We start from the raw sequence: 56,741 nt of genomic DNA on the forward strand, positions 1-56,741 counted from the left end.
ACCCCGGAGTTGCCCGAACCATTAATCGTCCTCTGGAAAGGAGCCGGCGTCAGCTTTTTGGCAATTTATGCTCTGGTCCGGCTGCACCGGCTGGACGGCAAGATTGTCGGGGCTTTCATGGCGTTCGGTGCGCTTGGCGACATGGCACTGGAATATGACATGATAATCGGCGCGGGTGCGTTCATGGTTGGTCATTTCCTGGCCATTGCCTTTTACTCCCGGTACCGCCGTCACAAACTGGGGTTCAGCCAGAAACTTTTCGCCATTTTGTTGGTGCCGCTGTCCATCGGAATTGCTTGGGCCTTGCCGTCGGACAGGGGATCCGCCCTTACCATCGCACTTTATTGTCTGTCGGTCGCGGGGATGGCGGCCATGGCATGGACGAGCCGTTTCTCCCGCTATCAGGTCGGCGCAGGTGCAATCCTGTTTCTGGTTTCCGACCTGCTGATATTTGCCCGGATGGGGCCGCTGGAAACAAGCATCATTCCCGACCTGTTCATCTGGCCTTTCTATTATTTCGGCCAGTTCATGATTGCGACGGGAATCGTCCGGACCTTACGTCACGAAATGGCGGCAGACAGCGCAGACCCGGTTCACGCCTGATGGGCGGCGATTGTGGTCCGGTGGAGCAAGCGGTCGTGGCCGTCATAGCCGCCGGTGGCACAGTGCAGCACAGAGCGATTATCCCACATCAGCAGCATATTCGGCTGCCAATGGTGACGATAGACAAATTCCCCGCGGCTTTGCCACGCGTATAGCTGCTGGAGCAGGGGCAGGGCCTTTTGCTGGGGCATGCCTTCAAAGCCGATGATATAACCGAGGCAACTGAACAGCCCGAGACGTCCGGTTTCCGGATGTTCGCGGATCAGGGGATGAAGCTGGATTTCGCGTGCCGATTCGTCGGGACGGATCGCCATGCTGCGGCCCTCGTCCTTTTCGCCGTAAGCGCCGTCGGGGGCGTAAGCCATTTGCGCGCTGTGAATGGCGGTCAGACCTTCATATTGCGCGCGCATGTCGGCTGGCATCGCATCGAGCGCGGCATGCTGGTCAGCGAATAAAGTGTCGCCGCCGACCGGAGGGATGGTGATTCCGAGGAGACAGGTACCCGCGGGCGGGTGGGCCTGGAAGCTCCAGTCGCTGTGCCAGTTTTCCGCAAACAGGGGGCTTTTCTCATCCGCATCGCGCCGGATGGCCGCAATATGCTGGCGGCCTTCGATCGGGTCGAAAAACGGATCATGCCCGAAATCGCCGAAATAGCGCGTGAAGCGTTCCAGATCGTCGTCGGTCATCGCTTGGTCGGGGAAGGAGAGCACATGATGTTCCAGCCAGGCTGATCGAATATCGGCGATGGCTTCATCGGAAAGCGGCTGGGTCAGGTCGATACCCGTCACCTCGGCTCCGCATGCTTGCCCGGATGGTGTGACCTTCATTGGCTTTCCTCTCGACATTGTTCCCGTTCGTGCCGAGCCTGTTGAAGTACCTCTTTCTATCGAGAGGCATATTTTCGCAAGGCGTCCTTCGACAGGCTCGGGACGAACGGCATTAGATCATTCGGCGTTATCTTCTTCCGGTGCTTCTGGCACTGCGGCAACGTCGCCATCGGAAATACCCTGATCGACCATTTCCTCGACCACGGCGTCTTCCGCTTCATTCTCCGGCTCTTCTTCCTCGTCGATCTTGGCCGCACCGACGACATGTTCGCCCTTGGCGACATCGAACAGTTTTACCCCCGAACTATTCCGTCCGATGACCCGCATGTCCGCGACTTTCATCCGGATCAGCTTGGCCTGGTCGGTGACCAGCATGACCTGCTCATCATCGGTTGCGCGGAAACTGGCAACGACGGTGCCGTTGCGCTTGATATTGTCGATGTTGAGAATGCCCTGGCCGCCGCGGCCCGACTGGCGATATTCGTAAGCGCTCGAACGCTTGCCGTAGCCGTTGGCGCAGACGGTGAGGATGAATTCTTCCATTTCGGTGAATTCGGTCATGCGCTCGGCAGAAAGCTCGGGTGCATTTTCATTGTCTTTCCAGGGCGCCGCTTTCAAATATTGATCGCGTTGTTCGGTTGTCGCTTCAACGCCGCGCAGCACGGATAGCGAGATAACCTCGTCATCTCCCTTTAGTGCAATGCCGCGTACACCGGTAGATGTACGGCTTTGGAAAGAGCGCACCGCATCACCGGCGAATCGAATGGCCTTGCCATTTTTGGTAGCAAGCAGGACATCATCATTCTCGGTGAGCAATTTTACACCGATCAGGCGATCTTCGCTGTCCTCGTCGAATTTCATCGCAAATTTGCCGTTCGACGGAACATTGGTGAAGCTGTCCATGCTGTTGCGCCGGACGCTGCCCTTGGCGGTCGCGAACATGACGTGGAGAGCGGCCCATTCCGCTTCGTCTTCCGGCAATGGCAATACGGTGGAAATCGTCTCCCCATCTGCCAGCGGCAGCAGGTTGATCATCGGCCGTCCCTTGGTCTGTGGCGCGCCTTCGGGAAGCTTCCAGACCTTGAGCCGGTAAACCTTGCCATGGTTGGAGAAAAACAGCACCGGCGTATGCGTCGATGTGACGAACAATTCGGTGATCGCATCTTCATCCTTGGTCGCCATGCCGGCCCGGCCCTTGCCGCCGCGGCGCTGGGCGCGGAACGTGTCGAGCGGCGTCCGCTTGATATAGCCACCATGGGTGACGGTGACGACCATTTCGGCACGCTCCATCAGATCTTCGTCTTCGAGACCGTCCCAGGCGGCGGTGATTTCCGACAGACGCGGCGTGGCGAACTGTTCTTTCACTTCTTCCAGCTCTTCGCGCATCACGGCATAAAGTTTTGCACGATCGGCCAGGATCGCCAGATATTCCTCGATCGCGACCGCCAGTTCTTTCAGTTCGTCGCCAATTTCGTCGCGGCCGAGGGCGGTCAGTTTCTGCAGGCGCAGATCGAGGATCGCCTTGACCTGAATCTGGGACAGTTTGTAGCTATCGCCCTCGACGTCTGTCTCGATCGCTTCGACCAGCCGGATATAGGGTGCGATTTCGGCAATCGGCCATTCGCGGGCGAGCAGGGATTCGCGCGCTTCTACCGGGGTCGCGGAGGCACGGATGATCCGGACGACCTCGTCCATATTGGTTGCCGCGACCACCAGGCCGAGCAAAACATGGGCCCGGTCGCGGGCCTTGTTCAGTTCGAACTTCGTCCGCCGGGTGATGACTTCTTCGCGGAACTTGATGAAGGCTTCGATGATATCGCGCAGGTTGAGCACTTCCGGTCGACCACCGCGAATGGCGAGCATATTGGCGGGGAAGCTGGACTGGGCAGGGGTGAAGCGCCAGATCTGGTTCAGCACGACGTCCGGCGTCGCGTCCCGTTTCAGTTCGATCACCACACGCACACCGGCGCGGCTGGATTCGTCGCGAATGTCGGAAACACCCTCGATCCGCTTGTCCTTGGCGGCCTCGGCAATTTTTTCGACCAGGCCGGATTTGCCGACCTGAAACGGAATCGATGTCAGGACGATCGAGCGTTTGTCGCCGCGGCCTTCCTCTATCTCGTGCCGCGCGCGCATCATGATCGAGCCGCGACCGTCTTTATAGGCTGCGCGTGCTCCGGATTGTCCGAGAATCAGCGGTGCGGTAGGGAAGTCCGGGCCGGGAATAATTTCGATCAGTTCATCAATCGTAATTCCCGGATTGTCGATATAGGCCAGGCTGGCGTCGATGACCTCGCCGAGATTGTGCGGCGGGATATTGGTTGCCATGCCAACCGCAATGCCGCCGGCACCATTGACCAGCAGATTGGGGAAACGGGCAGGGAGGACATTTGGCTCCTGCCGGCTACCATCATAATTGGGAATGAAATCGACCGTATCCTTGTCGAGATCATTGAGCAGGAAGTTGGAAACCTTGTTGAGGCGTGCCTCGGTATAGCGCATCGATGCCGGCATATCCGGATCCATCGAACCGAAATTGCCCTGGCCGTCGATCAACGGTACCCGCATCGACCAGTCCTGCGTCATCCGGGCCAGTGCCATATAAATAGCGCTGTCGCCATGGGGGTGGTAATTGCCCATCACATCGCCAACGATCTTCGCACTTTTGCGATAGGGGCGTCCGGCGACCATGCCACCTTCCTGCGAGGCAAATAAAATGCGCCGGTGGACCGGTTTCAGGCCATCGCGCACATCGGGCAGGGCACGGCTGACGATGACCGACATGGCATAATCCATGTAGCTGGTTTTCATCTCATCGACGATGTCTACCGGTTCGATGTTGGATGGCGACGGTGGAGTGGTTTGTTCGTTCACAAACGGGCCTTTTTCATAGGTTTTTTCTTGCCGATTCTTCTAGGGGAGCAGGCAGGCAAAAGCCAGCTTTTCGGGCCAATTTTACAATATTATTACACCGCCGAAATCAGGGTTTGATTTCGCCATCATCACCGACCGGGGAGGGTGGCGAGTTTTGGGATATTTTTTCCATCCTCGATCGGTAGAAAATATTTGGCGATCCGCGCTGACCCCGCCGGTTGCCTCAAGAGCAACAGCATATCTGGCGTCATGTGCGAAGGAAGCGCAGGCTGTTTTCGTTGCTGCTGCCGGGATCATAGCGATACCCGTCATAGTCAAACGCTTTGAGCATCTCAGGGTCGGTCAGATGGTTTTCACAAATATAACGCGCCATCATGCCACGCGCCCGCTTGGCTTCGAAGCTGATAAACTTCGGGCCATCGGGGCTGTCCTTGCGAAAATCCACTTCAATGATTCGAGCAGCCAGTGTGTCAGCATAAGGTTTGACCGATGCCCAATATTCGTTGCTGGCGAGATTGACGATCGTTCGGGAACCGATTTTTTCGAGATCCGCGGCTAGTGCCTTGGCAATCTTGTCTTTCCAGAAGTCAGTCAGTTTATTGTAGCGAGGTGCCCATTTCGTACCCATTTCGAGGCGATGGGGGCGAATGGGATCCAAGGGCCGGAGCAGCCCGTAAAGCCCGGAGAGGATTCGCATATGATCCTGGGCAAAGACCATGGCGTCTTCGCTGAGACTGCGCGCTTCAAACCCGCTATAGACATCACCATTATAGGCATAAATGGCAGGCCGTTCCGGCTGGTTGAAAAATTCTCGATACCGTTGGCGGTTCAGGGCAATGAGATTGTCCGATACCGGCATGATCGCCTTGAGCTTCTTTGTGGTCAGGTTGTCGATCGCCTTGGCGAGCTTTTCCGTTTCTTCGGGAAAGCGGTTTGTCGATGGTCTGGTCGCGGGAATGCTCGATTTGAAATCCAGAGATTTGGCGGGAGAAACAATTGCAAGCACGCGATTTTACCTCAATTTACTGTCTGTGCGCGGGATGCGCGTTGTGAATAGCTGCTGTTCAACATCTATTCAGCGGATTCACCCTAGAAAAGGGTCCAAAGCTTGGTAATAGGGCCAAGAGAGTTTGTGGTGCAACCATATTCCGGGGAAGCCTTTCCCCCTACATAAACAAACCATCCGGAGGATATTCATGCGTTTTTTATCTCATTTTTCAATGGCCGTCGCGCTGGCGACTGCGGGCACTTTGGCGATATCCGCCATACCGCAAGAGGCCCACGCTGCGAAAAAGAAGAAGGACAAGGGATCGGAAATAACGATCAGCAAGGAAATACGCCCGAAAGTTGCTGATATTCAGTCGGCAATGGGAAGCGAAACTCCCGAAACGGCAAAACCGCTGGTCGAAGCCTTGCTTGCTGAAACCCTGGCCCCGGATGACCGCTTTATAGCGGGGCAGCTGGCCATCCAGCTCGGCGGCAAGCTGCAAGACACTGGTTTGCAGGAAAAGGGCATTATCGCGTCGCTCGATAGCGGACGGACCGGTGCAGAACAGTTGCCTGCGTTCAACTTTTTTGCCGGTAATTTTGCTTATGGTGCAGAACGTTGGGCCGAATCTGCGCAACGGTTCCAGGCCGCCTATGATCTCGGTTATCGTGCGAATAATATCGAGCCACTGCTAGCGGAGACCTATTTCAAGCGGAACATGCATGTTGAAGGCCTGGCGAAGTGGAAAGAAATTCTGACCAACGCCAATGCGACAGAAAACAAGGCACCGGAATCATGGTATCGACTGGCACGCGACCGAGCGCTGGCGAGTGGTAACAAGGATTTATATGCCGCCTGGGCTGCCAATTGGGCAGCCGCCTATCCGTCAGGCGATTCCTGGGGTGATGCTGTGGCCGCAAGCCGCCGTACATCGTCGTCTGATAGCATCCAGAATCTCGAGGTTTTGCGGTTCATGAAAGCCACCGGTTCGCTAAAAACGACCCGCGACTATCAGGAATTTGCCGAGGAAGCGCAGCGGAAAAATCTGTTCGGCGAAGTTGTCTCGGTTCTTGAGGAAGGGCAGCAGAAAGGCCTCATCACTGCGTCCAGTCCCCTGGTTTCGGAACTTCTCGCTCCCGCAAGGCGCGAGGTCTCGGCGGATCGTGCGTCACTACCTGGTCAGCCTTCCGCTGTGCGCGGTTCCGGCAGCAGCTCGGTGATGATGAACTTTGCCGACGTCTGGCTGGGTTACAAGGATTATGACAAGGCCATAGCCTTTTATGAAGCCGGTCTGGCCAAGCCAGGTGCTGATCAGGATCGCGGCAATATGGGCATCGGCACGGCCTATGCCTATGCGGGCGATTATGCGACAGCAAGGCAAGCGTTTGCAAAGGTTTCCGGAACCCGGGCACCATTGGCAAATATGTGGCAGACGTGGATCGGACAGCAAACGGCTCCGACTGCTCCTGCACAGGTTGCCGCAGATCCGGCTTCCTGAGTCGATCTGACCGAATAAAATTATGGAAAGGGGCGCTGGGTGCGCCCCTTTTTTTTATCGCTCGATTGGAACACCGGGCAAATGTTTGGCGGACCGGATTGTGAGCGATGTTTTTACGCTTGCCACATTGGGTGCCGCGGTCAGCTGGCTTGTCAAAAAGCTTTGGAATTGTTGAAGATCTTTGGCGACCACCTTGAGGATAAAATCGATTTCACCGTTCAACATGTAACATTCCCGTACTTCGGGCAGCTTTTGCACATGATCCTCAAATGCCTGCAAATCGGCTTCTGCCTGACTTTTCAGGCTGACCATCGCAAAGACGGTGATCGTATATCCCATTTTTGCTGGATCAATGGCGGCATGATAGGATTTGATCACCCCTTCATCTTCCAACGCGCGCATCCGGCGGAGGCACGGCGGGGCGGTCAGGCCGACGCTATTGGCAAGTTCCACATTGGTAATCCGACCGTCATTTTGCAGTCGCTGCAAAATTTTCATATCGATTTCATCAAGATTTGTGTCAGCCATAAATATGTAATATCCGTTCGCGAATCATTTGATGATTATAATATAATAAGCACACCAAGCAATGCTTTCCGCCATGTCCCACATTGTGACGCGGAATATTCATAGCTTCCTGTAACGGCTGTAAAAGGTTATCGCCTAGTTAACAGTTGTGTGAAACAACGATTTTCGGGATCAAAAATTGCGCTTCGATGACCGCCTGAACACCGTGCTCAAAGGGAGCCTGCCAGAAGGGGCAGCTGCTGCCACGCAGTGGCGCCAGGTGGTTGATCTTTTGGCGCAGAAACCGGGTGATCTGGCGAATCAGGACATTCAGGCAGGATTGACCCGGTTGCGCGATCTCCATGACCGGGTTCCCGAACAGGAACGGCTGGCGGCCGTGCAGTCGCTGAACGGTCGATTACGCTCTGCCCCTCTGCTGGTGTATTTGAGTGGCGATACCGATCCGGTTTGTGATGCCGCGATATCTGCGTCTGACTTGCCGCTTGCGGTTTACGCTGATGTATTTCCCCGACTTTCCGAGCGAGCGCGAGACTATTTGCAATCACAGGGTCCCGGCATTGCGGATCCGATGCCCGAGGCTCCGATTTCCGCGACCGAAACCCGTGCTCCGGATGCCATTGGCAGCGTCGGAATTGAAAGCGGCGGTGAGTCGCACGAAAGCCCGCCGCGGAATTCCGCGGAACATGCCGAAGGATCTCAGATCAGCGCGCTGGTAGAGAAGATCGCGGATTATCAAAAAAACCGCACCGTCGGAACCCAGCGGCAGTCGTACGATCAACGAGGCAGCAAAGGATTTTCCGTCGAACCGCTGGGATCCATCCGGTTTGAAACGGATGAATCGGGGACGGTTACTTGGACCGAAGGGCCTCCGAAAGGGGCGATTGTGGGCGTTACCATAGCGCAACCTGCTTTTGACGAAGGCCCCGGCCCCGATGCTTATGGTGCGGCTGCATTTCGGCAGAGAATGCCGATGGAGAATGCCCGGATGCGGCTGTGTGGGGCGTCAATTGTCGCCGGTGACTGGCGAATGAGCGCGATACCCTATTTTAGCGAGGAGTCCGGACGGTTCGAGGGCTATCGGGGAATCATGCGGCGGCCCAATGAAGCCGAGGATGCCGGAAATAGCGGTCTCGACGTCAAGCGGCGGGAGCAGCTCCAGCAACTGATTCATGAATTGCGGACGCCTTTGAACGCTGTGATCGGATTTAGCGAAATTATCGAACAACAGCTTTTTGGCCCGGCATCTTTTGAATATCGCTCGCTGGCGCGCAACATCATGGATGAAGCGCGGCGGCTGCTGGCGGGATTTGAAGATCTTGATATTGCCGTAAAAGTCGATTCCGGACAATTGCCGGGATCTGTCGGAACGACCAACGCCGACTGGCTCTTCGAGCGGATGGCACAGCGTCTGCAAGGATTGACCCATAGCAAGGCGGTCGAGCTGAATATCAGCAAGGCGGAACCGATTCGACCCTTTGCGCTGGACGGCGAATCGGTGGAACGCATATTCGCGCGATTATTGTCGGCAGCGATTATCTCCTGCGAGAATGGCGAGACGCTGAAAGCGGAGTTGCGGACGCGAGTGGGCGTGCACCCCACCAACCAGTTCACCCTGTCGCGTCCGTCGCGAATAAAGGATGTTGCCGAAAATATTTTGCTCGATCCTTCGCAGGGCATTGACGATGACGGAAGCGAATCATCGTTGCTGGGACTTGGTTTCTCTCTGCGTCTGGTGCGGAATCTCGCGGAAGCTGCCGGTGGCGCGCTTACCATTAACCAGGATAATATTGCCTTGACCCTCCCAGCGGCGGCGATCGGTAAAATGAAAATTCGGGAAACCGAACTGGAATAATATTCCAGTCGGCACTAAGGTTATCCGCCTGGTTCGGGTAATATGGAGCGGCGGAAATTTCTCTACAAGAATATCAGCCGATGAAGATCGAGAAGCCGGATAACCATGTCCAGTGGCCGACAGAATTTGGCCGACGGTTTCTGATTTCTGTGGATACGGAAGAGGAATTCGACTGGGACGCGCCATTCCAGCGGAGCGGTCACACGACGATCTCCGTTCCCAAGTTGCTGAAGTTCCAGGAATTTATTGAAAAACACCGAATCAAGCCGATCTATTTTGTCGATTATTCGATTATTTCCGATGCCAAGGCGGTCGCATTTCTGCGGACCGTCACCGAACAGAAAACGGCTGACATCGGGGTTCATTTGCATCCATGGGTCAACCCGCCTTTTGATGAGCGGGTGAATGACCACAACAGCTTCGCCGGAAATTTGCCGAAAGAGCTGGAAGAAAAAAAGCTGGTGACGCTGCGGGATGCGATTCACGATAAAATCGGTGTCCGGCCGACGACCTATCGTGCCGGGCGTTATGGCATTGGTCCGCATACGGTTGAGCTTTTGATCAAACACGGCTTTGTGATGGATAGCAGCATCCGGCCCCGGTTTGATTATAGCGGGCAGGGCGGTCCGGACTTTCTGTCGGTCGGTTCGCAGCCCTTCTGGTGGGGCGACGACAAGCGACTTCTCGAAGTGCCGCTAACCACCATCTATTCGGGTATTTTGCGCAAGCAGTCGGGTCTTGCAGCGCCCGTCATGAACAAGTCGCCTTTGATCAACGCGCTATTATCCCGCAGCAAGATGCTCGAGCGCATTCCCCTGACACCCGAAGGGATATCGGCGCGAGAGACAAAGGAAGCGATTGATGTAGCGCTGGATGATGACTTGCAGCTGCTGGTTTTCTCCTTTCATTCTCCTTCGCTTTCGCCCGGCTACACGCCTTATGTTCGTACCGCAGAAGACCTTGATGGCTTTTACGACTGGTGGCGCGAGATCATCGGGCATCTCGAGATTCGAAATGTACAGCCCGTTGATATGGGCCAGTTACTGGAAGCTGCATCGGGCGTTTAGCAATTTCATTGGTGGGAACGGGACGAATCGCGACGATCGTTCTTGCCAAATCATCAAAGCTTCCGCTATCGGAGCATCCCAATGAGATTTGCCAGAAAAAGCTGCTCATACGGGCCTGTAGCTCAGTTGGTTAGAGCTGGCCGCTCATAACGGCTAGGTCGGGGGTTCGAGTCCCTCCGGGCCCACCATAATTTTCTGCCACCGCGAATTACCACGCTTATGAGCGGTGATGAAAAGAAGCGTGAAAAACCCTTTGCTTTTCGTAAAAGCACCGCCTAGGGGAAGCGCGCGTCGGGGAGTGGCGCAGCCTGGTAGCGCACCTGTTTTGGGTACAGGGGGTCGCAGGTTCAAATCCTGTCTCCCCGACCATTTTTTAAAACGGATTGTTGCGCTCCGTTTTTTGCCCGGTAGATGCAGGGCCACCGTCAATCGCTACCGCCAGATCAACGTCTAGTTGCCGCTGGAGACGATTTTTCGCCAGAGCCTATATCCTTTGTAGACCAGAAAAATGCAGAGGAATAACAGCACTGATGCAATGACCAGCGCTGCGACCGGGTTGGCAAAGGCTAAAAACAGCAGGCCACCAGTAGCAATATCCTCGCCGGTCGAGACCACAGCATTGCTAACCGGCTCCGGACTGGTGTTGACGAGCGCGCGCGCACCGGCCTTTGCCCCATGGCTCATTAGCGCCGCGCCGCCGCCCAGCAGAAAGACCACAACCTGCCAAACGGGATCACTTGCATCCACCACCGCCAGCGCGAGCAGCGCGCCGCCCAGCGGCCGGATTGCGGTATGAATCGTATCCCATATGCTGTCGAGCCAGAGAATTTTATCGGCAAAAAATTCGGCTATCGCGCCGAGCGCGCTGATGGCCAGAACCCAGGGATTCGCAAAGGCATCCAGCATCTGCAAATTCTCGGGAAGGCTGATCCATTGCAGCCGCATGGCGAGACCGGTAACAAAAACCGTGAAGTAGAGCCGCCAGCCCGATATCAGGCTAACGCTACCGGCCAGTCCCAAAAGCTCGACAATTCCCATTTCATGACCCTGCCATGTGGATGGAGTTTTGGCAAATCCGATTGCGCTGCCGGATGGTGACCAAAAGGCTTTGCAAAGCAGACAAGCGTTGTTCATATAAAAACATGACCGAAAAACAGAGCAGCAGCGTAGCGCCAGCGATCGACGCAATTTCAGGCAAACCAATGCCGAAGCCCATACCCGCTTCAACCCTTATCATATTCCGCGATCAGCCGGGGAGGACAGCGCCCGATCTGCTGATGGTAGAACGCTCGGCAAAAATGGTCTTCGCTGCGGGTGCTGCAGTTTTTCCGGGTGGCCGGATTGACGATGCAGATTTTGATTTCGCCAAAGCGCTCGGCCATGATGATTTTGAAGAATATGCTGCGCGCATTGCCGCCGTTCGGGAATCGATCGAGGAAACCGGGATTGCTGTCGCGGTCGAAGGCAATCTCGACGCGAAGCGCGTTTTGGAAGCCCGGGCGGCGCTGCATGATGGCACAAATCTCGCCGATATCTGCAACCAGTTTGACTGGCAGCTGGAGCTGGAAAAGCTGATACCCTTCTCCCGCTGGTGCCCGCCATTTGCGGAAAAGCGGGTTTTCGACACCCGTTTCTACATGATCTCGCATGATGACCACAAGGCACAGGCCACGGTCGACGAAACCGAAAATTACAATTTATTCTGGGGCAATGCGCAATCCGTCCTGAATCGGGCCGAAGCGGGCGAGGTCAAGATCATCTTCCCGACCAAGCGCAATCTCGAACGGCTGGCGCAATTCGGATCGTTTGACGAGGCTGTTGCCCATGTCAAGGATCACCCCGCCGTGATGGTCTCTCCCCGCATTGAAAAACGCGATGACGGTGTTCATTTGTGCATCCCGGAAGGCATCGGCTATCCGATTACATCGGAATCTATGGATGCCGTCCAGCGCGGTTTCAAGAAATAGGAAAAAATGGTGCGCCCGGCAGGACTCGAACCTGCTGCCTCAAGATTAGAAGTCTCGCGCTCTATCCAGATGAGCTACGGGCGCCATTTGCAAAAAACCGCAGATTTTTGCGGCTTTGCGCCTAGTTTTATTTTTCAAACTTGTCAATAAGGAAGGTTTTTCTGTCGCACGGTGCGACGAAGCGTTGCATGCGCGACCGGTGGTGAGCGACTTGGTCGTCCAAAGCCATGTTCATGGCAGCCCGGTCGCGGGGCAGTTAAATGGACGACCCGGATTCCAACAGCGCAAACAACATGAATCCGGTATCTTTCAGGGTGGCATCGATATCCATGTCCGGATTGTCGATTAGCATTTCCAAAACTGCATATCCCGTTTCTACAATGATTTGGTATTGTCGTTCGATTTTCTGAACATCGGCCTCTGGTATTTCGTTCACTCGTAAATCGACAAATCGTTTGACCATTTCGCTATGGGAAGAACGCCGAACATTGGCGAGCTGCGGCGTCGCATGAAGAGCGCGCATGATCCACGGCCCGCCTTTTTGGGCCATTGTCACATTATATTGTCCGCGCAGTTGATCGGCAATATTTTCGGCCGTTGGCAAAACCCCGATGCCATCAAGAGTGTCGTAAAGTGCGTCATTTTGAATGCGCATCAATCGTTCGCCGAGCGCTTTCAATACGGCATATTTGTTCGGAAAATACCGATAAAGCGCGGGCGGCGTCAGACCGGCTTTCTTGCAAATAAGGTTGGTATTCAGCCTGTCAAAACCCAGTTCCTCCAACAGCTCTGCCGAGGCTTCCAATATCCGGTCAATCGTGTCTTCGCCCCGCTGTTGTCGCGGACGCCTGCGCGGCTCGACCGTCTTGCCTGATATGTTCACTTTCGTCGTCATCTGCATCTTCTTGACACTATGATTAGCAAACGATAGTAATAGCTATCTTTTTGAGAAGGGCAAGAATAAGTATATGAAAAAGCTGGTTGCAGCCTCGATGGTTTTGCTCGCCGCATGTGGGGAAGGCAGTGCCGACCAGACCGGCAACGTTGCCGGTTCACTGGACGCCCGAATCTTGCCTGTCGAATCCGACATCCAACTTGCCGCCGACTTGACCCCCAATGATGCAAAGCTCGCGTCAAAATATGACCGAAGTTGCAGATCTTGTCACTCGACCGTTGACGCGGCAGCGCCATTGACCGGACATAAAGCCGCGTGGGCGATTCGATATGATGCCAAAGGCGCAGATGGTTTGCTCGCCAGCACCAAGGCCGGTTTCAATGCCATGCCGCCGATGGGATTGTGCAGTGATTGTTCGGACGAAGAACTCAACCAATTGATCACCTTCATGGCCGGCAGGACAAGCTGATGCCGCTTTCTCGCAGGAAATTATTATTGGGTGGTGCCGCTGTGGCAATTGCCATTCCGGTTGGTCGCCAGGCCTGGTGGTCTTCAAAGAATTTTGTCCGCGAGGGCTTTAATCCCGATCTGCCGAAAGCCCCGACCGGTGAACGCGCCTGGATGAACTGGTCCGGCGTTGAAAAAGCGACACCAAAGATACTAGCAGCCCCCACCAGCACCGAAGAAGTTGTGGCGCTGGTCAAAAACAGCCCGACACCCATTCGTCCGGCGGGCAGTGGCCACAGCTTTACGGCTTTGTGTCCGTCCGAAGGGACAATCGTGGACATAGGTGCGCTTTCAGGGATCATTTCCCATGACCCCACAACAAATATCGCGACGCTAGGTGCTGGTACCAAGCTCCAACAGGCCGCGCGCCTGCTCCATGAACAGGGTCTCGCCTTTGCCAATTTGCCCGATATTGACGTGCAGACGCTCGCGGGCGGTTTCAGTACTGCGACCCATGGAACCGGACGAAACTTGACCGCGATCCACGACTATGTGCGAGGCTTTGAACTGATCTCCCCGTCGGGTGAAATCGTGCAAGCAAGCGCCGAGCAAAATGCGGATCTGTTCCAGGCGGGCAAGGTATCGCTCGGCGCGCTGGGAATCATCACTCGCTATGATCTGCAGGTCGAGCCGGCCTTTGATCTGCGCCGTCGCGTGAAACTGGTCAAAACAGTAGATATCCTCGACCAATATATGGGGCTCTCGGAAAAGCATCGCAATTTTGAAGCGGTATTCTTCCCCCATACGGGTCATGGAGCGACGTTCACCCATGACAAATATGAGGGGCCTCTTTCAGGAGAGCAGCCTAGCGAAGATGATAATTTCCTGCAGGATCTAAAGCAGCTGCGGGACATATTTGGTTGGTCATGCTGGCTTAGGCGCAAGGTGTTTGCCGGGTCGGTTGATCCTGAAGCCGGAGAAGAAACCACCGATGCGGGGTGGAAATTACTCGCGACGAGCCGTCCGTCCAAGTTTAACGAAATGGAATATCATATTCCGCTGGAGAATGGATTGGCGACACTGCGTCAGGTTATTGCCAAAATGGAAAGCAGGAGCGATGCCTTTTACCCTATCGAAGCACGAATAACCGCACCCGACGAAGCATGGCTCAGCCCGTTCAACGATGGCCACCGGCTTTCGATTGCCATCCATGCTGATTCGTCAGAAAACTACAAATATTTCTTCACCGAGTTTGAACCAATATTCCGCGCTGCCGGGGGGCGCCCGCACTGGGGCAAGTTGCACAGTCTTGGGGCAAAGGAATTATCGATGCTTTATCCAAAATTTGCCGCGTTCAATCAACTGCGCAAGGAGCTTGATCCGACCGGAAAATTCGTAAATCCCTATCTCTCAAAGATCTGGGGAGAAGCCTAGCATGGCAAAATTGAGCCGCAGAAAAATGCTGGTTGGTGGAGCGGTGATAGCGGGAGGAATGGCTGTGGCATTGGGACGGACATCGGACAAAAGCGGACCGCGCAACCCTTATTTTCTTGCCATGCAGAAGGCATTGCGCGACGCGAATATAGCCCAGCCTGTCTTGGTGATCGACCGGGCACGGCTCAATGCGAATATCGATCAACTCATGTCTGATTTGCCAGACGGCATGGGATACCGGATAGTCGCCAAATCACTCCCTTCGCTCAACCTGATTGGTCATGTTCGTGAACGCGCAGGCACCGACCGGCTAATGACATTTAACCTGCCAATGCTGATCGCGCTGAGCAAAGCCATGCCGGATGCGAACCAGCTAATCGGCAAGCCGATGCCGGCGCAGGCAGTTAAAAATTATTTCGCTGCGCTGCCACAGGATAAAGCGGAAGCAGCCAGCAAGGTTCAATGGCTGGCTGATACACCCGAACGGCTTGATCAATATGCCGCTATTGCCGAAGCGCAAGGCACGGATATGGCGATCAATATTGAACTGGACGTGGGTCTGCACCGCGGCGGGATGGAACCCGGCGATGCGCTGACCGGCATGATGGAAAAAATCCGTCAGTCAAACCGTCTGAATTTTGCCGGTTTGATGGGTTACGAGCCGCACTTGTCCAAAATCCCCACAACATTGGGCTGGCGGGACCGGGCCAAAAACGGTGCATGGGAAGTTTATGGTTCGGCCTTGGGTGCTGCAAAGCAGGTCTTTGGAGAGAATGAGATCAAGGCCGCGACCCGCAACGCTGCCGGTAGCCCGACCTATCGCCTCTATAAGGATACCGATATCGCCAACGAAATCTCGGCCGGGTCGGCGCTGGTCAAACCGACCGACTTTGACACAGATTTGCTGGAGGCGTTCGTGCCTGCCGCTTTCATTGCCACGCCTGCGCTCAAGGTGCTTGATCAAACGCGCTTGCCGGTGATGGAATTTGCCGACGGAGCAAAGCGCGCGCTCAATCCCAATCTCGACAAGACGATCTTCATCTATGGTGGCAAGTGGATGGCCCATCCCGAAGATCCTCCCGGGCTGCGCTATAACAGCACATTCGGTCACTCCAGCAACCAGGAAATGCTGAATGGCGGCCCGGGCACCGACATCCGTCCCGATGATTTTGTCTTCCTGCGTCCTACGCAAAGCGAAGCGGTGTTCCTGCAATTTGGAGATATCGCGATCTATGACAATGGTGCGATCATCGATAGCTGGTCGGTGTTTCCGGCGAGCGCTTGAGGCGTTATTTGCCAAGATGGAGAAACACGACCGCCAAAGGCTATCTAGCAACGTCCGCTTTTACGGTCTTTGGACCGGCTGCAAACGGTGGTGCGCATCGGCCGCCATAGATGTTGAATTGTACCTAGGGTGGGGTAAGATCAGCCGATGAACGATAGTCTTATTGTCCGCACCTCCGCTTCCAGCCAGACCGGCCACCGGTTCCACTATTATGATTTCGTGATGGCGGCGTTCGTGACCGTGCTGTTGCTGTCCAATGTCATCGGTGCGGCCAAACCTACTTTCATCACCATAAGCGGCGAACAATGGATCTATGGCGCGGGGATATTATTCTTCCCGCTCGGCTATGTCATTGGCGACGTGCTGACCGAGGTTTACGGCTACGCACGGGCAAGACGGGTCATCTGGGCCGGGTTCGCGGCTTTGTTGTTCATGGCTGGCATGAGTTGGGTTGTCGTATCCCTGCCGCCGGCAGAGGGCTGGGAGGGGCAGGCGGCCTATGAAAGCGTGTTTGGCCAGGTCCCGCGTATCGTTGCGGCATCAATCGTCGCATTCTGGGCCGGCGAATTTGTGAACAGCTATGTCATGGCGCGGATGAAGGTCTGGACGCAGGGCAAGGCGTTATGGAGCCGGACGATCGGTTCAACGGTCGTGGGGCAGGGTGTCGACAGTCTGATCTTCTATCCACTGGCGTTTCTGGGCGTGTGGGAAACTTCAGCGGTGATGACCGTGATGGTGACCAACTGGCTGCTCAAAGTGCTGTGGGAAGCGGTGCTGACGCCGGTGACCTATCTGGCCGTCGGCTGGCTCAAACGGCGGGAAGGGGTCGATATCTATGATGAAGACACCAATTTCACGCCGTTCAGCACGTCATCCTGATCTAGCGTAACAGGCCCGCCTGTTCCTCGTGCCAAGCCATCCAGGCGAAGCCAATCGCAAAAATGACAATCAACGCCGGCATCATCCAGCCCCGACCGGAAATAAACTCCCAATAGCCATCGATGATGAAATAGCTGCTGAACTGCACGACTACCGCCAGCAACGAAAGAAGAAACAGGCGAACCGCGATGCGTTTGCGCATCAGCAACAGGATCGCTGCGAGGAAGCCGGCAAAAACGGCAATCGCAAAGGCCGCCATCACCCAGGACGGCTGGGTTGCCAAAAGATCTTGCTGTGCCTCGGGGAGGGCAGCAAATTGCTCCGCGCTCATCATAATCTGCTGCAAATAGGCGAATAGGCCGAGTCCATTCCACAACAAGGCGATCACAGCTGTCACCCAGAACCAGATTGGCGCTTTGCTGGTATCAGTCATATGTTCCTCCTCCCCATCCCATATGCAGGCTGCTGTTTTGAGATTTTGCCTGAAAACTATCAAGCCAAACCGATCATTGAGTGATTTTGTCAATCAGTGCAGCTCAATAAATCTATTTGAACAATATATATTTCGCCCCTATCTGAAGGTCATTGAAACAAATGGAGTCAAATATGATCGGTAGGAATATCCCCCAAGTTACCCTGAAAACCCGCGTTCGCGACGAATCAGTCGATGGCGAAAACCCCTTTCGCTGGCAAGATGTAAACACCAAGGAGTTGTTCGCTGGCAAACGCATCGCCGTTTTCTCGCTGCCAGGAGCCTTTACCCCTACCTGTTCGAACGAGCAGTGCCCGGCTTTTGAGCGACTATACGACGAATTCAAGGCGCGCGGCGTTGACGAGGTCTATTGTATCTCGGTCAATGATGCGTTCGTAATGTACCAGTGGGGCAAGTCCCTGGGCCTCGAAAAGGTCAAATTGCTTCCGGACGGATCGGGCGACTTCACCCGCCGCATGGGCATGCTGATCAAGAAAAACCATCTTGGTTTTGGTGATCGCAGCTGGCGCTATTCGATGATTGCCGATGATGGCGTGGTCAGCGCATGGTTTGAAGAACCCGGAATCAACGACGAAGGCGTCGACAATGACCCCTATGTCGAATCGACCCCGGAAAAACTGCTGAACTGGCTGGATAGCGACAAGGCGGCTCAAAAGGCGGCTTAGTAAATATCCGGACTGAAAATGAGACCGCGAGCAAGAAATTGCTCGCGGTTTTTTATTGTGTGATAGATTCCGTTCATGGAGCGGCTCAACAAACCCATCATCATGACGGCGCAAATGGGTCGGGAGGAATTCGCCTGGGCGGATAGCCAGCGCAAACGGCATTTTCCACCGGAGCGGAACATGGTCAGCGCCCATATCACCTTGTTCCACCACCTGCCGCCGCAGGCGCTGGATGAAATCAAGTCGGCTGTCGTCGCGCTTACCAGCAATATGCCCAAACCAGCGGCCAAGCTGGCCGGGTTGATCCATCTTGGCAGCGGTGTGGCCTATCAGCTGCTTTCACCAGAATTGCTCGCGATGCGGATGGAACTGGCCGACCGTTTTGCGGGCCTGCTCGTGGCGCAGGATCAACAAACGCCCCGGTTGCATATCACCGTCCAGAACAAGGTTATCCCGAGAGAAGCGCAAAGGCTGTTCGAGCAGCTATCTGGTACATTCGAGCCGCGACCTTTTGCTATCCGCGGGATCGGGCTGCATTATTATATCGATGGGCTTTGGCAGGATATCGGCGACTGGTCTTTTCGCGGGCGCTAGTGAATACCCACTTCCTTGATCGGAATCTCCGTATCGGCGAGCTCGTTCTTGTCGAGATTCAAGCCATCCACAACGGCCTTGCGGCCCTGCACATAATCTTTGGTGGCGTTCACGCAGTCGAGTGCGACGACCTTTCCGTCGCGATAATAGATCACCGAAAAACTGCGCGAGGCCGGGTCGCCACGGACCACATAGCTGTCATGGCCGCTTGATAAGCCGACCGTCTGCAACTTCAGGTCATATTGATTCGACCAGAACCAGGGTACGCTATTATATTCGGTTTCTTCACCGAGAATGTCGAGTGCAGCCACTTTCGCCTGATCATTGGCATTCTGGACCGATTCGAGCCTTATCATGGCGCCGTCGGCAAACGCGTTGCTGTGAGCAGCGCAGTCGCCGATGGCATAAATATCTTCCAGGCTTGTGCGGCAATGCTGATCGACATCGACACCATTGCCGGTCGCCGCGCCAGCCGCCACGAGCGGACCGGTCTCCGGAATAATCCCAATCCCGACCACGAACATGTCTGCGGCTAATGTCCGTCCGTCGGCAAGCGTAACCGCTGTGGCAATGCCGTCATCATTGGTTTCAAAGCCGGCCACGGTGGCTTGCAATTCTATCGTTACGCCATGGCTGCGATGCTCCGCTTCATAAAAGCGGGAAAGCGTCTCCCCGGCGACACGGGACAGAACCCGGTCGAGAGATTCGACAATAGTCACTTTCTTGCCTAGCTTTGTCAGCACTGCTGCTGCTTCCAGCCCGATATAGCCGCCGCCGATTACGACGACTGTTTCGACTGTCGGCAAGGCGGCCATGATCTTGTCGACATCGGCGCGGGACCGGACAGCATGAATATTGCGCGCCTGGCTTCCCGGACAATCGAGCATCCGCGGAGAACCGCCTGTTGCCCAGATCAGCTTGCCATAGCCAATTTCATCATCGGATGTCAGGGTGACCGTCTTGCCTGCCGGGTCGATTTTGGACACGCGGCGACCGGTTAGCAAATCAATCTCGCGCTCTACCCAGAAGCTTTCGGGGCGCAGTAAAATTCGTTCAAAAGGTTTTTCCCCGGCGAGATATTCCTTGGATAACGGGGGGCGTTCGTAGGGCGGATATTTTTCGTTGCCCAGCAAGCCAATCGAGCCCTCAAATTTCTTCTGGCGCAATGCGATAGCTGCTTGCGCGCCCGCATGGCCCGCTCCAACAATCAATATATCATAAAATGCGTTCATATCTGCCCCTTGGTGCCTTATACTGGCTTTGAAGGGGCTGTTAGCGCGGATAGTATTGGCGACGCAAGTTTTAGCGTATTTCTCGTTTGAGCTTGTTGACCAGACAGAAGGCTGTGACTATAGCGCCGCGGTCCAGACAGAGTTTTGGAGCGATTGAATCGATCGCCCGGACCGGTTGGCGGAGTAGCTCAGGTGGTTAGAGCAGTGGAATCATAATCCATGTGTCGGGGGTTCGAGTCCCTCCTCCGCTACCAACGACAAATAGCTCCCCTCGAAAATTTTGGGTTTGCGTCCGCGAACTTGAGACCGGATCAAAAGCTGCTATCACGATATGAAAAATTTCTTCACCGGCTTTGATGGCGATAGGTCTTGCTTACCGGCATCGGGCATCCCTATCTGCAATCAACAGAATCATCAGGATTGAAACATGGCTGAAACGCATCGTACAAAAATGCTCATTCTAGGCTCGGGACCGGCAGGCTTGTCCGCCGCTATCTATGGTGCCAGGGCAGGGCTGGAGCCGATCGTGGTGCAGGGCCTGCAGCCGGGCGGCCAGTTGACCATTACCACCGATGTGGAAAATTACCCCGGATTTCGCGATGTCATACAGGGGCCGTGGCTGATGGAAGAGATGCAGGCACAAGCCGAGAAAGTCGGCACGCGAATGATGTTCGACACGATTGTCGATGTCGATTTCTCGAAGCGTCCGTTCCGCCTTACGGGTGATGGCGGCGATATTTATGAAGGCGATACGCTGGTGATTGCAACCGGTGCCCAGGCCAAATGGCTCGGCCTCCCGGGCGAGGAAGAATTGTCGGGCAAGGGCGTTTCCGCCTGCGCTACCTGTGACGGATTTTTCTATCGCGGCAAGAAAGTTGCAGTGATTGGCGGCGGGAATACTGCGGTCGAGGAAGCGCTCTATATGACCAACCATAGCGATGATGTGACCCTGATCCATCGTCGCGACAGTTTGCGGGCGGAGAAAATCTTGCAGGATCGGCTCTTTGCAAATCCCAAGATTTCGGTGTTGTGGAACACGAATGTCGAGCGCTTTGTTGGCGGTGGTGACCCTGTGGGACTCGTTGGCCTGGATCTTGTTGATACGCAGACCGGTGACAAAAGCCATTTGGCGCTTGATGGGGCTTTCGTCGCGATCGGACATGCGCCCGCGACCGAGATTTTCAAGGGCCATCTGGATTTGATCGATGGCGGCTATATTCAGGTCGAACCAGGAACGCCGAAGACCAAGATCCCCGGATTATTTGCCTGTGGCGATGTCATGGATCATGTCTATCGTCAGGCGGTGACCGCTGCCGGTACCGGTTGCATGGCGGCGCTTGATGCAGAGCGGTTTCTGGCGGAACAGGAATTTGGACTAATCGCTGCGGAATAATCAGACTGCGCGCAGCTGGTCCACTATATTATTGCTAAGCCATGTTCTGGCTTCCGCATCGGCGAAGCTGTGGGAAGCGCTATCGAGCATTTCGACCGTGATAGTCGATTTTCCGCGCACCGGCTCAAAATCCAGACTGTGCCATGCAGCGAGAAAAGCGCGCGCCGTGGTGTCGCGCTTGGCCAGCAATATTACCGTCTTCTTTTCGATTGCGGGCAGGGCATCGCGCAGCCGTGCGGCAAGCGCACCGGTTTTTTGCGATTTCGCGGCATGCTTCAGGCCCGTTAGCAATTTTCCGAGATTGATCTTGCCAGAAACCAGATCGAACAAAGTTCGCGGGTTTTTTAGCCGGTCCCAATAGCGCGACCGGACTGCTGCAGGGGATATTGTCGGCTGGTCTGCTTTGGCCATATTTGCAGGTTCGATCACCCACGGATTGGCGAGTATATAACCATCAATCCCGGCAGCAGGCCCGAACAGCGCCAGAGCCGTGGCCGCATCGCAATTGCCGAATGCGATAATCTTGTTAATCTGCGAGCATTCATTCCGGAGAAACGTGACAGCGGCCGCAATTTCCTCCGCGCTCTCCAGAAAACCGTAGTTTGGGCCCGTGCTTTCACCAATTCCGCGCCGGTCATAGCGCAGTACCGGGAATCCTTGCTTCGCTATGGCTCCCGCCAGCTGCGCCATGCCCTTATGCGCGCCGGAACGAATTTCGTTGCCCCCGCTAACAATCAACAGAGCGGTTTTATTGGAACCGGAATCAAGCGTGGCTGCGAGCGTTTCACTTGCACAGAGGATATGATGAAAACTGCGTGTCATGATACCGCCCATGCGGCGATATCCCCGGCGATGGCGGAAGACATAGCGGGATTGTCATCCGGCTCGGCGCGAAGCCACAAGGCAGGGCCGTCGATACTGACGTCGCCGGGCTTATTGTCTGTTTCCAGTCGTACGATGCGCTGATTTCTCATGTCCGGTATTTCAGCGGTATTCAGCTGCGCAAACAGCTCGGGACCGATGATATTTCCGGCCAGTTCAAGCGGCCCGGCTGCGGCTTGAGCGTAGAGGTCGGCGAGACTTGTGTTTCGTCCTGATTCTTTGTCGGCAGCAACTTTTGCCCGCATCATTGTCCGCAAGATCTGTGCGCCCTTGACGGGGCTGAATATCCAGTGACGGGAATCCTGCATCGCGCTGACCGCCAATGCCCCTCCGCGGAAGGAGATGATATGCGAAATCTGGTGCTGCGCCGCGCAGGCCTGAATCGCATTTTGCCAATCGGAAAGCGTTGCCTGTTCCAGCGGAAGAAGACTTTCATTGGTTCCCGGCAGATCGAGCAAAAAGCTGCCGATGTCCAAGACCTCCAGCGATCGCATGACGTCGACCAGCATTTTGCGCATGCGGTTCATTTCATCGAACAGGGGTGGGACCAACAGTACCCGTAGCGGGGACCGAGCGGCAGCGCATAAACAAAGCTCTTTGCGATCCGCAAATTCGTAGGAGACGAATGCGGGGATGAAAGTCACTCCGTGACTTTCATCTCGGCAAAGGCGACCAGATTGCCAAAAGTTTCAAAAAGCTCGCCGTCTACCTCATCATCCTCAATCATGATGTCGAGACGATCTTCGAGTTCGGTGAGCAGTCCTGCCACCGCCATGCTGTCCAATTCGGGAAGGGCACCGAAAAGCTCGGTTTCCGCAGTGAATTCCGCGACCTGTTCTGCGCTGAGACCCAGAATATCCTGCATCACCGCGCGCACGGCGGCTTCCGGTGTTAACTTGACCTCATTCTGCATTAAAAACCCCCGAATCCCGGACAACGGCGCTTCCCTAAAGCCAAGTGCGCTTTCCGGCAAGGCCCGCGGCATAGTGGCGCAAGATTGGTAGCCAGGATAGAGGATGGTTGGGCCAGTAGAGTTCCAGCCGGTAGCGATCCCGGACGTCTTCCATCCACTCAGGCTTGTAGGCGTCGTTGCCGGTGCCAAAGTCAATCAGATTGACGCGATCGACATCGATTGCATGCTGGAACATGGCGACCGAAAGCAAGGTGCCGGGAGAAGTTTTTGTTGCATCTTCGATATGGGCCAGCTTGTGAATCAACGCTTCGCCATTTTCGACGGTCCAGAATTGTGCGGCAACCGGTTCGCCGTCTATATAGGCCAGGCCAAGGCGCATACAGCCTGCGGCGGCTTCGTGTTGCGCCAGTTTTTTCAGGAAATCCGGATTGCCTTCTTCTGGCTTCCAGCTGCGTTGGTAGACGGATTCATAATCATTCCAGTCTTCGTCCGAAAAATCTTTCTCAATCCGGACAGAAACGAGGTTTTTCTTTGCCTTGCGCCGCACGGTGTTGCGCAGCTGGCCGGGGCGATCTGCCCAATATTGATCAAAAGTGCGGCCTTTGACCCGCAGGATATGATTGTCATCGGCTTTCGACCGGAAAACGATCCATCCGGCTTGTTCAAATGCTCTCTGGGTGAGGCTTGCGGCTGAATCCTCATCGGGAACCGGGGCAATTTCGATATGATGGGAGTTTGTTTTGAGCTGTTTCGCGATATTGGCGAGCAAGCCCAATTTGGTTACTTCGTTATATTCACTCAGAAAAATCGGGCGAAAAGTAAAATTATACCAGTTGGCCAGAGCAGCGTGTCGTCCGATGCCGATCTTCATCAGAAACATCCACGCTTCTGCCTGACCTTCGGTGCTGTGGACGATTAACGGCACCTTGTCGGGGAGGCACAGTTCATGCAATTGTCGCAGCCATTCGAGCCGGTCGAAAAGGGATTTCTGGACGGTCCGGCCCAGATTTTCTCCAGCTATGGCTTGCACAGACTGGAAATTTCTATGATATTCGCTGGTCATGGTTAAGATCGTTTCTGTCACAATTTTGCTCTTTTTCCCATAGGTCATGCAATTGAATATTGATCCTCAGAATGCCGTATTTCCGCTGGACCATCTGGCCATAGGCAGGAATCCGGATGCGATCGCTCTGGTCACGCGGTCAGGTTCTCTTAGCTACAAGATGTTAAATGATCGTGTCGGAGCGCTGGCGGCCTGGCTAAAGGGCAAGGGGCTCGTCCGTGGGGACCGGGTTGCAACATGGCTTTCGAAAACAGAATTGGCCTGCATCATGCCGCTGGCTGCAGCGCGGGCCGGTGTGGTTCACGTCCCGATCAATCCATTGCTCAAACAAGCCCAGGTTTCCCATATCTTGGCCGATAGTGGCGCCAAATTTCTGATCAGCAATGCGGGGCGGATGAAAACCCTGGACGTTGGCAATATCGAGAGCGACTGTGCTTTGTTTGAAGACAAGATTGTTGCAGATGAGCTGCAATCCATAGAAACGCCGATGTCGCCGAGCGATTCCATGGTCAATACTGACGATTTCGTCGCGATTTTATACACCAGCGGTTCCACTGGATCACCAAAAGGCGTCATATTGAGCCATGCCAATCTGACATTGGGTGCGCTTAGTGTAGCATCTTATCTGGACATATATCCAGAGGACCGGACGCTCTGCGTCCTGCCGCTCAGCTTTGATTATGGCCAGAACCAGCTGTTGTCGACCTGGGCGGGCGGCGGTTGCGCGGTGCCGCTTGACTATTTGACGCCGCGCGACGTCATCAAGGCATGCGCGCGCGAGAAAATCACCACGCTTGCCGCAGTACCGCCGCTCTGGGTGCAACTGATAGAGATTGAATGGCCAGCGGAAGCCACGGCGTCAATGCGTCGGTTGACCAACAGTGGCGGCGCGCTGACCCCGACATTGGTCAGGCAGCTGCGTATGATCTTTGGTGCCGGAACCGATATTTTTGCGATGTATGGCCTGACCGAGGCGTTTCGATCCACCTATCTCGATCCGGCGCTGATCGATGACAACCCGACCAGCATGGGCACTGCGATCCCCTTTGCAGAAATTCTGGTCGTTGATGAGGAGGGGGCGATTGCGGAGCCGGATCAGCCAGGCCAACTGGTCCATTGTGGACCACTGGTGGCGCGCGGATATTGGAACGATCCCGAGCGCACCGCACAACGGTTCCAGACGGCGCCAGAAGCATCAAAATTTGGCGGCATAGCGGTTTTTTCTGGTGATACGGTGCGGCGCGGTGCCGACGGATTATTATATTTTGTCGGCCGGGACGATGCGATGATCAAAAGTTCGGGCAACCGGATCAGTCCTACCGAAATCGAAGAAATTGCTGTCGAGTCAGGAATTGTTGCCGAGGCGGTGGCCTTGGGCATCCCGGACGAACGTCTGGGGCATGCGATCCAGCTATTTGTCCGGCCCGTGGAGAAGGAGCCGGACTCTGTCGCACTGGTTGAGCAGCTCGAAAAATATTTAAAGCAGAATTTACCGAATTTTATGCACCCCAGGAATATCACGCTACTTTCTGAATTTCCGAAAAATCCCAACGGGAAACTGGATCGCAACGCACTGGCGAGCATGGCTGTCGAATGAACAAAACCAAACCCACGGGACCGATACCTCCCGGATATCATGCAATCGATGGGGAACTTGCCATTGGAGGGCGGAAAACCAGCGCGCTGGTCGCCGAACATGGATCGCCGCTTTTTGTCTATACCCGAAATGGTCTTGATGCGCGCATGGCGCAATTGCGGGCAGCCATGCCTGCCAATCTTGATATACATTATGCGATGAAGGCCAATCCCTTTCGGCCCCTTTTGCAACATATGTTAGGATTGGCTGACGGTATTGATATTGCATCCGGTGGAGAGCTGCGCATGGCTCTGGACGCTGGCGCAGCGCCGGAGAATATCAGTTTCGCCGGGCCGGGGAAGCGGGACGAGGAACTCGAGCAAGCGATCCAGGCCGGGGTTACGATCAATCTTGAATCGCCGGGCGAGTGCGATCGGGCGCTCAAGATCGGCGCTGACAATGACAAGACGCCGCAGCTTGCCATTCGCGTTAATCCGGATTTTGACCTCAAAGGGTCCGGGATGAAAATGGGAGGCGGCCCGAAACCCTTTGGGATGGATATCGAGCTGGTGGCACCGGTCGCGAAACGGATATTGGACGCCGGCGCAGATTGGCGCGGTTTTCATATTTTTGCCGGCTCTCAGGCGCTGAAGGCAGAGGCGATTATCGAAACCCAGGCGCAGACGCTGGAGCTTGCCGCGCGCCTGGCGACGGCAATCGGCCGACCGCCGGAGCAGGTCAATCTCGGCGGCGGGTTTGGCATTCCCTATTTTCCGGGAGATACGCCGCTTGATATTGTCAAAATCGGACGAGCATTGTCTGAACAGTTCAAGCAATTGCCGGACATATTATCCTCCACCAAATTCGCAGTTGAACTTGGCCGCTATCTCGTCGGCGAAGCCGGAGTCTATCTGACCCGGATCGTCGATCGGAAGGAAAGCCAGGGGCAGGTGTTCCTCGTCACCGATGGGGGCCTGCATCACCAGCTCGCCGCGAGTGGCAATTTCGGAACGGTTGTGAGACGCAATTATCCTGCTGCGATTGCCTCCAAATTTGAATCCGAGCCGGCAGAAACAGCCTCGATAGTAGGGTGCCTGTGCACCCCGCTTGATCGCTTGAGCGACAACGCAGCCATGCCCAAAGCGGACGTCGGTGACATTGTCGCGATTTTTTGTGCGGGTGCTTATGGTGCCTCGGCGAGTCCCGCAAATTTCCTCGGTCAGGGACCGGCCGAAGAGCTGTTGATCGACTAGTCTTACCATGCTTGCCTGCAGTTTTAAGCACGGCGACCGTTAATCGCATATTTGGGTAATCCTAACGCTATGTTCACTATTTTCGAGCATAGCGACCTCGTGACTTTGTGTGATTTGTCCGTTTTTCACCGAAAATGGATCGTTCACAAGAGCCAAACACGAGGTAAGAAAAATGCGTTCTGCTATAAAAAACAAGCACTTGTCGAAAATGATGGTCGGCGCGGGGATGGCATCGCTGGCTGTCGCGGGTTGTGCCGGCAATTCCAGTGGACCGCAGCTGCCTCCCGCCTCCTTTGTGTCCATGCAAGAAGGCCCGGGTGAAGAATATGTCATCGGTCCGCTCGACGAATTGACAATTTTCGTATGGCGCAATCCGGAGCTGGGCGCCAAGGTTCAGGTCCGGCCGGATGGTCGGATCACCACACCGTTGATCACCGATATGCCAGCGGTCGGCAAGACACCGGCGATGTTGGCGGAAGACCTGAAGTTGCAGCTTTCGGAATATATCAACGAACCGCTGGTTTCAGTCATTGTCAATAATTTCTCCGGAACTTTTTCGCAGCAAATCCGTGTTGTTGGCGCGACTGAGAAGCCAGCCTCCATCCCTTATCGCGCCAATATGACCCTCCTCGATGCGATGATCGCAGTCGGTGGCCTGTCAGAATATGCATCGGGCAATAGTGCACGATTGATCCGGTTTAATCGTGGCACCGGTCGCCAGGAAGAATATGCGCTGCGCATTGGTGACTTGCTGAAGAAGGGCGAAGCCCGTGCCAACGTCATGCTGCGGCCCGGTGATGTAATCATCATCCCGGAAAGCATGTTTTAACGCGCCAGTGGTGCCATTTGACAGGAACTGAAAAGACTCATGAACGGCCTTTATGACGAATTTCGAATAGCGGTTCACAGCGTCTGGAATCGGCGCTGGCTGGCTTTGGCTGTCGCCTGGGGGCTATGCTTGTTGGGCTGGTTGATAGTGGCGTTGATCCCCAACAGCTATGAATCACAGGCTCGCCTCTCGGTCGAGATGCAGTCCATTCTGTCTGACAAGGTTGGGGTTGATGCTCGCGAGCGCAAAAAGAATATGGAACGGGTCAAGGAAACACTGGCCTCGACCATCAATCTGGAAAAAGTCGTACGCGGCACTGCCCTGAACCAGTCAGTTTCGACGGATCGAGAGCTGGCTGGCAAGGTTGAGATGCTGCGCAAAAACATCGAAATAAAATCGGAAAAAGACAATCTGTTCGAGATTATCGCGACCTCGTCGGCGAGTAATTTTTCCGATGCAGAAAATGCTGTTCTGGCCCGCGATATTGTACAGAAAATGATCGATATATTTGTCGAGGAAAACTTGTCTGGTGATCGTGTCGAAACCAGCCAGACGATCAAATTTCTCGACGCGCAGCTCGCCCAGAGGGAGAAAGAACTCCAGGAAGCCGAGCAGAAGCGGGTCCAGTTCGAGACCGAGAATCTTGGATTGCTGCCTGGTGTCGGCTCGATCAGTCAGCGGATGGAGGCTGCGCGTGCCGAACTGAGCCAGATTGATTCGCAACTAAGTCAGGCATCGGGATCACTGGCTGCGCTGAACGGTCAGCTTGCAGGGACGCCGCCGACTATCGCCACACCGGGATTTGGCGGCGCGGGCGGTGGTGCTGGTGCCCAACTGGCTCAGGCAGAAGCGAAACTGGCATCGGCGCGCGCACGTGGCTGGACCGACGGCCATCCCGACATTGTCGCGATGAAGGCCGAAATTGCTGCGCTGCGGGTTCAGGCGGCCAGGGAACCAGCCGGCGGGGGCGGTGGTTATCGCACGCCAAATCCGGCTTATAGTTCGTTGCAAAGCATGCGTGCGGAACGTCAGGCAAGCGTCGCTGCATTGCAAGCGCGGAAAAATGCGCTGCAGTCGGACATGGCGCAGCTGGCATCAAAACAAACGCTGGAGCCTGGCGTTGCGGCCGAAATGTCGCGGATCAATCGCGATCATGAAGTTTTGAAAGCCCAATATGATAAACTTCTCACCGACCGTGAGCAGATTAAACTGCGCGGTCAGGTAGAATCTGAAACCGACTCGGTCAAGTTTCAGGTTATCGATCCTCCGTCGAGCCCCCGCTCGCCGGCCGCGCCAAATCGTCCGTTATTGCTGGCTATGGTTTTGCTTGTCGGCATTGGAGGGGGGGTCGGTTCGGCTTTTGCAATGGGCCAGCTACAGACCAGCTATCCAACGGCAGACAAGCTGGCAAAAGCCAGTGGTTTGCCCGTTATCGGATCCGTTTCGCAGATTTTGACTAGCGCCCAGCGCGCTGTGCGGAAGAAAAATCTGCGCCTGTTTTATGGCACAAGCGGTGGCCTCTTCGGCGTTTTCGGACTGCTGATGATCGTTGAATTCATTCAACGTGGCATGGTCGCTTGAAGGAGCCGTTATGAACAAATATACTCCTCCCCGAAAACGCGGTTCACTGCTCGAGAGGGCAGGCGAGGTTTATGAGTATATTCCCGCGGTCCGAACGGGAGAACGGTCGGATATGCGGTCGCATATTCTGCCGCCCGAGCCTTCTGAACAGCAGCCCAAAGCGATAGTCACGCAACCCGTGCAGGCATATGACGGCCCACGGGTCATTGTCGATCGCGACAAGTTGCGGGAGGCAGGATTCATTGTTCCTGACGGACCGGTAACCGGTATTTCGGAAGAGTTCCGCATCATCAAACGGCAATTGCTGCTCGCCGCGAAGGGAAGTCAGAAAACCAAGCCTGTTCCGCATGGTGAGCGGATTTTGATTTGTTCGGCTCATCCGAACGAGGGGAAGACATTCTGCGCGCTAAATCTCGCGCTATCGATCGCTGCGGAAAAGGATAATGAAGTCCTGCTTGTTGATGCGGATTTTGCCAAGCCCAGTATCTTGTCGAGCCTTGGCCTAGAGGGCAGCAAAGGATTGATGGACGCTTTGGCCGATCCGCAACTGCCGGTCGAAAACTGCATCATTCACACTGATATTCCCGGCCTTGCAATCCTGCCTGCCGGTGATCAGACCAATGCCGACACGGAATATCTGGCATCGTCCCGGACCGAGCAGGTGCTCAATCGTCTGACGCAAAATAATCCCCATCGCATCGTGATTTTCGATTCGCCACCCGCCTTGTCGGCATCGCCGGCGTCGGTTCTCGCGATGCATGTCGGCCAAGTGCTGATGGTCGTGAAGGCGGATGAAACAACCGAAACGGCCCTGCGTGATGCGCTAAGCTTGATGGGTGGGTGTGAGCATGTCCAGCTCCTCCTGAATGGCACCAAATTCTCGCCGACAGGAAGACGTTTTGGATCTTATTATGGATATGGAGAGTAAGCCATGGCCGCGCGTATAGTCAAAGGCGCCCAGAAATACGGAGCTGCCATTCTGCCGCTGCTGGGCCTTGTCGCACCAGCCGCCGAAGCACGCGATCGCAATGCCGATGTCGCTCCCTATATCCAGATCCAGCAAGTGCTGGTCGCCGATCTTAAAGACGGCAGTGATGTGCTGACCTATACGTCGGTTGCTGCCGGTATCGACAGTTCCATCCGGACGCGTGGTGCCGAGGCGCAAGTGAACGTCCGCTATGAACGCCGTTTTTTCTATCAGGACAATCTTGGTGACGATGATGTCATCAGTGGCCTTGCGAGGGGCGGCGTACATATTATTCCCGATGTTCTGTCGTTGGAGGCCGGGGGCATTGCGACCCGCAGCCGGGTTGATCTGCGCGGCCAAGCCCCATCCAATACGGTGGGCAATACCGACAATATCACGCAGGTCTATTCGGTCTATGCCGGTCCCAATCTCTCGACCCGGATCGGCGCATTGAACGTGAATGCCAATTACCGCGTGGGATATACCAAGGTGGAGAGTGAAACTGGCGGCATCCTTCCCCCGGGGCAGCTCCCAATCGACCTGTTCGACGATAGTGTAAGCCACTCGGCCAACGCCAGTGTCGGGATGCAGCCCGGCGATCTTCCTTTCGGTTGGTCGGTGGGAGCGGGCTATGAACGCGAGGACGGTGGCCAGCTGGATCAGCGCTATGAAGGCAAATATGCCCGGGCAGACGTAACCGTGCCAGTATCTTCCACTCTCGCGCTCGTCGGCGGTGTCGGATATGAAGACATCGAGATTTCGGAACGCGATGCCGTCCGTGATGTCAACGGGGTGCCGGTCATCGGTGACGACGGTCGTCTGGTAACCGATGACACATCGCCAAGATTGCTGTCCTATGATCAGGATGGTATATTCTGGGATGCTGGCGTTCTGTGGAGACCGAGCCGGCGCACCTCGCTTGAGGCGCGCTTTGGTCAGCGCTATGGCAGCGAGACCTATTACGGCAGTTTTGGTTACCAGCCTAACCAGAATACGGCACTGAATATTTCGGTTTACGACACTGTTTCGGGTTTCGGTAATTTGCTCAACGATAACCTGGCTAATCTCGGTACCGGCTTCTCGAGCACGCGCAATCCGCTTAGTGGTGAACTGAATGGCTGTGCTTTCGGTCAGACGAGCAGCCTTTGCTTCAACGACGTGCTGCAATCGGCCGCATCTTCCTCATTTCGTGCGCGCGGCGTCAACGGCCAATTGGTCTATAATTATCGCGGTTGGGAAACCGGTTTGGGGGTAGGATATGCCCGCCATCGTTTCTTTGCGTCGCAATTGGGGGCGGTCGCCCCCGTCGATGGTCTGGTTGACCAAAATTATTACGCCAACCTCACGATTGGCCGCACCATTGATGCCTATTCCAGTTTCGATGCGAATGTTTATGCCAATTTGCTCGACAGTGGATTCGTCGATGCGCCCAACGTGCTGGGGATTGGCGCCAATGCTGCATATTACCGGCAGATTTTGCCCGGATTGCAAGGCACTGCAGCGGTTGGGCTGGACAGTTTTCAGCAAGACGGTTTCGACAGCGAACTGACCGCGTCGGCTCTGCTGGGCCTCAGATATGATTTTTAGGAGCATCAACCCCGCCGTTGATCGGAGATACTTTTATGTATGAAGCATTTTATGGATTAAATGGCCGGCCCTTTCAGCTGACGCCGGATCCGCATTTTTACTTCGAGAGCCTGACTCATCGCAAGGCACTGTCCTATCTCGGGTACGGACTGGCGCAGGGGGAAGGTTTCATTGTTATCACCGGTGATGTTGGTGCGGGCAAAACCACTCTGGTAAGCCATCTGATGGCGACGATTGACAAGGCGCGCCTGACCGCCGCCAATATCGTTACCACCAAGCTGGACAGTCAGGATATTGTCCGTGTCGCTGCCAATCATTTCGATATTTACACTGATAATTTGGACAAGGCGCAATTGCTCAACGCATTTGAGGAATTTCTTCATACCGAAGCGCGGGCCGGTCGCCGCTGTCTGCTGATTGTGGATGAATCGCAAAATCTCCCCGAGGGTGCTCTGGAAGAATTGCGGATGCTGTCAAATTTTCAGCTTGGTGGACAAGCCTTGCTGCAAATTTTTCTCCTCGGTCAGCCGGAATTCCGCGACATGTTGCAAAATTCCAATCAACTGGAGCAATTGCGCCAGCGGGTTATCGCGCACCATCATCTTGAACCCATGCACGCGGAAGAAATCGAGCCCTATATTACCCATCGTTTGTCTAAAAGCGGATGGTCGGGCCGGCCGAAGATTACTTCGAATGTATTCCGGCTGCTCTATGCAGAGACCAAGGGTGTGCCCCGCAAGATCAACGCACTCATGAGCCGGCTGTTGCTGATGGGTTCGATCGAACATGCCGAGTTGATTGACCAGTCAATGGTGGAACGCGTGCTTGCCGACCTGAACGGTGAGGATGTGGAAATCGCAACCCCGCCGGTTACGTCGACAAACGGAAAAAGTCCGCTGTGGGAAAAGCCCAAAAAGGCCCCGGAACCGGTAGCCAGGCAACCGGAAGAGGTGGCGATAGAGACGGCGACCCTGTCACAAGAGTCGCCGGTGGATGAGGTTGTCGATCTGCAGGCGCCTGAAAAAACGCGGCAACCGCATCAGGAAATAGCCGGAAAACCGCAGGACACAAAAACGGATGCCACGCAATCTTCCGCGCCACCACCGCCGATCGACAAGGTGATGTCCCAGCGGATTGATGTAATTTCAAAGCGATTGTCGTTGCTGGAAACGCGCATGAATGGTCAGGAAGAAAATCTGCACCGCGTCTTGACGATGCTCGTGGAATGGGTCGAAAGTGATGTCCGCAGCAAGGAAAGCTATGTCAATGCAGGACGCGCCGCCTGAATCTTTTAGCCCGGGGAGTAAAGCGGATGTTTTGCTCAACGCGATGTCCGTCGACATCGAGGACTGGTTTCAGGTGGGAGCATTCGAGACGGTTATCGACCGTGGCGACTGGGACCATCTGGAGCACCGCGTAGCGCGGAGTAGCGCTGCGGTCCTGGAGTTGTTTGAGGAAGCAGCAATCAAGGCAACTTTTTTTGTGCTGGGCTGGGTAGCGGAGCGCAACCCACAGCTGATGAAGCAGATTGTCGCCGCCGGTCATGAAATCGCCAGTCACGGTTATGATCACGCCCGAGTGTTTACGTTAACCCCCGACCAGTTTCGGGCGGATCTCGATCGCAGCCGAAAAATTCTGGAAGACACGTCCGGTCACAAGGTCGCCGGTTATCGCGCGCCGAATTTTTCGATCGACCAGCGGACGCCATGGGCGCATGAAATCTTGGCCGAGCAGGGCTATACCTATTCATCCAGCGTCGCGCCGATCAATCATGACCATTATGGCTGGGCAGGCTCCCCGCGTTTTGCCTGGAAGCCCGTGATCCAGTCGGACCTAATCGAATTGCCGGTCACAACCGTCAAACTGGGGAACCGGATATTGGCGGCCGGCGGAGGCGGTTTTTTCCGTTTAATGCCGTATCAGTTTTACAAACAATCGATCCGCAAAATGCACCGCGATGACGGACGCGGTGCCATATTCTATTTTCACCCCTGGGAAATCGATCCGGATCATCCGCGGGTGAACAACGCGCCGATCCGATCCAAGATTCGCCACTATACGAATTTGAAACAGATGCGGACCAAATTGTCACGTGCCGGGAAGGATTTCCATTGGGGCAGGGTTGACGAACTGGCGGCGTTCGAAGCGCGGTCGCTGGGATGAATATGGCATTTAATCCCAATGCCCCGGACACCCTGTCGGTGCGCATTCTCGCGCGCGCCGAAGCCAATGAACTGGCGCGGATCGAAGCCTTTGTGTCGGAATCTCCCGAAGGCACGGCTTTTCACCGGCCGGCATGGGTGCTGGGTGTCAGCAAGGCTTGTGGTCACGAATGGCGATATCTTCTGGTTGAAGATGGTGAAGGCATTTTGCAGGCTATTCTGCCACTCAATCTGATCCACTCCCCCTTATTTGGTCGGGCTTTGGTGTCATCCGGATTTGCCGTAGGTGGCGGTATTCTGACGAATAATGATCGAGCAACCCAATTGCTGGCGGACGAGGCTTGGCGCTTTGCCGAACGCCACAGTTTTCCGACCGTGGAACTGCGTGGCGGCCCGCTGCCGGATGATCAGTGGCAATTGCGGCAAGGTGTCTATGCCGGTTTTGTAACACCGCTGGCTGATGACGCGGAAAGCCAGTTGCTCGCGATCCGGAGAAGGCAGCGTGCCGAAATTCGCAAGGGACTGAAAAATAATCTGACGGTGCGCGTCGGGACGGATCGGCAGGACCGCGCCGATCATTATGCTATCTATGCTGAAAGTGTCCGCAATCTCGGAACGCCTGTTTTCCCCCAGACTCTGTTTGATGAAATATTGGACCGATTTGGCGAGGACGCAGATATTCTAACCGTGTTGCATGAGGACAAGCCGGTGGCGAGCGTCTTAAGCCTGTATCATCAAGCTGCCGTGATGCCTTACTGGGGTGGCGGGACCTGGGATGCGCGCCGACTCCGGGCCAATGACGTCATGTATTACAGCCTGATGAATCATGCGCGGGAAAGGGGATGCAAATTCGTTGATTTTGGCCGCTCCAAAATTGGCACAGGAGCCTATTCGTTCAAGAAGAACTGGGGCTTTGAACCACAGCCACTTGCCTATGCGACGCGCACCGCCGAGGGGGTGGAGGCCCGCGACGTCAATCCCATGAGTTCGAAATACCGGATGCAGGTTGCGCTGTGGCAGAGGCTGCCCCTGAGCGTTGCCAACAGGCTCGGCCCCATGATTGCCAAAGGCCTCGGCTGATGGGAGAAATTCTGTTCTTGGCGCACCGCGTTCCCTGGCCGCCCAATCGCGGCGACAAGATCCGGTCGCACCACATCTTGCAGAAGCTGATGGGTTATGCGCCGGTGCACGTTGCCTGTTTCGCCGACGACGAAGCGGAAAGGCAGACCGAATGGGCCCGCAAAGCGGAACTGGCGTCCTGCGAAATTGTCTTGCGGACCAAGCCACAATGGCTGGGAGGGATTGAGGCGATAGTTACCGGAAAACCGGTTTCGCTCTCCTGCTTCGACAGTTCCGAACTCCGCGCCTATGTCGCCCGCGTTATTGTCACGCGACCGGTTGACTGTATTTTCGTCTTCTCCGGACAGATGGCGCAATTTATACCGTCGGAATTCAAGGGCCGTGTGGTGATGGATTTTGCCGATGTCGATAGCGCGAAATTTGAAAGCTATGCGGAGGAGGGTTCAGGACCAATGGCCCGGATATATCGCCGGGAAGGACGCCTGCTGCGCGCCTTTGAGAAAAAGATTGCGGAGCGGGTCGACGAGAGTCTTTTCGTGACCGAAGCCGAAGCGCGTCTGTTCCGCCGGCGTTCAGGGCTTTCTGAAGAGCATGTGAAGACGATTGCGAACGGGATTGATCTGCGTTTCTATGACCCCGGGCAAGCAAAGCCCGAGGAGCGTGGCTCACGCGGGCCGCTTATCCTGTTCACCGGACAGATGGATTATCAGCCGAATGTACAAGCCGTCGAGAGCTTCAGCAAGGATGCCATGCCCACTATTCTGGCGTGCTTCCCCGATGCACAATTTGCAATCGTCGGACGATCGCCATCCGATAAGGTGCAACAACTTGATCAAAAAAATGGCACGATGGTGATTGGGGCTGTTGATGACATCAGACGCTGGCTCATGGCCGCCGACGTCATTGTTGCACCGCTCCGGATTGCCCGGGGTATTCAAAACAAGGTGCTGGAGGCGATGGCGATGGCCAAGCCGGTGGTCGTGTCACAATGCGCTGCTGAAGGCATAGATGCGATTGATGGCGAGCATTTCCTGATTGCCCGATCCGTAGAAGAGGAAGCGCAACTGATTTGCGATCTGCTCGAAGATCCCGAACGTGCCAGACAAATGGGTGACCAGGCGAAACGTCTGATCCGGCTGCGTTACTCCTGGGGTCAGCAGCTTGCCAGCCTTCCTGCCTTGTGCGGATTTTCCCACCCTGCGGTGACAGAGTCAGTGGCATGACCAGCGCAACAGTCAATTCTGTTGGAAGCCACAGGCAGACTGAGGTTTCATCATCGCTCTGGACGAAGCACCTGAAATTGCTGGCCGTTGCCGGGTTGGCAATATTGGCAATTTTCTGGCGTGATGGCGGCGATATGGTTCGGACATGGTGGACATCCTCCACCTATAATCATTGTCTGCTGATTCTACCGATCCTCTATTATCTGGTGCAGCAGCGACAGGAAGAGCTGGCAAAGCTTGTGCCGGAAATTTGGGCTCCGGGCCTGGTCCTGACGGGTATCGCGGCCCTGGCCTGGTTGTTGGGAGAAGTTGCTGGCGTGGCCTTCGCCCGGCAACTCGGACTGTTGATGATGCTGCAAAGCGCGGTTGTCACATTGCTGGGGCCGACCGTCGCACGGGGGTTGATATTCCCGCTGGGCTTCAGTTTTTTTCTGGTACCATTTGGTGAAGAAATCGTGCCGTTCCTGCAGATGGTGACGGCCAGGCTGGCGATGATCTTTCTCGGCTGGTTCGATATCCCGGCCTTCATCGATGGGGTCTTCATATCAACTCCGACCGGCTATTTCGAAGTTGCAATAGCCTGCTCGGGAATAAAATTCCTGATCGCAATGATCGCTTATGGCGTGCTGGTCAGCAACCTTTGTTTTAAAAGCTGGAATCGCCGGATATTATTCATGATCGCTGCGGTGATTGTTCCCGTCTTGGCCAATGGTGTGCGCGCGTTTGGCACGATCTATATTGCCCACCACACGTCGATCGACTTTGCCATTGGCTTCGACCATATTTTCTACGGCTGGTTTTTTTTCGCGCTTGTCCTAATTCTCCTCATGGCGATGGGATGGCCCTTTTTTGATCGCAAAATCGAAGATCCGATGATCGATGGAACGGCATTGAGCCGGAACCAGACGCCAGCGGAAAACCCGCAAAAGCCTACCAAAATATTGCTGGCGATGGCGGCCATCATCCTGACTCCTGTGCTGTGGACGTCAGCCCTTGCTGCACAAGGATCTCCGATTCCGGATAAAATTTCTCTGCCGCAAGTGGCTGGTTGGGAACGAGTTGCCTACCAACCTCTCCACGCCTGGAAACCACGGTTTGACGGCGCAAGCCATCAGCTCCTCGGCCGTTATCGGAATCGCTTGACCGGCATGCAGGCCGATCTGGCGATTGCGGTTTACGACCGTCAGCAAGAGGGGCGGGAGATTGTCGGATATGGGCAGGGTGCGCTCGTACCGGACACGCGCTGGTCATGGAACCGGAACCTTGCCGCGCCGCGAGGGGGCAATGCTGTCGAACTCGTTGCGCCCGGCCCGGTGACGCGGGATGTGGTCTCCTTTTACCGGATCGGGAACAAGCTTACCGGCAGCGCCTCGGCAGTAAAGCTGGAAACATTGAAGAGCAGGCTTTTGGGCGGTGATCAGCAGGCGGTAGCGATATTGGTGTCCTCCGAAACGAACGGCGAAGAAACGCCGCGCATTGCGATTGATGCGTTTCTTGCCGATCTCGGGCCGGTCGACAAATTGGCTGACGAGATGGCGGGGTTGCGCTAGGGCGCACTCTATGTGCGGAATTACAGGTATTTTTCATCTCGAGACGGCAAAGCCGGTCGATCCGCGACGCCTGCGCAATATGACCGACAGCATGATTCATCGCGGGCCGGACGGATCGGGCATATGGACCGCACCGGGAGTAGGGCTCGGACATCGCAGGCTTTCGATCATCGATCTCGAAGGCGGTGCGCAACCGATGCTGACCCCCGATCAAGCCCAGGTTCTCAGTTTCAATGGCGAGATTTATAATTTCCTCGACGTGCGTGCCGAGCTTGAAGGACTGGGTCATCAGTTCCAGACTAGCAGTGACAGCGAAGTCATTCTCTATGCCTGGCGGCAATGGGGTGTCGATTGTCTGAAACGTCTGAACGGCATGTTCGCCATCGCTATTTATGACCAGCGCACCCGGCAATTGTTTCTGGCCCGTGACCGGCTGGGCGTGAAACCGCTTTTCTATGCACCAGTGTCCGACGGTAGCATATTGTTTGGGTCGGAACTGAAGGCGCTGCTCGCCAATCCCCTGTTACGCCGGGATCCCAATATTACTGCGGTCGATGACTATTTCGCATTTGGTTATGTGCCGGATCAAACTTCACTATTGAAGGGCGTGAAGAAACTGCCTGCGGGCCATTATCTGCTGTTAGACCGGGGCAAGCCGGAGCCTCCACCCGTTCAATATTGGGATATGGATTTCAGCCAGCGCAGCAAAGCTTCCGCCCGCACACTGGAAGACGAGCTGGTTGCGCGGCTGAAAGAAGCTGTCGGTTCGCGGATGATTGCTGATGTGCCGTTGGGGGCCTTTCTCTCCGGCGGCGTCGACAGCAGTACGGTGGTTGCCCTGATGGCCGAAAAAAGCCGACGGGCGGTCAAGAGCTGTTCGATCGGTTTTGACCAGCAGTCGCTTGATGAAACGAGCTTTGCCCGACGTGTTGCGGAGCGGTTCCAGACCGATCATCGCGAACGGACCGTGGCCGCGGATGATTTCGGCCTGATCGATACGCTCGCGAATCATTTTGACGAACCCTTTGCCGATGCGTCCGCCTTGCCAACCTATCAGGTGAGTGAACTGGCGCGTGAGACGGTCACCGTGGCGCTTTCGGGAGACGGCGCGGACGAGGCGATGGCGGGATACCGCCGTCATGTGTTTCATCATGCCGAAGAACGGGTGAGGGGGCTTTTGCCGCAGTCTTTTCGCGGGCCTCTGTTTGGCTGGCTTGGTTCAGTCTATCCCAAAGCCGATTGGGCACCGCGGCCATTCCGGGCCAAGTCTACCTTGCTGTCTTTGGCCAGAACTGGACCGGAAGGCTATGCCGAAGCGGTCGGCGTAACAACGCCATCGGGGCGCCGGAATATTTACTCCGATGCCATGCGGCGCGATTTGGGAGAGTATCGGGCCGAGCAGCGGATGATCGACCTGATGGAAAATGCCCCTGCACAAAACGGGCTAGATCAGGCGCAATATGCCGATATGAAAATGTGGCTGCCGGGCGATATATTGACCAAGGTGGACCGCACCAGCATGGCGGTCAGTCTGGAGGCACGAGAGCCTTTGCTCGACTATAAACTGATGGAATTTGCGGCAAAGCTGCCGACCCATTTGCGGGTGCATAAGGGGCAGGGCAAATATCTCCTGAAAAAGTCGATGGAGCAATATCTTCCGAACGACATTCTCTACCGGCCGAAAATGGGTTTTGTGACTCCCATATCGCAGTGGTTCCGTGGACCGCTGGCCGATCAGGCGCGGGATATTACCGCTGGCGGCGCATTGGCGAGAACCGGCTGGTTTGATAGCAAGTCGCTACGCAAACTGTCGGAAGATCATATCGCCGGTCGTTCCGACAACAGCCGCCTGTTGTGGCAGCTGCTGATGCTCGACAAGAGCCTGCAGCGTTTATTCGGGCTCTGACGCAGCCGGATAGATCGCCTCGACAAAATAGAGGCCGTCGGGTGGTGCGTTGAAGCCGAGGGCATTGCGATCTTTTGCCGCCAGCGCATTCTTCAGGTCAGCCGTTGACCATTTTCCGGTTCCGACCAGTTTCAGGCAACCGACGATCGAGCGGACCTGATGGTGGAGGAACGAGCGGGCGGCCACTTCTACTTCAATCTCTTCGCCAAAGCGGCTGACGGAAATGCTGTCGAGCGTCTTGACCGGGCTTTGCGCCTGGCAATTGACGGAACGGAATGTGGTGAAATCATGTTGACCGACAAGGACCTGTGCCGCGTCATGCATCGCTGTGGCATCAAGTGCCTGCGCGACTTGCCAGCTCAGCCCGCGATCAAAGGTCAAAGGCGCGCGGCGGTTGGTGATCTTGTAGAGATAGCGCCGGCCCTCGCAGGCGAAGCGGGCGTGCCATTCGTCGTCGACAATGTCGCAGGCAAGCACCGCGACCGGATGCGGACGCAGTCCGGCATTGATGCCCTCGCTCAGGCGAAAGGGTGTCAGTTTCGTCTCCAGATCGAAATGCGCGCGCATCCCCAAGGCATGGACACCAGCGTCGGTTCTCCCCGCCGCAAAAACACGCACGTCCTGTCCGGTGATCTTGTGGATCGCCTGTTCCACCGCCTGCTGGACGCTAGGCCCATGGTCCTGATGCTGCCAGCCCATGAACGGTCGGCCGTCATATTCGAGCGTGATCGCAAAACGGGTCATTGCAAGTTTGTTCCGGCAGGAATTGTCGTCCCGTTGAGAAAAGATTTTAACTCCATGGCTGGCTTGCCGGCCTTTTGGATGATTTCCGACTGGATCGAACCAGTCCCGCAGGCAATCAACAGCCTGTCATCAAGCGTTTTTCCCGCCGCACCTTGGCCATCGTTCACCGAGGCCTTGAGTATGCGGTAGCGATTTCCTTCATATTCGAAAAAGGCTCCCGGTTGGGGGTTGTAGGCGCGAATCTGGCGCTCGACCTGTTTGGCCGAATTGCTGAAATCCAGACGTGCTTCGGACTTCTGGATTTTTTTCGCATAGGTGGCCAGTGCATCATCCTGCACTTCCGCAGGATATTCCGCCGGGGAAGCCAGATATTGGACCATCAGGGCCGCGCCGGTGTCGGCCAATTCCGTGGTCAGGTCGCCAGCGGTCTTGTTGCCGATCGGCGTAACCGCCTTCAGCAGCATCGGACCGGTATCCAATCCGGCTTCCATCTGCATGATGGTTATACCGGTTTCATTGTCACCCGCCAGAATTGCGCGCTGGACCGGTGCCGCACCCCGCCAGCGCGGGAGCAGGGAACCGTGGATATTCAGGCAGCCCATTTTCGGGGCATCCAATATTGCCTGGGGCAAGATCAGCCCATAAGCAGCGACAATTGCCGCGTCGAGCTTGAGCGCGGAAAATGCCTTTTGTTCCTCTGCCGATTTGAGCGATACGGGTGTATACACTGGAATGCCCAGATCTTCGGCCAGTTTTTGAACGGGTGAGGGGGTTAGCTTCTTCCCCCGTCCGGCGCGGCGCGGGGGCTGCGAATAGACAGCAGCGATCTCGTGACCGGCTTCGTGAAGCGCTTTCAGGGCTGGAACAGCGAAATCAGGTGTTCCCATAAAGGCTAATCGCATTAATTCTCTCTTGGCAGACTGTGGCTTGCGTCCCTAAAGGTCAGCACATGGCATCGCAAGAGATAGAAAATTTGGTGCAGGCGCTGGCGAAACTGCCTGGTCTTGGACCGCGTTCAGCGCGGCGGGCGGTTTTATATCTGCTGAAACGACCGGAAACGGCGATGAAGCCGATATTGGCGGCAATGGCGAGAGTTGATGAACAGCTCGTTACCTGTGGCATCTGTGGTAATGTCGATACGCAGGATCCCTGCCAGATATGTAGTGATCCCAGACGCGATGCGAAGGCGCTCTGCGTGGTAGAAGAAGTTTCTGACCTCTGGGCGCTCGACAAATCACGTCTGTTTCCGGGCAAATTTCATGTGCTGGGCGGAAAATTGTCAGCACTGGACGGCGTGCGCCCGGAAGATATCGGAATCGATACCCTGATCCGGCGGGTCGAGGCCGGCGGCATTGACGAGGTCGTGCTGGCGATGAACGCGACATTGGAGGGGCAGACTACGGCGCATTATATCGCCGAACGTCTGGAAAATTATCCCGTTCGCCTGAGCCAGCTATCGCACGGTATACCCGTGGGCGGTGAACTGGACTATCTCGACGAGGGAACATTGGCGCAGGCACTGCGCTCGCGGCGGCCTATAAATAACGCTTAGGCAGGTTCTGGCCTGGTCTGCATTTGAACAGGCAAGAAGCCGATATTCCACACTGTCGAAATCCGAAAAATCGTTCGAATCTGCGTTGATTTCACAACCCTGCTATTTGTTTTTCGACCCCGTTTGATGCAACGGTGCGAGCGGTGAAAAAACCGCCTGGTCATTTCCCTGGTGAAAATGCGAAAATAGAATGACAAAAAAGTCACAGGTTGCCGAAAACCCGCGCTTCGCCCAACGATCAGGCTTTCAAATATCATCGATCGGGCTATCGTCCGGACACAAAAGAAGTTTCCAGGAGAGCATGATATGAAACTAGCGTTAAATCTGTCTGCGTGCGCGTTCGCATTTGCAGCTTTCGCCACAGCCCCCGCTTATGCACAATCACAACCAGATGCAGTGGACCAAGTCGATGAAAACAGCGATGCCGGACTCGACGATAACGTAATCGTTGTGACCGCTCAGGGACGGGCGCAGGCCTTGTCCGATGTGCCTGTTGCCGTTTCGGCAATCGGTGCGGAACAACTGCAAAAGAGCGGTGCGACCGACATTCGCGAGCTTAACCAGCTGGCGCCGTCTCTGCTTGTGTCCTCGTCCGGAAACGAAGCCAATGGTTCTGCCCGTGTTCGCGGTATTGGTACGGTTGGCGACAACCCCGGTCTGGAAAGTTCCGTGGCTGTGTTCATTGACGGCGTGTATCGTTCGCGTAGCGGGAATGCGCTCAGCGAGCTTGGTCCGATTGACCGGGTCGAAGTGCTGCGTGGCCCACAAGGGACGCTGGGCGGCAGAAACTCTTCTGCCGGTATGATCAGCATTACAACTGCAGCGCCGGAATTCGTATTTTCGGGACATGCAGCAGCAACCTATGGCAATTACGACCAGATTCGTCTGGAAGGGGGCATTAATGGTCCGTTGAGTGATACGATTGCCGCACGGATCGATGGGGTTTATCTGAAGCGTGACGGTTTCTACAACGATGTTGTGAACGGGACCGATGTCAACAATAAAGACCGGTATCTGGTGCGTGGCCAGCTGTTGTTTGAGCCAAGCGAAACGCTGAGCGTCCGTGTCATTGGCGATTATTCCAAGAAAGATGAATCCTGCTGCGCCGCGACCTTCGTCCAGCCTGAATTTGCGCAGCAAGCACGGGTAAGCCCCGGACTTGATCCGTTCAGTATGCCGCAGCCTGGTTCGCCAGCTCTTACTGATCCGGCGAACCCGATTATCCCTGTGCTTTTGGCTCTGGGTCAAAACTCAAATGCTCTTACGCAAAGCACGTTTAACCGGGATATTTATGTCAGTCCCGGCCGTTCTTATGCTGGTGAGACAGAAGATTTTGGCGCTTCGATCGAGGTCAATGCCGAGCTGGGCGAGCTTAATCTGACGTCGATCACCGGATATCGCGAATATTCCAACTTCCAGGCGTCCGACACGGATTATACGCAGGTCGACATTCTCTATCGCGCACCGAATGAAAATGCCGGATCGCGGGAGTTTAAGACCTTCACCCAGGAATTGCGCCTGCAGGGGTCGGCTTTTGATGACAAGCTGGACTGGTTGATCGGCGGTTTCTATGCGAATGAAAAGCTCGCAACACGGGACAACCTGCGCTTCGGTTCGCAATATGGTGCGTTTGCGCCATGTCGTATCGTCAATGCCGTTAATCCGGCCCTTGCTTCACCGACCAGCACCGGATGTTTGAGCGCTGGCGGACGGGCTGTCCTCCAAGCCGCCAATGGCGGTGCCGGGGCATTTGGCGCCGCTACGCCTCTGATTTTTGCCGGTCTCGACAATCTCGCCCAGATTAATGACAAGGGTTCCGTTGTTGACCGTTATAATCAGAAAAGTGAGAATTTTGCGTTCTTCACTCACAATATTTTCCACGTTACAGACAAGCTCGATCTTACTTTGGGGCTGCGCTACACGAATGAAACGAAGGATTTCGACGCAGCATTTTCGAACGATAATACCATGTGTCCAATTCAACGGGCATTGTTTACACCGTTGCTCAATAGCCCGCTGGGCGCATTGGCAGGTGGTCTGATCGGCCTGTCCTGTCAGGGCAATTCAACGTCCGAACTGGATGGGGTCACCTTGAGTGATAGCCGGAGCGAGAGTGAATTCACTGGCACTGCGATCCTGTCCTACAAGCCCACTGACGATCTGATGCTTTATGGCAGCTATTCACGCGGCTATAAGGCGGGTGGCTTCAACCTTGACCGGTCTGCATTGACCACCTCAACTTTGGCCAATCCGGCATTGACGGGCGACACCGCCAATCTTCAGTTCGATCCGGAAACGGTGGACGCGTTCGAAATCGGCGGAAAATACTCGACCCGGGAATTTTCCCTCAGCGTTGCCGCCTTCCGTCAGCAGTTTGACAATTTCCAGCTCAACACGTTCAATGGATCCGTTTTCCTTGTCCAGAATATCAACGCGTGTAGCGATGATCTGAACGGCGCGGATCGCGATGCTAGCGCCACGACGGGTGCTTGTGCGCCGGACAACGTCAAATATGGCGTCGTTGCGCAGGGTGTCGAACTGGAAGCGTCAATCAATCCCGTCCGACATGTCAATGTCTCGATGGGCCTGACCTATACCGATACAAGCTATGAAAATGACCTGGTTGGGCGTGATACTGGTGCCGCACTGGATCCAGCCTTGCGTCTGCTTCCTGGCGATAATCTGTCGAATGCGCCGGAGATCACTGCGACAGCATCGCTGTCTTATAGCCCGCCAATTGGCAATAGCGGGCTCACTGGGCTATTCTACGTGAACGCCCGTACGACCAGTGATTACAACACCGGTTCGGACTTGCTTTACGGCAAGGAACAGGACGGGTTCACGCTGGTGAATGCGCGTATCGGCGTTCGCGGTCCTGATGATCGCTGGGCGATCGAAGGCTGGGCGCAAAACCTGTTCAATGCTGATTATTCGCAGGTTGCTTTCAACACGCCGTTTGTTGCTTCACAGCAGACCTATTCGGCCTTTCTTGCGGAACCAAGAACATATGGCATCACGGTGCGTGGCCGTTTTTAACGGCAGCCATTGAACTGATTTGATGAAGCGTGCGGCCCCATCCGTTGGGTCGCACGCTTTTTCTTTTTGCCCTTGCCGGCACCACTGGCGGATGCTCGCTGGCCGTATCGACAGTGTCATCGCGTTCTGACCACAGCCAGCCATGCAGGGCTGGTCGGGCCATTCGCCCGGGCTGCTTGACGAATCCCGGCAGAATCCCTAAATTTGGCCCATGGCTATTTTACCGATCCTAGAGGTGCCTGATCCGCGCCTGAAAACCGTTTCCGAACCGGTCACCGAATTTGACGATGAGTTGAAGACGCTGGTCAAGGACATGTTCGAAACCATGTATGACGCGCCGGGCATAGGTCTGGCCGCGATTCAGGTTGGCGTGCCCAAGCGGGTGCTGGTGATCGACCTGCAGGAGCCGGTACCGCACGAACATGAGCATGGCGAACATTGCGACCATGACCATGGCGTGATCAACGATCCGCGCGTTTTCATCAATCCGGAGATACTCGATCCGTCCGAGGATCTGAATGTCTATCAGGAAGGCTGTCTTTCGGTGCCGGACCAATATGCCGAGGTCGAGCGTCCTTCGACAATCACCGCGCGCTGGCAGGATGTTGAAGGCAAGCAATATGAAGAGCAGATCGACGGTCTGCTGGCGACCTGCCTGCAGCACGAGATGGATCATCTCGAAGGGATATTATTCATCGACCATCTGTCACGACTGAAGCGGCAAATGGTGCTCAAGAAGCTCGCCAAGCTGCGCAAGGAGCACGGGATCGCGGCCTGATAGAGTCGCAGTTGCTGTGTTTACCATCGCAACTTCGTCATCCTGACAACAGCGTACCTTCGTCATCCTGAACGTGTTTCAGGGCCCCTGTGTATAGGCTCACTGCCTGAGGGCGACGCACGATAGGTGCTGAAGGAAGTTCCGCATGACGAGTATTGCCTATTCCGGCAAACGCTCCTAGGTTCTCTTTTCGTTCTTTTTTGGAAGAGAGTCATTTTGGACCCGATCATCGTCATTATAACCATTGTCATTGCTTTGCTAGGGGGGCTTGCACTGGGTTGGATTCTGGGCGGAAAGCCGGCCAAGGATGCGGCGCAAGCGAACAGAGACGCAGTGCAAGCGGCGAAGGATGCCGCGCAGGCCACCGATGCTCTTCGGATCACTCTGGATGGTGTCCGTGACGAGCGCGATGCGGCTAGGACCGAACTGGCAGCACTGCAGGCTGACGCCCGCAATCATGAAAAACAGATGCGGCAGTTGATCGAAGCGAAAGAGGCGCTGTCGGCGCAATTTTCCGAGATCGGCGCGAAAATGCTGGAAACCGCCCAGCGGCAGTTTCTCGAACGCGCCGACCAGCGCTTTGACCAGGCCAATGAAAAGGGCGGCGAGAAGATCGCCAAATTGCTGCAGCCGGTACACGAACGCCTGGCGACCTATGAAGCCTCGATCACCAAGATCGAGAAGGAACGCACCGAATCCTACGCCGGGATCACCGCCACGATCGAACAGGTCCGGCAGGGGCAGGACAGGGTGCAGCAGGAAGCGGCGCGGCTGGTCAACAGTCTGCGCAACGCGCCGAAATCGCGCGGCCGCTGGGGCGAGCAGCAGCTCAAGAATGTTCTCGAAACCTGCGGACTTGCCGAACATACCGATTTTGTCACCGAGCAGAGTATCGATACCGATGAAGGGCGGCTGCGTCCGGATGCGGTGATCAATGTGCCCGGTGGCCGCAAGCTGGTGATCGATGCCAAAGTCTCGCTCAACGATTATCAGGATGCGTTCGAGGCGGAGGATGACGAGACCCGCAATTTTGCCATGGCGCGGCACTGCAACAGCATGAAGGCGCATATCGATGGCCTGTCGAAGAAAGCCTATTGGGACCAGTTCGAGAACGCACCCGATTATGTGATCATGTTCGTGCCGGGCGAGCATTTCCTCGCCGCGGCGCTGGAGCATGAACCGACCCTGTGGGATCACGCGTTCGAGAAGAAGGTTCTGCTTGCCACGCCAACCAATCTTGTCGCTATTGCGCGGACGGTCGCTGGTGTCTGGCGGCAGGAGAAAATGGCTGCCGAGGCGAAGCAGATCGGGCAGCTGGGCAAGGAAATGTATGACCGGCTTGCCGTTGCCGGAGAACATCTGAAGCGGATGGGATCGGGGCTGGGTAGCGCGGTGGGCAATTACAACAAATTTGTCGGCAGTTTCGAGCGTAATGTCATGGCGACCGGGCGTAAATTTGCCGAGCTGCAGATCGAGACCGGCAAGAAAGACCTTGAGGAAGTACCAGAAATCGAGGCTCTTCCCCGTTATAGCGATGCGATCACCGAAAAACTGATCGAGGATGACCGCGATATCAGTGACCAGGCGGCCGAATAGACTTTAGACCGACCCGTCCGGTCCTTCAGTGATAGCGCCGCCGCAGCCGTTTAACGTGCCGTTTTCGCTCGCTTCAATCTTCACCGTATCGGCGTAGATACGATCGCTCATGCCGTCGTTACATTCTACGCCGCTGGTGATGTAGATGTTGATATTGTGGAGGTCGGAAAAGCCTTTGACCTCCCACCCGCTATCGGTTTTCTTCATGCGTTGAACCGCAAGCGTGAAATCATTGCCGTTCTGGGATGTGAAAGCAATCTCTTCGCCTTTGATGTCGACGGTCCAGCCCGGTTCTGTTCCGATGGCTGAATAGTCACCCAGCTTTTCTTCAACGACTGGTTCTTCCGCGGGCTCCGCGCAGGCGGTGCATGCCAGTATGACAAGCGATGGCAATAATATGGATTTTTTCATGATCTTCCCCTCCGTCCCCAGGATATCACAAGGGTGAGGCGAACACTAATTATCTCTTCCGGCTCTGGTTCAGCAGCTCATAGGCCATGACCGAAGCGGCGACGGCGGCGTTGAGACTGTCAGCCTTGCCCATCATCGGCATTTTGACAAGCGTGTCGCAAGCCGCTTCATAGTCCTCCGGCAATCCTTGCGCTTCATTGCCGATCAGCAAGAAGGTCGGTGCTTTGTAGCGGACGGACTGGTAATCATTTTCTGTGTTGAGGCTGGTCCCGACCAGTTCTCCCGCTCCGCTGCGCAGCCATGAGAGGAATTCCGGCCAGCGCGCCTGTGCAATCTGCTGGGTGAAAATTGCGCCCATGCTGGCGCGCACCGCTTCGACCGAGAAGGGATCGACGCAATCGTCGATCAGGATCAAGCCGCCTGCGCCCACCGCGTCGCCGGTCCGCAAGATTGTCCCAAGATTACCGGGATCACGCAGCGCCTGTGCGACGAGCCAGATATTGGATTGCGAACGGTCCAGCTGTTCCAGCGGTACGGCATGATCTGGATAGATGCCGACTATCGATTGCGGATTGGATTTTCCGGAAAGTTTGGCGATAATCGCTTCGCTGGTTTCAATGACATCACCGCCCGCAGCGATCGTGGCAGCTTCGATTTTCCGGGCGAGCGGATGCAATTCTGTGTCTTCTACAACGACCAGAATTTTGGGAGTTCTTCCGCTTTCCAGTGCCTCCGCCAAAATGCGCAGACCTTCCGCGAGAAACAACCCTTCGCGCTTGCGGTGCTTTTTCTCGCGCAGGCTTCTGAGCCGCTTGATGGTCGGATTGGAAAAGCCGGTGATATGATGGCGCATGGGTTCAATCTTCGCCGAAGCCGTCGACGACCAGACCTGTCAGTTTTTCGAGCGCGCTCTCCGCCTGGTCACCGGAAACGATGATCTCGACGCTGTCGCCCTTGGCGGCTCCCAGCATCATCAGGCCCATGATGGAAGTCCCCGTCACTTCGGTCCCGTCTTTAGCCACTCTCACATCGAGATCGTCGGGTAACTTGCTAACACAGGTCACAAATTTTGCGCTAGCTCGTGCATGCAGTCCGCGACTATTGGTGATTGCGACGGTTTTGCGAAACTCGCTCACGCATCGTTCCCCAATATTTCGGACGCAACGCTGATATATTTTTGTCCCGCTTCCTTGGCGGCGGCGATCGCAGAAGCAATATCCATGGATTTGCGCGTACCATCGAGGCGAATAAGCATCGGCAGATTGACCCCGGCAATGACCTCGACCTTGCCTTTTTCCATTAGCGAAATGGCGAGATTGGAAGGCGTGCCGCCGAACAGGTCTGTCAAAATGATGACGCCATCCCCTTCATCCACTTTTGCGATGCATTCGGCAATTTCCCGGCGGCGTACTTCCATGTCGTCCCGCGCGCCAATGCCAATTGCTGCGATCGCCTTTTGCGGACCAACAACATGTTCCATGGCAATGACAAACTCGGTTGCCAGATGCCCGTGCGTGACGAGAACCAATCCAATCATCCCGATTAAATTCCCCTGTCCCCGTTTAATTTCTGCATAGATTCCAGCGCTTCCATTGGCCGTGACGCCAAATTGCGATGCAGGACATTGGGGGAAAAGCCGCTTGCACGCAAGTCTTTGCTCAGTTGCTCGGCAACATGTACCGATCTGTGGCGTCCGCCAGTGCAACCGATGCCGATATTTACATAGGCCTTGCCAGACTCCTGATAGCGCGGCAGCAGGAATTTGAGCATGTCGAGAATTTTTTCAATCGCCTCGTGATAAGCTGGATCCTTGGCGATATATTCTGCCACCTCTGCATCAAGACCGGTTTTCAGCTTGAGTTCCGGATTCCAGAACGGGTTGGCGAGAAACCGGACGTCGAACAACAGGTCAATATTATTAGGAATGCCGCGGGAAAAACCGAAACTGGTGAGAGTGATCGTGGTAACCGCGTCCTTGTCGAGCGTGAACTGTTGGCGGATTTCGCGTTGCAGGTCATTAGCGGTCAGATCGGTAGTGTCGATAACATGATCGGCCCAGCGCCGGAACGGGTCAAGCACAGTCCGTTCGAGTGCGATGCCCTCTTTTGCCGGTCGGTCCAGTGCGAGGGGGTGGCGCCGGCGGGTCTCGCCATAGCGCCGTTCCAGTTCGCCGCCTGCACAATCGAGAAATAATGTGGAAATCAGGTAATCCCGCTTCTTTTGTAGGCGCTTTACGCGTTTGATCAGCTTGTGCGGTTCAAAACCTCTGGTCCGGCTGTCGAAACCAAGCGCCAGTGGCGGATCGCTATCGCCGAGGGACGTTGAAGGCGGTGTTTCCAGCAGGCGTTCAACCAGCCGGATCGGGAAATTATCGACCGTCTCCCAGCCGATGTCTTCCAGGGTTTTCAACGCGGTAGATTTGCCTGCGCCGGAGAGCCCGGTGACCAGCAGGACAGGTTTGGCACGGCGCTCACTCATATATCTACACTATCCTGCAAAACTTTTTGCAAAGCCAATTCCACCTTGATTGTCGCACTGGCTTCCATAGCGTTTAATGTACAGGATGGAACTTCTATTCCCAGCAAAATTGCAGCTTGTTTGTCGATCGGGAAACGATCGGGAGTTTCCTTTAAATTGACGATTAATTTTAGCGCGATTCTGGAGATATGGTCATATTTCAGGATGCCCAGCGAACGGACTTCCAGCTTGCCAGCGATGCTGGCTGGCGGGCTGAGCAGCAAATTCTGGTCGACTCGTGTAATGTCGACATAGTCGTCGCTGACCAGCAGTGCACCGCGGTCAATCAGGCGCAAGGCCAGATCGGACTTCCCTGATCCGGATTTTCCAAGAATCATGACTCCGGCACCGTTTATCGCGACAGCCGTTGCGTGCAGATTTTGCTGGTCGTCAGTATCGCCCGTGATAGTCATAGCGTTCGTTACCCCGGGGCTTTTGGAAGGCGGATTTCAAAGCAGGCACCGGATTGGCCACTTGGTCGGTCCAATATCCGGATCGTGCCCTGATGGCCTTCAACAATGGTTTTGGCTATCGCCAGACCGAGGCCGCTGTGCTTGCCAAAGGCTTCTCTATCCGGTCGATCGGAGTGAAAGCGCTGGAACACCTGCTCCCTTTGATCCGGATGTACACCCGGCCCTTCATCGGCAACATGGATGACAATTTGTCCGTCATCTGGCGTTGCCAATATCTCTACCAGACCACCGCGGGGGGAAAAGGAGACAGCGTTATCCAGCAGATTGCTGAACACACGTTCCAGCCGACTGCCGTCTCCCATCACTTTGGCGACATCCTTTCCGGGTCTGGCAAAGGCGATATGGACTCCCTGGTTCGATGCGCGCTGTTCGCGCGCGGCCAGCAACTGTTCAAGCATATTGCCAATATCAATGGGTTCAAATTTTGCGCGGGCCAGTTCGGCATCGACACGTGACGCATCTGAAATATCGCTGATCAGCCTGTCGATGCGACGGACATCATCATTGGCAACAGCCAGCAGCTGTTTTTGCAGATCGGGATCATCGACCCGTTCGAGTCCCTCAAGCGCTGATCGCAGGGAGGCGAGGGGGTTTTTGATTTCATGGCTGACGTCGGCGGCAAATGCTTCTGTTGCGTTGATGCGATTACGCAATGCCCCGCTCATGTCCGAAAGCGCGCGGCTCAACTGACCGATCTCGTCTCGTCGGCTTGGCATTCTGGGAATCGCAATCTCATCCGATCGCCCCATGCGAATGCGCACCGCTGCCCGCGCCAGTTTTCTTATCGGTCGGACGATCGTGCGTGCCAGGAAAAGGGAAAGCAGAATCGAGACCGTCGCGGCAACCAGGATCACGAGCAGGACGCTGGAGCGCTCCGCTCTGACAATCCGCGTGATATCGCGTGCATTGGCGGTCAGAAGGATGGAGCCGGATCCGTCAGCAAGCTGTTCACCGGCGACAATTACAGGTGTGCGGTCTGGCGCTAAACTGACGGAGCTGACTGCTCTAGATGCGTTTTTTGCTGCGATTAGTTCCGGCCATTCCTGTGCGGTGTCAGTGGCTGGTTCGCTGAAATTCGGTAACGGCTTGCTGAAAACGACGCTTTCAATCGTCCGATCCAGAATTCGCGCGGCATCTTTGCGCAGGGGTTCCGCTTCCGGGTCGATAAATTTGTAGGTCGGCTTTGCCAGCGCAAAGCTGTCGATGGTTTTTGTTCCATTCGGACCATAGAGACGCAGTCGCGCACCCAAATCCTCTGAAAATTCACGAATCAGGGCGGGCCGGTCGGCCGTTTCGCGAGAGGACAGGGCGGCTGTGATGATCGTCAGCTGCATTCTCGCCTGGGCCAGACGCTCTTCTGTCAGCCGGTCCCGATAATTATTGAGATAGAACAGGCCACCGGCCAGCAGCGCGATCGCCAAAACATTGACGACCAAAATGCGGGTCGTGAGAGAAAGCCGCGCCGACCAGCGGAGCGACAGGCCGCTTTCACCACGATGTTCGCCGTTATTCGGTGTAGCGATATCCAGCTCCATATAGCGTGTCTATTGCATCAAATTCGGGATCAACTTCACGAAATTTGCGCCTTAGTCTTTTAATATGACTATCGATCGTTCGGTCGTCGACATAGACATCATCCTGATAGGCGGCGTCCATCAACTGGTTGCGGCTTTTTACCACGCCGGGCCGGTGTGCCAATGTTTCAAGAATCATAAATTCCGTGACCGTCAGGGTCACATTGCTTCCCTTCCAGCTCACCAGATGCCGTGCCGGATCCATCTCCAGTGCACCGCGGACAAGGGGCTCTGCCGTTTCGTCCTCCTGACCCGCATCCGCCAGTTTTAAAAACTCCGAGCGTCGCAGAATCGATCGGACCCGGGCAATGAGCAGGCGTTGGGAAAAGGGTTTTTTGATATAGTCATCCGCACCCATTGCCAGGCCCAGCGCTTCGTCCAGTTCTTCATCCTTCGACGTCAGGAATATCACCGGCAAGTTCGACTTCTCGCGCACTCTTCTAAGCAGTTCGAGCCCGTCCATTTTTGGCATTTTAATATCGAATATCGCGAGGTCTGGGGGATTTTCCAGTATCGCATGAAGCGCCGCTTCGCTGTCTGAATAGACGCGGGTGATAAAACCTTCTGCCTGCATTGCGATTGACACAGATGTCAAAATATTGCGGTCATCGTCGACAAGAGCAATATTGGCTGCCATTAATTTGCGTTCCTTTGCCGCTTGCGCTGAATGTGACCTAGTGGATGGGATAGTATGTTACAAGATAACTTGTGGTTATGCGTTTCAACATTTGAAGTCGCGATCAGCTAGGAGATATGGAGATTCTGATATAGTTGGGTGGGAAGAAATTTGACCGACTCGACATGGTTCAGTAAGCGCCACTTCAAATTTGCCAGATCGGCGTAACCGCAACCCGTTTCAAGCCATAGGGGATTATTAGTGCCAAAAGTTTCGTCTGTTTCATTGAACGATCAAGGATTTGCCAATTCTGCCGAACAGCATTGGAACCTCGGAACCGCCGCATTGGTTGAAGCTGCCGTATCAGGTGGTGAGGGATATTTGGCGAAAGATGGGCCGCTGGTTGTAGAAACGGGCAAGCACACCGGGCGATCCGCCAACGATAAGTTCATTGTACGCGACGGCGAAACCGAAAGCAGCGTCTGGTGGGGTAAAACCAATGTTGGCATGACACCGGACCATTTCGCCGCGCTGAAAACCGATTTTCTCGCCGCTCTGGCTGAAAAAGACAAGCTTTTCGTACAGGATCTTTTTGGTGGTTCGCAACCGGAGCACCGGGTTAATGTTCGCGTTATCAATGAGCTGGCTTGGCACAATCTTTTCATCCGCACGATGCTGGTCCGGCCCAATGCCGATGAGCTTGCTGCATTTGTCCCCGAATATACGATCATTGATCTTCCAAGCTTCAAAGCCGATCCGGAGCGCCATGGTACGCGTAGCGAAACTGTGATTGCGGTGAACCTGACCGAAAAGCTGATCCTGATCGGGGGAACCGCCTATGCAGGAGAGATGAAGAAATCCGTGTTCGGATTGCTGAACTATTTGCTACCGCTCGATTCGGTCATGCCGATGCATTGTTCGGCCAATATTGGTCCGGAAGGCGATACCGCCATTTTCTTCGGCCTGTCGGGAACTGGCAAGACAACATTGTCGGCAGATGCCAGCCGGGTATTGATCGGCGACGATGAACATGGCTGGTCCGATACCGCTGTGTTCAATTTCGAAGGCGGCTGTTACGCCAAAATGATCCGCCTGTCGGAAGAAGCCGAACCCGAAATTTACGCTACCACCCGTCGGTTCGGAACCGTGCTTGAAAATGTGGTGATGGATCCTGAAACCCGGGAACTGGATCTGGATGACAACAGCAAGGCGGAAAATACCCGCGGTGCCTATCCCATCGATTTCATTCCCAATGCTTCTGAAAAGAATATGGGGCCGGTCCCCAAGAATATCATCATGCTGACCGCCGACGCATTCGGTGTCCTGCCTCCGATATCGCGGCTCACGCCGGAACAGGCGATGTACCATTTCCTTTCCGGCTATACCGCAAAGGTTGCCGGCACGGAAATTGGCGTAACCGAACCAGAAGCAACATTTTCTACCTGTTTCGGTGCGCCGTTCATGCCTCGGCACCCTTCGGTTTACGGAAATTTGCTGAAAGAGCGCATTGCCAAGGGCGGCGTCCGTTGCTGGCTGGTCAACACGGGCTGGACCGGTGGCAAATATGGTGAAGGCAACCGGATGCCGATCAAGGCAACGCGTGCGCTGTTGAACGCTGCGCTGGATGGCAGCCTCAATGATGGCGAGTTCCGGATCGACGATAATTTCGGTTTTGAAGTGCCCGTATCGGTAGCCGGTGTGGACAGTGCGATTCTGGATCCCCGGTCAACATGGTCTGACCCGAGCGCTTATGATGAAACCGCACAAAAGCTGGTGAAATTGTTTATCGACAATTTCGAGCAATTTGTGGAGCACGTCGACCAGAATGTCCGGGCAGCTGCACCAACAGCCGCCTAGCTACCTGTCACATCCCTGGCTACCTGTCACATCATTGTCGGAACAGTGTCTTTGGCGCTGTTTTCGATGATGACGTCGACATGTGAAAGATCATCGCTGGGTTGAAAGATCAGTGTTTCTCCGCTGACCTTGCCCCTGAACCGGGCCGGGTTTCTTATCTTGCCGTTGATCGCGAGATCATCGATGATGCGGACCAAACGCTCTGTTGTGTCAGCGGCGCTATATTCCGGCGGTGCCCTAAGGCGGACTTCCTGGCCTGAAAAATAGCGCAGTCCGGTTGTCGTGTAACATCCATTCCGGTCTTCGGAAAACGAGGTCTGAAACAGGCCGGGAAAAGGCCCGCCGGCAAGATATTGTCCGGCCACTTCGTCAAAATAAGCAAAGCCGATGAGCTTGCGGGATGGCAACCATGCTGCGGCTGTGGCAGCCAGGCTTTCGCCGATCCACTTGCCCAGCAACAGCAATCGGTGATTCACCTCGGGCAGATGTTTGGCGCTGCTCACATTATCCCTCGTGCCTATCCCAATCGCGGAATCGTCCGGAGAAGGAGGCGAGCAGCAAAGGCGCTCGAATCGCTCTGTCGCAAATCGCTGCGTTATTTCCGAGGGAGCCAGGGACGACAGAAAGAAGGTCATGCCGTCGATAACAACCTCGGCCAGTTCGAGGTCTTCAAACTTCGCGCTGTTAAACAATATTCTTGCCTTGGCCTCTTGTGACCAGGGCAGTCGCATAAGATCAAATTTTCCAGGAAACTGGGTGAGAATCAGCAAGGGAGGCTCAAAAATCACGCTGCTGTCTCCATTTCTGGGGCAATATGTCGCGTTGTTCCTTATATGTTCTAGCGCTTTTTCTAGTCGGGATCAATCCTGCTGGCCCATGTCGGCCCTGAGCGATATAAATTTATCAGTGCAACGCGAAGGCTGCCTGCGTCATTGAAACATTTTATTGTCACTATCGCCGCGCGACAGTAACTGTCGGACATGTCCGATCTGATATTATCCATACTCATGCTGGCGGGAGCCGCCCTGCTTGCCGGTGGCATTTATGTATTGCGCAAGGGCATCAACAAAAAGCAGGGCTTGCTGATGCTCGTGGCCGCTGCTGTCATGTTTGCCAATGTCGGAATCTGGTTGATCCCCACACCAGACGCCAATGTTCCAGCGTCCCCGCAGTCCGACGGATAAACTATTTGATCGGCGAGTCCGGTGCCAGTCGCATGTCGAGATAATTGTCGATAGACCCCATCAGCAAATCCATTTCATTCTCGTAGAAATGATTGGCGCGGGGAATCTCGTCATGATGGATGGTGATGTGTTTTTGCGTCCGCAGCTTGTCGACCAGTTTCTGGACCGCGCCGGGAGTCACAACTTCGTCGTTTACGCCCTGGATTATGATACCCGATGAAGGGCAGGGTGCCAGAAAGTTGAAGTCATACATATTGGCCGGTGGGGATACGGAGATGAATCCCCGGATTTCCGGACGACGCATCAGAAG

At 55.3% G+C, this 56,741-nt stretch carries 54 protein-coding genes and 4 tRNA genes (2 of these 58 running past the window's edge); 33 read left to right on the top strand and 25 right to left on the bottom strand.

From position 1 onward, the window contains the following. Nucleotides 1-603, top strand: partial view of a lysoplasmalogenase gene (locus ACN0WX_RS07320; protein WP_417621638.1) — the 3' portion only. The gene continues 87 nt to the left of window position 1, outside the view; 603 of the gene's 690 nt are visible here — the last part of the coding sequence; its start codon lies off the left edge, out of view; it ends in the stop codon at nt 601-603. Here ACN0WX_RS07320 and ACN0WX_RS07325 read toward each other — a convergent pair. From ACN0WX_RS07325 to yaaA, 3 genes are all read right to left on the bottom strand, one after another. Beyond that, the gene (locus ACN0WX_RS07325) at nt 594-1,430 is read right to left on the bottom strand and encodes a TauD/TfdA dioxygenase family protein (protein ID WP_417621639.1); all 837 of its coding nucleotides are present in this window, start codon (nt 1,428-1,430) and stop codon (nt 594-596) included. The genes ACN0WX_RS07320 and ACN0WX_RS07325 overlap by 10 nt on opposite strands. Nucleotides 1,431-1,547: 117 nt before the next feature. After that, nucleotides 1,548-4,241 carry a DNA gyrase subunit A gene (gyrA, locus tag ACN0WX_RS07330; protein ID WP_417621876.1) on the bottom strand — a complete coding sequence of 898 codons (2,694 nt, stop codon included), beginning with the start codon at nt 4,239-4,241 and terminating at the stop codon, nt 1,548-1,550. Nucleotides 4,242-4,551: 310 nt separating this feature from the next. After that, nucleotides 4,552-5,310 (bottom strand): peroxide stress protein YaaA, encoded by a 759-nt coding sequence (gene yaaA, locus ACN0WX_RS07335; protein WP_417621640.1) that lies wholly within the window; start codon nt 5,308-5,310, stop codon nt 4,552-4,554. A gap of 190 nt (nt 5,311-5,500) precedes the next feature. On the opposite strand from yaaA, the gene ACN0WX_RS07340 reads away from it, so the two are divergent. Continuing rightward, complete coding sequence (locus tag ACN0WX_RS07340) at nt 5,501-6,790, top strand: hypothetical protein (RefSeq protein WP_417621641.1); 1,290 nt, start codon at nt 5,501-5,503, stop codon at nt 6,788-6,790. A gap of 54 nt (nt 6,791-6,844) precedes the next feature. Here ACN0WX_RS07340 and ACN0WX_RS07345 read toward each other — a convergent pair whose 3' ends face one another. Then, nucleotides 6,845-7,318: an Lrp/AsnC family transcriptional regulator gene (locus ACN0WX_RS07345; protein ID WP_417621642.1), complete on the bottom strand. Its 474-nt coding sequence runs from the start codon at nt 7,316-7,318 to the stop codon at nt 6,845-6,847. A 178-nt stretch (nt 7,319-7,496) separates the two neighbouring features. Between ACN0WX_RS07345 and ACN0WX_RS07350 the strand changes: the two genes are divergently transcribed. The 4 genes from ACN0WX_RS07350 to ACN0WX_RS07365 all read left to right on the top strand — a co-directional run bounded on the left by ACN0WX_RS07350 (nt 7,497) and on the right by ACN0WX_RS07365 (nt 10,606). Continuing rightward, nucleotides 7,497-9,170 carry a sensor histidine kinase gene (locus ACN0WX_RS07350; protein WP_417621643.1) on the top strand — a complete coding sequence of 558 codons (1,674 nt, stop codon included), beginning with the start codon at nt 7,497-7,499 and terminating at the stop codon, nt 9,168-9,170. Nucleotides 9,171-9,250: 80 nt separating this feature from the next. Beyond that, entirely contained in the window at nt 9,251-10,237 is a 987-nt protein-coding gene (locus ACN0WX_RS07355) for a polysaccharide deacetylase family protein (RefSeq protein WP_417621644.1), read from the top strand. Between the two features lie 111 nt (nt 10,238-10,348). Beyond that, nucleotides 10,349-10,425, top strand: a tRNA-Ile gene (locus ACN0WX_RS07360). Nucleotides 10,426-10,529: 104 nt separating this feature from the next. Then, nucleotides 10,530-10,606: transfer RNA gene (locus ACN0WX_RS07365), tRNA-Pro, on the top strand. A gap of 81 nt (nt 10,607-10,687) precedes the next feature. Here the strand turns inward: ACN0WX_RS07365 and ACN0WX_RS07370 are convergent. Then, nucleotides 10,688-11,275: a DUF4126 domain-containing protein gene (locus ACN0WX_RS07370; protein ID WP_417621645.1), complete on the bottom strand. Its 588-nt coding sequence runs from the start codon at nt 11,273-11,275 to the stop codon at nt 10,688-10,690. 164 nt (nt 11,276-11,439) lie between these two features. Here ACN0WX_RS07370 and ACN0WX_RS07375 point away from each other — a divergent pair, with 164 nt between their 5' ends. Beyond that, nucleotides 11,440-12,204: an NUDIX hydrolase gene (locus tag ACN0WX_RS07375; protein WP_417621646.1), complete on the top strand. Its 765-nt coding sequence runs from the start codon at nt 11,440-11,442 to the stop codon at nt 12,202-12,204. Nucleotides 12,205-12,211: 7 nt separating this feature from the next. Here the strand turns inward: ACN0WX_RS07375 and ACN0WX_RS07380 are convergent. Both ACN0WX_RS07380 and ACN0WX_RS07385 read right to left on the bottom strand, forming a co-directional pair. Continuing rightward, nucleotides 12,212-12,288 (bottom strand) — tRNA-Arg (locus tag ACN0WX_RS07380). 172 nt (nt 12,289-12,460) lie between these two features. After that, nucleotides 12,461-13,099 carry a TetR/AcrR family transcriptional regulator gene (locus ACN0WX_RS07385; protein ID WP_417621647.1) on the bottom strand — a complete coding sequence of 213 codons (639 nt, stop codon included), beginning with the start codon at nt 13,097-13,099 and terminating at the stop codon, nt 12,461-12,463. A gap of 73 nt (nt 13,100-13,172) precedes the next feature. Here ACN0WX_RS07385 and ACN0WX_RS07390 point away from each other — a divergent pair, with 73 nt between their 5' ends. The 4 genes from ACN0WX_RS07390 to ACN0WX_RS07405 all read left to right on the top strand — a co-directional run bounded on the left by ACN0WX_RS07390 (nt 13,173) and on the right by ACN0WX_RS07405 (nt 17,144). Beyond that, nucleotides 13,173-13,568: a c-type cytochrome gene (locus tag ACN0WX_RS07390; protein ID WP_417621648.1), complete on the top strand. Its 396-nt coding sequence runs from the start codon at nt 13,173-13,175 to the stop codon at nt 13,566-13,568. After that, nucleotides 13,568-14,980: a D-arabinono-1,4-lactone oxidase gene (locus ACN0WX_RS07395; RefSeq protein ID WP_417621649.1), complete on the top strand. Its 1,413-nt coding sequence runs from the start codon at nt 13,568-13,570 to the stop codon at nt 14,978-14,980. The genes ACN0WX_RS07390 and ACN0WX_RS07395 overlap by 1 nt, the downstream gene beginning before the upstream one ends. 1 nt (nt 14,981) lies before the next feature. Then, entirely contained in the window at nt 14,982-16,265 is a 1,284-nt protein-coding gene (locus ACN0WX_RS07400; RefSeq protein WP_417621650.1) for an alanine racemase, read from the top strand. A gap of 147 nt (nt 16,266-16,412) precedes the next feature. Then, a complete protein-coding gene (locus tag ACN0WX_RS07405; protein ID WP_417621651.1) occupies nt 16,413-17,144 on the top strand; it encodes a queuosine precursor transporter in 732 nt (243 codons plus the stop codon). Between the two features lies 1 nt (nt 17,145). Here the strand turns inward: ACN0WX_RS07405 and ACN0WX_RS07410 are convergent, their stop codons facing one another. Continuing rightward, on the bottom strand, nt 17,146-17,577 hold the full coding sequence (locus ACN0WX_RS07410) for a hypothetical protein (RefSeq protein WP_417621652.1): 432 nt from the start codon (nt 17,575-17,577) through the stop codon (nt 17,146-17,148). 173 nt (nt 17,578-17,750) lie between these two features. Here ACN0WX_RS07410 and ACN0WX_RS07415 point away from each other — a divergent pair, with 173 nt between their 5' ends. Next, nucleotides 17,751-18,302 (top strand): peroxiredoxin, encoded by a 552-nt coding sequence (locus ACN0WX_RS07415; RefSeq protein WP_417621653.1) that lies wholly within the window; start codon nt 17,751-17,753, stop codon nt 18,300-18,302. Nucleotides 18,303-18,377: 75 nt separating this feature from the next. Then, a complete protein-coding gene (locus ACN0WX_RS07420) occupies nt 18,378-18,896 on the top strand; it encodes a 2'-5' RNA ligase family protein (RefSeq protein WP_417621654.1) in 519 nt (172 codons plus the stop codon). On the opposite strand, the gene ACN0WX_RS07425 is transcribed toward ACN0WX_RS07420, so the two are convergent. Then, a complete protein-coding gene (locus ACN0WX_RS07425; protein WP_417621655.1) occupies nt 18,893-20,128 on the bottom strand; it encodes an NAD(P)/FAD-dependent oxidoreductase in 1,236 nt (411 codons plus the stop codon). The genes ACN0WX_RS07420 and ACN0WX_RS07425 overlap by 4 nt on opposite strands. 177 nt (nt 20,129-20,305) lie before the next feature. On the opposite strand from ACN0WX_RS07425, the gene ACN0WX_RS07430 reads away from it, so the two are divergent. Both ACN0WX_RS07430 and trxB read left to right on the top strand, forming a co-directional pair. After that, a tRNA-Met gene (locus ACN0WX_RS07430) sits at nt 20,306-20,382 on the top strand. 173 nt (nt 20,383-20,555) lie between these two features. Then, complete coding sequence (gene trxB / locus ACN0WX_RS07435; RefSeq protein WP_417621656.1) at nt 20,556-21,521, top strand: thioredoxin-disulfide reductase; 966 nt, start codon at nt 20,556-20,558, stop codon at nt 21,519-21,521. Here the strand turns inward: trxB and ACN0WX_RS07440 are convergent, their stop codons facing one another. The 4 genes from ACN0WX_RS07440 to ACN0WX_RS07455 all read right to left on the bottom strand — a co-directional run bounded on the left by ACN0WX_RS07440 (nt 21,522) and on the right by ACN0WX_RS07455 (nt 24,400). Further along, the gene (locus ACN0WX_RS07440; RefSeq protein ID WP_417621657.1) at nt 21,522-22,343 is read right to left on the bottom strand and encodes a hydrolase 1, exosortase A system-associated; all 822 of its coding nucleotides are present in this window, start codon (nt 22,341-22,343) and stop codon (nt 21,522-21,524) included. It abuts the gene before it with no gap. Then, nucleotides 22,340-22,921 carry a hypothetical protein gene (locus ACN0WX_RS07445; protein WP_417621658.1) on the bottom strand — a complete coding sequence of 194 codons (582 nt, stop codon included), beginning with the start codon at nt 22,919-22,921 and terminating at the stop codon, nt 22,340-22,342. The genes ACN0WX_RS07440 and ACN0WX_RS07445 overlap by 4 nt, the downstream gene beginning before the upstream one ends. A gap of 122 nt (nt 22,922-23,043) precedes the next feature. Then, nucleotides 23,044-23,316: an acyl carrier protein gene (locus ACN0WX_RS07450; RefSeq protein ID WP_417621659.1), complete on the bottom strand. Its 273-nt coding sequence runs from the start codon at nt 23,314-23,316 to the stop codon at nt 23,044-23,046. A 34-nt stretch (nt 23,317-23,350) separates the two neighbouring features. Then, the gene (locus ACN0WX_RS07455) at nt 23,351-24,400 is read right to left on the bottom strand and encodes a GNAT family N-acetyltransferase (protein WP_417621660.1); all 1,050 of its coding nucleotides are present in this window, start codon (nt 24,398-24,400) and stop codon (nt 23,351-23,353) included. A gap of 31 nt (nt 24,401-24,431) precedes the next feature. Here ACN0WX_RS07455 and ACN0WX_RS07460 point away from each other — a divergent pair, with 31 nt between their 5' ends. The 12 genes from ACN0WX_RS07460 to ACN0WX_RS07515 all read left to right on the top strand — a co-directional run bounded on the left by ACN0WX_RS07460 (nt 24,432) and on the right by ACN0WX_RS07515 (nt 40,093). Further along, entirely contained in the window at nt 24,432-25,976 is a 1,545-nt protein-coding gene (locus ACN0WX_RS07460; RefSeq protein ID WP_417621661.1) for an acyl-CoA ligase (AMP-forming), exosortase A system-associated, read from the top strand. Next, on the top strand, nt 25,973-27,208 hold the full coding sequence (locus ACN0WX_RS07465) for a pyridoxal-dependent decarboxylase, exosortase A system-associated (protein WP_417621662.1): 1,236 nt from the start codon (nt 25,973-25,975) through the stop codon (nt 27,206-27,208). The genes ACN0WX_RS07460 and ACN0WX_RS07465 overlap by 4 nt, the downstream gene beginning before the upstream one ends. A 208-nt stretch (nt 27,209-27,416) precedes the next feature. Then, nucleotides 27,417-28,037, top strand: coding sequence for an XrtA/PEP-CTERM system exopolysaccharide export protein (locus tag ACN0WX_RS07470; protein WP_417621877.1), 621 nt, complete (start codon nt 27,417-27,419; stop codon nt 28,035-28,037). A 39-nt stretch (nt 28,038-28,076) separates the two neighbouring features. Further along, nucleotides 28,077-29,618 (top strand): XrtA system polysaccharide chain length determinant, encoded by a 1,542-nt coding sequence (locus ACN0WX_RS07475; protein ID WP_417621663.1) that lies wholly within the window; start codon nt 28,077-28,079, stop codon nt 29,616-29,618. A gap of 10 nt (nt 29,619-29,628) precedes the next feature. After that, complete coding sequence (locus tag ACN0WX_RS07480; protein WP_417621664.1) at nt 29,629-30,546, top strand: AAA family ATPase; 918 nt, start codon at nt 29,629-29,631, stop codon at nt 30,544-30,546. A 3-nt stretch (nt 30,547-30,549) separates the two neighbouring features. Next, nucleotides 30,550-32,172: a hypothetical protein gene (locus ACN0WX_RS07485; protein ID WP_417621665.1), complete on the top strand. Its 1,623-nt coding sequence runs from the start codon at nt 30,550-30,552 to the stop codon at nt 32,170-32,172. Between the two features lie 35 nt (nt 32,173-32,207). Further along, nucleotides 32,208-33,458: an XrtA/PEP-CTERM system-associated ATPase gene (locus ACN0WX_RS07490; RefSeq protein WP_417621666.1), complete on the top strand. Its 1,251-nt coding sequence runs from the start codon at nt 32,208-32,210 to the stop codon at nt 33,456-33,458. Then, entirely contained in the window at nt 33,439-34,335 is an 897-nt protein-coding gene (locus ACN0WX_RS07495; RefSeq protein ID WP_417621878.1) for an XrtA system polysaccharide deacetylase, read from the top strand. The genes ACN0WX_RS07490 and ACN0WX_RS07495 overlap by 20 nt, the downstream gene beginning before the upstream one ends. Further along, entirely contained in the window at nt 34,332-35,414 is a 1,083-nt protein-coding gene (locus tag ACN0WX_RS07500) for a FemAB family XrtA/PEP-CTERM system-associated protein (protein ID WP_417621667.1), read from the top strand. The genes ACN0WX_RS07495 and ACN0WX_RS07500 overlap by 4 nt, the downstream gene beginning before the upstream one ends. After that, on the top strand, nt 35,414-36,637 hold the full coding sequence (locus tag ACN0WX_RS07505) for a TIGR03087 family PEP-CTERM/XrtA system glycosyltransferase (protein ID WP_417621668.1): 1,224 nt from the start codon (nt 35,414-35,416) through the stop codon (nt 36,635-36,637). The genes ACN0WX_RS07500 and ACN0WX_RS07505 overlap by 1 nt, the downstream gene beginning before the upstream one ends. Further along, entirely contained in the window at nt 36,634-38,187 is a 1,554-nt protein-coding gene (gene xrtA / locus ACN0WX_RS07510; RefSeq protein ID WP_417621669.1) for an exosortase A, read from the top strand. Before ACN0WX_RS07505 ends, xrtA begins: the two co-directional genes overlap by 4 nt. Before the next feature lie 10 nt (nt 38,188-38,197). Next, on the top strand, nt 38,198-40,093 hold the full coding sequence (locus ACN0WX_RS07515; RefSeq protein WP_417621670.1) for an XrtA/PEP-CTERM system amidotransferase: 1,896 nt from the start codon (nt 38,198-38,200) through the stop codon (nt 40,091-40,093). Here the strand turns inward: ACN0WX_RS07515 and truA are convergent. Then, a complete protein-coding gene (gene truA, locus ACN0WX_RS07520; protein ID WP_417621671.1) occupies nt 40,079-40,837 on the bottom strand; it encodes a tRNA pseudouridine(38-40) synthase TruA in 759 nt (252 codons plus the stop codon). The two genes, ACN0WX_RS07515 and truA, sit on opposite strands and share 15 nt — an antisense overlap. Then, nucleotides 40,834-41,739: a methionyl-tRNA formyltransferase gene (gene fmt, locus ACN0WX_RS07525; RefSeq protein ID WP_417621672.1), complete on the bottom strand. Its 906-nt coding sequence runs from the start codon at nt 41,737-41,739 to the stop codon at nt 40,834-40,836. Before fmt ends, truA begins: the two co-directional genes overlap by 4 nt. 47 nt (nt 41,740-41,786) lie before the next feature. Here fmt and recR point away from each other — a divergent pair, with 47 nt between their 5' ends. From recR to ACN0WX_RS07545, 4 genes are all read left to right on the top strand, one after another. Beyond that, entirely contained in the window at nt 41,787-42,389 is a 603-nt protein-coding gene (gene recR / locus ACN0WX_RS07530) for a recombination mediator RecR (RefSeq protein WP_417621673.1), read from the top strand. A gap of 306 nt (nt 42,390-42,695) precedes the next feature. Continuing rightward, nucleotides 42,696-45,425: a TonB-dependent receptor gene (locus ACN0WX_RS07535; protein WP_417621674.1), complete on the top strand. Its 2,730-nt coding sequence runs from the start codon at nt 42,696-42,698 to the stop codon at nt 45,423-45,425. A gap of 211 nt (nt 45,426-45,636) precedes the next feature. Next, entirely contained in the window at nt 45,637-46,203 is a 567-nt protein-coding gene (gene def, locus ACN0WX_RS07540; protein ID WP_417621675.1) for a peptide deformylase, read from the top strand. A 216-nt stretch (nt 46,204-46,419) separates the two neighbouring features. After that, entirely contained in the window at nt 46,420-47,799 is a 1,380-nt protein-coding gene (locus tag ACN0WX_RS07545) for a DNA recombination protein RmuC (protein WP_417621676.1), read from the top strand. Between the two features lie 3 nt (nt 47,800-47,802). Here ACN0WX_RS07545 and ACN0WX_RS07550 read toward each other — a convergent pair whose 3' ends face one another. Genes ACN0WX_RS07550 through ACN0WX_RS07585 form a run of 8 tightly spaced genes read right to left on the bottom strand, consistent with a single transcriptional unit; the run spans nt 47,803 to nt 53,411 of the window. Next, entirely contained in the window at nt 47,803-48,210 is a 408-nt protein-coding gene (locus tag ACN0WX_RS07550; RefSeq protein WP_417621677.1) for a COG3650 family protein, read from the bottom strand. A gap of 49 nt (nt 48,211-48,259) precedes the next feature. After that, complete coding sequence (locus ACN0WX_RS07555; RefSeq protein WP_417621678.1) at nt 48,260-49,063, bottom strand: TrmH family RNA methyltransferase; 804 nt, start codon at nt 49,061-49,063, stop codon at nt 48,260-48,262. A gap of 4 nt (nt 49,064-49,067) precedes the next feature. Continuing rightward, entirely contained in the window at nt 49,068-49,346 is a 279-nt protein-coding gene (locus tag ACN0WX_RS07560) for an HPr family phosphocarrier protein (RefSeq protein WP_417621679.1), read from the bottom strand. Further along, on the bottom strand, nt 49,343-49,747 hold the full coding sequence (locus tag ACN0WX_RS07565) for a PTS sugar transporter subunit IIA (protein WP_417621680.1): 405 nt from the start codon (nt 49,745-49,747) through the stop codon (nt 49,343-49,345). The genes ACN0WX_RS07560 and ACN0WX_RS07565 overlap by 4 nt, the downstream gene beginning before the upstream one ends. A 5-nt stretch (nt 49,748-49,752) precedes the next feature. Beyond that, a complete protein-coding gene (gene rapZ, locus ACN0WX_RS07570; RefSeq protein WP_417621681.1) occupies nt 49,753-50,688 on the bottom strand; it encodes an RNase adapter RapZ in 936 nt (311 codons plus the stop codon). Beyond that, entirely contained in the window at nt 50,685-51,140 is a 456-nt protein-coding gene (locus ACN0WX_RS07575) for an HPr kinase/phosphorylase (RefSeq protein WP_417621682.1), read from the bottom strand. The genes rapZ and ACN0WX_RS07575 overlap by 4 nt, the downstream gene beginning before the upstream one ends. 8 nt (nt 51,141-51,148) lie before the next feature. After that, nucleotides 51,149-52,735 (bottom strand): ATP-binding protein, encoded by a 1,587-nt coding sequence (locus ACN0WX_RS07580; RefSeq protein WP_417621683.1) that lies wholly within the window; start codon nt 52,733-52,735, stop codon nt 51,149-51,151. Next, nucleotides 52,707-53,411 carry a response regulator gene (locus tag ACN0WX_RS07585; RefSeq protein WP_417621684.1) on the bottom strand — a complete coding sequence of 235 codons (705 nt, stop codon included), beginning with the start codon at nt 53,409-53,411 and terminating at the stop codon, nt 52,707-52,709. The genes ACN0WX_RS07580 and ACN0WX_RS07585 overlap by 29 nt, the downstream gene beginning before the upstream one ends. 240 nt (nt 53,412-53,651) lie before the next feature. Here ACN0WX_RS07585 and ACN0WX_RS07590 point away from each other — a divergent pair, with 240 nt between their 5' ends. Then, entirely contained in the window at nt 53,652-55,247 is a 1,596-nt protein-coding gene (locus ACN0WX_RS07590; RefSeq protein WP_417621685.1) for a phosphoenolpyruvate carboxykinase, read from the top strand. A gap of 26 nt (nt 55,248-55,273) precedes the next feature. Here the strand turns inward: ACN0WX_RS07590 and ACN0WX_RS07595 are convergent, their stop codons facing one another. Next, entirely contained in the window at nt 55,274-56,035 is a 762-nt protein-coding gene (locus ACN0WX_RS07595) for a hypothetical protein (protein WP_417621686.1), read from the bottom strand. A 192-nt stretch (nt 56,036-56,227) separates the two neighbouring features. On the opposite strand from ACN0WX_RS07595, the gene ACN0WX_RS07600 reads away from it, so the two are divergent. Beyond that, nucleotides 56,228-56,431 carry a hypothetical protein gene (locus tag ACN0WX_RS07600; RefSeq protein ID WP_417621687.1) on the top strand — a complete coding sequence of 68 codons (204 nt, stop codon included), beginning with the start codon at nt 56,228-56,230 and terminating at the stop codon, nt 56,429-56,431. A gap of 1 nt (nt 56,432) precedes the next feature. On the opposite strand, the gene ACN0WX_RS07605 is transcribed toward ACN0WX_RS07600, so the two are convergent. Next, nucleotides 56,433-56,741, bottom strand: partial view of an alpha/beta hydrolase gene (locus ACN0WX_RS07605; protein WP_417621688.1) — the 3' end only. 348 nt of this gene lie beyond the right edge of the window; only the last 309 of its 657 coding nucleotides appear in the window; its start codon lies off the right edge, out of view — the gene reads right to left on this strand; the stop codon is at nt 56,433-56,435.

Source organism: Parasphingorhabdus sp. (assembly GCF_048269915.1).
In the GTDB taxonomy this organism is placed as follows: Bacteria; Pseudomonadota; Alphaproteobacteria; order Sphingomonadales; family Sphingomonadaceae; genus Parasphingorhabdus.

What these genes read in the sequence shown, in the direction of transcription:
- ACN0WX_RS07345 (WP_417621642.1), bottom strand. Translation starts at nt 7,318, where the DNA reads ATGGCTGACACAAATCTTGATGAAATCGATATGAAAATTTTGCAGCGA.
- ACN0WX_RS07585 (WP_417621684.1), bottom strand. Translation starts at nt 53,411, where the DNA reads ATGGCAGCCAATATTGCTCTTGTCGACGATGACCGCAATATTTTGACA.
- ACN0WX_RS07395 (WP_417621649.1), top strand. Translation starts at nt 13,568, where the DNA reads ATGCCGCTTTCTCGCAGGAAATTATTATTGGGTGGTGCCGCTGTGGCA.
- ACN0WX_RS07370 (WP_417621645.1), bottom strand. Translation starts at nt 11,275, where the DNA reads ATGGGAATTGTCGAGCTTTTGGGACTGGCCGGTAGCGTTAGCCTGATA.
- truA (WP_417621671.1), bottom strand. Translation starts at nt 40,837, where the DNA reads ATGACCCGTTTTGCGATCACGCTCGAATATGACGGCCGACCGTTCATG.
- ACN0WX_RS07575 (WP_417621682.1), bottom strand. Translation starts at nt 51,140, where the DNA reads ATGACTATCACGGGCGATACTGACGACCAGCAAAATCTGCACGCAACG.
- ACN0WX_RS07405 (WP_417621651.1), top strand. Translation starts at nt 16,413, where the DNA reads ATGAACGATAGTCTTATTGTCCGCACCTCCGCTTCCAGCCAGACCGGC.
- ACN0WX_RS07385 (WP_417621647.1), bottom strand. Translation starts at nt 13,099, where the DNA reads ATGACGACGAAAGTGAACATATCAGGCAAGACGGTCGAGCCGCGCAGG.
- recR (WP_417621673.1), top strand. Translation starts at nt 41,787, where the DNA reads ATGGCATCGCAAGAGATAGAAAATTTGGTGCAGGCGCTGGCGAAACTG.
- ACN0WX_RS07500 (WP_417621667.1), top strand. Translation starts at nt 34,332, where the DNA reads ATGAATATGGCATTTAATCCCAATGCCCCGGACACCCTGTCGGTGCGC.
- ACN0WX_RS07355 (WP_417621644.1), top strand. Translation starts at nt 9,251, where the DNA reads ATGAAGATCGAGAAGCCGGATAACCATGTCCAGTGGCCGACAGAATTT.
- ACN0WX_RS07450 (WP_417621659.1), bottom strand. Translation starts at nt 23,316, where the DNA reads ATGCAGAATGAGGTCAAGTTAACACCGGAAGCCGCCGTGCGCGCGGTG.
- ACN0WX_RS07410 (WP_417621652.1), bottom strand. Translation starts at nt 17,577, where the DNA reads ATGACTGATACCAGCAAAGCGCCAATCTGGTTCTGGGTGACAGCTGTG.
- ACN0WX_RS07535 (WP_417621674.1), top strand. Translation starts at nt 42,696, where the DNA reads ATGAAACTAGCGTTAAATCTGTCTGCGTGCGCGTTCGCATTTGCAGCT.
- ACN0WX_RS07390 (WP_417621648.1), top strand. Translation starts at nt 13,173, where the DNA reads ATGAAAAAGCTGGTTGCAGCCTCGATGGTTTTGCTCGCCGCATGTGGG.
- ACN0WX_RS07485 (WP_417621665.1), top strand. Translation starts at nt 30,550, where the DNA reads ATGGCCGCGCGTATAGTCAAAGGCGCCCAGAAATACGGAGCTGCCATT.
- ACN0WX_RS07440 (WP_417621657.1), bottom strand. Translation starts at nt 22,343, where the DNA reads ATGACACGCAGTTTTCATCATATCCTCTGTGCAAGTGAAACGCTCGCA.
- fmt (WP_417621672.1), bottom strand. Translation starts at nt 41,739, where the DNA reads ATGCGATTAGCCTTTATGGGAACACCTGATTTCGCTGTTCCAGCCCTG.
- ACN0WX_RS07465 (WP_417621662.1), top strand. Translation starts at nt 25,973, where the DNA reads ATGAACAAAACCAAACCCACGGGACCGATACCTCCCGGATATCATGCA.
- ACN0WX_RS07600 (WP_417621687.1), top strand. Translation starts at nt 56,228, where the DNA reads ATGTCCGATCTGATATTATCCATACTCATGCTGGCGGGAGCCGCCCTG.
- ACN0WX_RS07550 (WP_417621677.1), bottom strand. Translation starts at nt 48,210, where the DNA reads ATGAAAAAATCCATATTATTGCCATCGCTTGTCATACTGGCATGCACC.
- ACN0WX_RS07325 (WP_417621639.1), bottom strand. Translation starts at nt 1,430, where the DNA reads ATGAAGGTCACACCATCCGGGCAAGCATGCGGAGCCGAGGTGACGGGT.
- ACN0WX_RS07400 (WP_417621650.1), top strand. Translation starts at nt 14,982, where the DNA reads ATGGCAAAATTGAGCCGCAGAAAAATGCTGGTTGGTGGAGCGGTGATA.
- ACN0WX_RS07480 (WP_417621664.1), top strand. Translation starts at nt 29,629, where the DNA reads ATGAACAAATATACTCCTCCCCGAAAACGCGGTTCACTGCTCGAGAGG.
- ACN0WX_RS07475 (WP_417621663.1), top strand. Translation starts at nt 28,077, where the DNA reads ATGAACGGCCTTTATGACGAATTTCGAATAGCGGTTCACAGCGTCTGG.
- rapZ (WP_417621681.1), bottom strand. Translation starts at nt 50,688, where the DNA reads ATGAGTGAGCGCCGTGCCAAACCTGTCCTGCTGGTCACCGGGCTCTCC.
- ACN0WX_RS07505 (WP_417621668.1), top strand. Translation starts at nt 35,414, where the DNA reads ATGGGAGAAATTCTGTTCTTGGCGCACCGCGTTCCCTGGCCGCCCAAT.
- ACN0WX_RS07425 (WP_417621655.1), bottom strand. Translation starts at nt 20,128, where the DNA reads ATGAACGCATTTTATGATATATTGATTGTTGGAGCGGGCCATGCGGGC.
- ACN0WX_RS07490 (WP_417621666.1), top strand. Translation starts at nt 32,208, where the DNA reads ATGTATGAAGCATTTTATGGATTAAATGGCCGGCCCTTTCAGCTGACG.
- ACN0WX_RS07515 (WP_417621670.1), top strand. Translation starts at nt 38,198, where the DNA reads ATGTGCGGAATTACAGGTATTTTTCATCTCGAGACGGCAAAGCCGGTC.
- xrtA (WP_417621669.1), top strand. Translation starts at nt 36,634, where the DNA reads ATGACCAGCGCAACAGTCAATTCTGTTGGAAGCCACAGGCAGACTGAG.
- def (WP_417621675.1), top strand. Translation starts at nt 45,637, where the DNA reads ATGGCTATTTTACCGATCCTAGAGGTGCCTGATCCGCGCCTGAAAACC.
- trxB (WP_417621656.1), top strand. Translation starts at nt 20,556, where the DNA reads ATGGCTGAAACGCATCGTACAAAAATGCTCATTCTAGGCTCGGGACCG.
- ACN0WX_RS07495 (WP_417621878.1), top strand. Translation starts at nt 33,439, where the DNA reads ATGCAGGACGCGCCGCCTGAATCTTTTAGCCCGGGGAGTAAAGCGGAT.
- ACN0WX_RS07580 (WP_417621683.1), bottom strand. Translation starts at nt 52,735, where the DNA reads ATGGAGCTGGATATCGCTACACCGAATAACGGCGAACATCGTGGTGAA.
- ACN0WX_RS07555 (WP_417621678.1), bottom strand. Translation starts at nt 49,063, where the DNA reads ATGCGCCATCATATCACCGGCTTTTCCAATCCGACCATCAAGCGGCTC.
- ACN0WX_RS07470 (WP_417621877.1), top strand. Translation starts at nt 27,417, where the DNA reads ATGATGGTCGGCGCGGGGATGGCATCGCTGGCTGTCGCGGGTTGTGCC.
- ACN0WX_RS07445 (WP_417621658.1), bottom strand. Translation starts at nt 22,921, where the DNA reads ATGCGCAAAATGCTGGTCGACGTCATGCGATCGCTGGAGGTCTTGGAC.
- ACN0WX_RS07375 (WP_417621646.1), top strand. Translation starts at nt 11,440, where the DNA reads ATGCCGAAGCCCATACCCGCTTCAACCCTTATCATATTCCGCGATCAG.
- ACN0WX_RS07565 (WP_417621680.1), bottom strand. Translation starts at nt 49,747, where the DNA reads ATGATTGGATTGGTTCTCGTCACGCACGGGCATCTGGCAACCGAGTTT.
- ACN0WX_RS07415 (WP_417621653.1), top strand. Translation starts at nt 17,751, where the DNA reads ATGATCGGTAGGAATATCCCCCAAGTTACCCTGAAAACCCGCGTTCGC.
- ACN0WX_RS07340 (WP_417621641.1), top strand. Translation starts at nt 5,501, where the DNA reads ATGCGTTTTTTATCTCATTTTTCAATGGCCGTCGCGCTGGCGACTGCG.
- ACN0WX_RS07420 (WP_417621654.1), top strand. Translation starts at nt 18,378, where the DNA reads ATGGAGCGGCTCAACAAACCCATCATCATGACGGCGCAAATGGGTCGG.
- gyrA (WP_417621876.1), bottom strand. Translation starts at nt 4,241, where the DNA reads ATGAAAACCAGCTACATGGATTATGCCATGTCGGTCATCGTCAGCCGT.